Raw genomic sequence first — 57,671 nt, forward strand, 5'->3', positions numbered from 1 at the left:
CTTTTCTACTCAACCGCTTGCCGCGCCCGATCTCAGTAGATCTCGTCAGCGGGAGGCGAATCATACAGCGACCAGAATCGCTGTCAACCACCTATTTGAATCTTTTCGATCAATCCGATCGAGACATAGAAGCAAGCACGCCCACCTCCAACCCAGCCGTCATCCCTTAGGACTCAGGCCAGCATCCCAAACCACCACCTCAATCATAACCCTTTGATTAACATCAGATTTTGATTCAGCTGTGCGCTGGAAGTGGGGCGCATTATAGGGATCCCAAAACACACGTCAACAACTAAATGCCGGGCTTCGCCGAAATCGTTCTTCTTGATCGCCACCTGCCTAACGCGCCGGACAGGGCCGGTATGCGGAGCGCCAACAAGAAGGCGGCGATCGCCGCATAGAGGGCCCACCGGCCCGCATCCGACCGAACCACCCAGAGCATGTGTAGCAATGCCAGCAGCACGATCGGGTATACCAAACGATGCAACTGCTTCCAGCGCTTACCCAACCGCCGCATGCTCCATCGATTGGAAGTCAGTGCAAGAGCAAGAAGCCCCACGAAAGCCAGCGAACCAACAAGTATGTAGGGGCGCTCGACTATCTCTTCCGGCAACCGAGCGATTTCCAGGCCGAGAATGAAGAACAGATAGCCGCCCAGATGCAGCGATGCATAGGCAAAGGTCCAAAGGCCAAGCTGCCGTCTGACCGCCACCCACCCTGACCACCCCGTGAACCGTTGCAGCGGAGTCAGCGCAAGCGTGATAAGAAGCAGGACCAACGCCCCCTGCCCCAGCCGGTCCACCAGCACTTTGCCGGGATCGGGTCCCAGTGCGAATGCCCATGCCTGGTACAACCAATAAAAGGGCACGCTCGCCACTATCAGAAAGACCGGCAGTCGCCACCACCAATAGCGCATCAGTAGTACTTCCTGAGGTCCAGGTCGGCGTACAGACTGGCCACCTGTTCGGCGTAGCCATTGAACATTTGGGTTTCGCGCACGTTAGGGGCGAACAAGCTGCCCGGCAGTCGTCGCTCCCTCGCTTGGGACCAGCGCGGATGCGATACCTGAGGGTTCACGTTGGCAAAGAAGCCGTATTCATCCGGGGCCATGGATTCCCAGGTCGTGGATGGCTGCTCCTCGACGAAGCTGATCCGTACGATGGACTTGATGCTCTTGAATCCATACTTCCACGGCACGACGAGCCGTAACGGTGCGCCGTTCTGATTGGGCAGCACCCGGCCATACATTCCTACAGCCATGAGCGTCAGCGGGTGCATCGCCTCGTCCATGCGCAGACCTTCGACGTAGGGCCAGGCGATCAGCGAGAATCTGGATTTCATGCCCGGCATCTGTTCGGGGCGGACCAGGGTCTCGAAGCGGACATATTTGGCAGCCGAAGTCGGCTCGAGACGCTTGATCACGTCGGAGAGCGGCACACCCAACCAGGGGATGACCATCGACCAGGCTTCCACGCAACGCAGGCGATAGATGCGCTCCTGCAGACCATGGGGCCTGATCAGATCTTCAAGCGAATAGCGCCCGGGCTGCTTGACCGCACCATCGACCGTCACCGACCAGGGCTCGGTTTCGAGCATCGATGCATGCTGCGCTGGATCACCCTTGTCAGGACCGAACTCGTAGAAGTTGTTGTACTGAGTGGCGTCGCCGAACGGGGTGATAGCCTCACCCTTGACGACCTCCGATTCCCACCGCGCATCCTTCAGCTTGTCGTCAAACCAGCCAGGTGCAGCTGCAGGCGTTACCTTCGGATAGCGGTCGGCAGCCCAAGCACTTGGCATGGCCAAGGTAGCCGCAGCGGCAAGACTGCCCTTGAGTAGCCGGCGGCGGCCTAGATAGGCTGCCTCAGGGGTTACCTCGAACTCCCGGCAATCACCGGGTGCAGCTTGTTTGATCAGCATCGCCATGCTCCGCATCGGACCTGGAAAGGCCGATCATGCGCGGAGCCTGCGAAAAAGTCAGCTTTCGACGCGCGTACGGCGACGCCGCAACTGCATCAGGTATTGAACCGGCCCCGAAACGGCATAGGCCAGGAAAATCAGCAGCAGAATGCGCGGCGGATCGCTGAAGACCACGGCAAAGACCAGCACGACCACCAGAATGGCCACGAAAGGCACCCGACCCTTGAGGTCCAGATCCTTGAAGCTGTAGTACTTGATGTTACTGACCATCAGCAAACCGGCGGCGGCAACTACCAGCGCGAACAACATGACTACGACTAAAGGCAGATCCGCACCACCTATCCCAGGCTCATCGAGCGCCCAGATCGCCCAGACCGAGCCCGCCACTACACCGGCAGCCGCCGGGCTAGCCAGGCCGATGAACCAGCGTTTGTCGACTTTGCCGATTTGCGTATTGAAACGCGCCAGACGGAGCGCGGCGCACGCCACATAGATGAAGGCCACGGTCAGGCCGACATTGTTCAGTTCCGACAGCGCCCACTCATAAGCCAGCACCGCAGGCGCCAAGCCGAACGCGACCATGTCCGACAAGGAATCGTACTCGGCGCCAAAGGCGCTTTGGGTATTGGTCAGTCGGGCGACGCGACCATCAAGGCTGTCGAGCACCATTGCGACGAACACGGTCGCGGCAGCCACGTAAAAATTGCCATTGACAGCGTTGATGATCGAAAAGAACCCGGCAAAGAGGTTAGCCGTGGTGAACAGGTTCGGCAGCAGGTAGATGCCGCGATGACGAACCTTGCGACCTTCGGCGTCCTGGATTTCTTCCACATGCTCGTCGATCGGCAGCAGGCTTTCTTCGACTGGCTTGTTTGGCTCTTCGGAATGGTCGCTCATGCGCAATACCTTACACAGCAGGTTCGGGTAATTTCGACAGACCCTGGCCAACGGGGTTCAGCCCCCGCGCCAGCGCTGCGCTTTATACCAGAATCGATAATGAAACAAAAAACGCGGCCGAAGCCGCGTTTATTCAGAGCAGGACCTTATCAGTTCTTGCTCTTGTCGACGATCTTGTTGGCAGCGATCCACGGCATCATCGCCCGCAATTTCTCGCCGACCACTTCGATGCCGTGGGCGGCATTGTTGCGGCGGTAGGCAGTCATCGACGGGTAGTTCGATGCGCCCTCGGTGATGAACATCTTGGCGTACTCACCGTTCTGGATACGCTTGAGCGCATTGCGCATCGCAGCGCGGGACTCGGCGTTGATCACTTCCGGCCCGGTGACGTACTCACCGTACTCGGCGTTGTTGGAGATCGAGTAGTTCATGTTGGCGATACCGCCTTCGAACATCAGATCGACGATCAGCTTCAGCTCGTGCAGGCACTCGAAATAAGCCATTTCCGGCGCGTAGCCCGCTTCCACGAGCGTCTCGAAACCGGCCTTCACCAGCTCGACGCAACCGCCGCAGAGCACTGCCTGCTCACCAAAAAGGTCGGTCTCGGTTTCGTCCTTGAAGGTGGTTTCGATGATGCCGGTACGACCTCCGCCTACACCGCAGGCGTACGAAAGCGCGACATTCTTGGCATTGCCCGACGCGTCCTGGTAGATCGCGACGAGGTCAGGGATACCGCCGCCACGAACGAACTCGGAACGCACGGTATGGCCCGGGGCCTTCGGCGCGATCATGATCACGTCGAGGTCGCCGCGTGGCACGACCTGGTTGTAATGAATGGAGAAGCCATGAGCGAAGGCCAGGGTGGCGCCTTTCTTCAGGTTCGGCTCGACCTCTTCCTTATACAGTCGACCCTGGAACTCGTCGGGCGTAAGGATCATCACCACATCAGCAGCAGCGACGGCAGCAGGCACATCGCTGACCTTCAGGCCATGGGCCTCGGCCTTGGCGATGGAGGACGAACCCGGACGCAGGCCGACAGTGACGTCGACGCCCGAATCCTTCAGGTTGCAAGCGTGTGCATGGCCCTGGGAACCGTAACCAATGACGGCGACCTTCTTGCCCTGAATGATGGAGAGGTCGCAGTCTTTGTCGTAATAAACTTTCATTGAATTACCCCTGTTACTGGCCGGTCAGGCCTTGCTGAATTAGATGCTGAGCACTTTGTCGCCCCGGGAAATTCCGGTGACGCCGCTGCGCACGACTTCGAGAATGGAGGCGGTGCCGACTGCCTGGATGAAGCTGTCCAGCTTGTCGCTGGTACCGGTCAACTGGATGGTATAGACGCTGCTGGTAACATCCACGATCTGGCCGCGAAAGATGTCGGTAGTGCGCTTGACCTCGGCGCGCTGGGCGCCGGTGGCCTTGACCTTGATCAACATCAGCTCGCGCTCGATGTGGGCGCTTTCCGACAGGTCCACCAGCTTGACGACTTCGATCAGCTTGTTGAGGTTCTTGGTGATCTGCTCGATCACCTCATCCTGGCCAATCGTGGTCAGGGTCAGGCGCGACAGCGTCGGATCTTCGGTCGGAGCAACCGTCAGACTCTCGATGTTGTAGTTGCGCTGGGAAAACAGCCCGACCACGCGGGACAGGGCACCAGGTTCGTTTTCCATCAGCAGGGAGATGATATGTCTCATGATCAGGTGCGCTCCGTCTTGCTCAGCCACATGTCGCGCATCGTGCCGTCTTTGATCTGCATCGGGTAGACGTGCTCGCTGGAATCGACCTGGATATCGAGGAACACCAGACGGTTCTTCATCGCGAAGGCTTCCTCCATCTTCGACTTGAGCTCCTTCGGATCGGTAATGCGCATGCCGACATGGCCGTAAGCCTCGACCAGCTTGACGAAGTCCGGCAGCGATTCCATGTACGAGTGCGAATAGCGGCTGTTGTACTGCATGTCCTGCCACTGGCGAACCATGCCCAGCGCACCGTTGTTGAGGTTGACGATTTTCACCGGCAGGTCGTACTGCAGGCAGGTCGACAGCTCCTGGATGTTCATCTGGATGCTGCCCTCGCCGGTGACGCAGGCGACATCTTCATCCGGGAAGCTCAGCTTCACCCCCATGGCGGCCGGAAAACCGAAGCCCATGGTGCCCAGACCGCCGGAGTTGATCCAGCGATTGGGCTTGTTGAAGCGGTAGTACTGGGCGGCAAACATCTGGTGCTGACCAACATCGGAGGTGATGAAGGCATCGCCACCGGTGACCTCGCACAGCGTCTCGATGACGGTCTGCGGCTTGATGATCGAACCGTCGCCCTTGTCATAGGGGAACATGCCGCGGCTGCCGCGCCACTCGTCGATCTGCTTCCACCAGCTGGCGACCGACTCGGCATTCGGCGATTGGGCAATTTCCTTGACGATCGCGACCATTTCGGTGAGCACGCTGTCGACCGGGCCGACGATAGGGATGTCGGCCTTGATGGTCTTGGAGATCGAGGCCGGATCGATGTCGATATGGATGATCTTCGCGTTCGGGCAGAATTTGGTCGCCCCGTTGATCACGCGGTCATCGAATCGTGCGCCGACTGCAAGAATCACATCGGAGTGGTGCATGGCCAGATTGGCGGTGTAGCTGCCGTGCATACCGAGCATGCCGAGGAACTGGCGATCGGTACCCGGATAGCCGCCCAAGCCCATCAGCGTATTGGTAACCGGCAGGTTCAGCATCTGCGCCAGCTCGGTCAGCGGTGCGGAGGCGCCGCCCATGATGACGCCGCCACCGGAGTAAATGATCGGACGCTTGGCGGCCAGAAGCAGCTCGGCAGCCTTGCGGATCTGCCCGGAGTGACCGCGTAGCGCAGGGCTGTAAGAGCGCAGCTTGGCCTTCTTCGGGTAGACGTACTCGAACTTCTCGGCCGGGTTGGTCATATCCTTGGGAATGTCCACCACCACCGGCCCGGGACGCCCGGACTGCGCCAGGTAGAAGGCCTTCTTCATCACCTCTGGAATCTCGGAGGGATGCTTGATCATGAAGCTGTGCTTAACGATGGGGCGGGAAATACCGATCATGTCGGTTTCCTGAAACGCATCGGTGCCGACCATGTTGCTCGCCACCTGACCGGAGATCACCACCATCGGGATCGAATCCATGTAGGCGGTGGCAATGCCGGTGATCGCGTTGGTCGCGCCTGGCCCTGAGGTCACCAGCACCACACCGGCTTTGCCGGTCGCACGCGCATAACCATCGGCCATATGGGTAGCGGCCTGCTCATGGCGCACCAGGATGTGAGTGACTTCCTGCTCCTTGAACAGCGCATCGTAGATGTGCAGGAGGGCACCGCCCGGGTACCCGTAGATGTACTTAACGCCTTCGTCACGCAGGAAGCGGACGACCATTTCAGCGCCGGATAAGAGTTCCACGTTGTTCACCTCTGAAACGCCAGATAACCGCTCCGCGTCGGAACGGCCTGAAATAGGTTTACTGCCAAGCAGAGCATGAGCGACGGGTGGTCGCCGACTACGTCAGCTACTGACTGAGCGAGTATTGGGAAGCCTCCAGAACTGTTGCGGAGCTTCCCACCCAGCGCGAGGTAACGCGTTGCGGGTGTTGCAGGTCGGCGCGGGTGAGCGCCTCATGGTCTGCCGAACAGGCCGCTTGCGGCGATCTGTTCAGAACAGCGAGCCCTGAATTGTTCGGATTAGAGGCCTTCAAGTCAAGTCTGGCGTGGCTTTTCAGCCGCTGCAGCTGTGACGGGCAGCAGGATGTGGGCAAAGGGCTTTGGGTATAGTAGCCACTTGATTGCCGATCCACAGAAGGGAACCAGCATGCGATTCATGATTCTCACGGGCGGCCTGGTGCTCGCCTTGAGTAGCGGTGTCATGGCCGGACAGGTGTACAAATGGGTCGATGCCCAGGGCATCACCCACTTCAGCGCACAACCTCCCGAAGGTGGTTCGGCCGAAGTGGTCAGCACTCACGTGGCGCCACGGCGTCCTATCGAACCCCCTGCCCCGGCACCCTCCCAGACCTTTGCACCGGATCAGGCCACCATTGACCGCCAGGTTCGCCAGCAGGTCGCAGCCGAGGACGCCGAGCGCGCCCGCTATTGCGAAAGCATGCGCACCAATCTCGCCCAGCTGAGGAACAACCCGCGCGTGCGCATAGAAGATGGCGGCGAAATGCGGCGTCTGACCGAAGAAGAACGCCAGGCCCATATCGGCGAAACCGAAAAGAAAATCGGCGCAGACTGCAAATAAGCAGACTGCAGTAGGCAGTCAGCCCGACTGCATGATCAGCCGATCGAAATCCGCTAGCGCCTCGATCAGAGCAGCCACTTCTAGTGGCTGCTGCCGATAGACCTCCTCAGCCATTTCCCTGATCCCTGAAACCCTTGGCAGGGGCTGACCTTGCTCGAGGATGACCTTCATGCGCGGCAGGAAGATCCACTGCAACCACTCCTCGAGCCTCAGCGTATCGACGCAGAACGGTTCCTGACTGGCCAGCGCTTCGGTCGTCGGCGGCGCAGGCGACCACATACCCAGCAGGCGCAGCTCGCGTTCGATCAACAACAACTGGTCGGCAATCGGGCCGATCCGAGCATCCATCAGAGACTGACCCGTGCACGTTCGCGTGCCTGCGCTGCGCCAGCGGCATCGCCCTGCCGCTCGCGGGCCTGGGCGATCAACTCCCACAGACTCGCTTGCAGCGTCGCGCGCCCACCGGCGTAGCTCAATGCCCGACGCGAAAGCTGCTCGGCCTGCGGAGCATCGCCCTGCGCCAGTCGCACCTGGGCCAGGCGATAGAGCACCTGCGGTTCGCGCGGCGCGATCCGCTGGGCGCGCTCCAGACTCGAGGCGGCGCCATTGAGATCGCCACCGCCCTGCTGTTGCTGGGCGGTCGTCAGCAATGCCAACACCGGGCCGTCGAGCTGCTCGTCGGCAGCCAGCCCCCCTGACGCGGGAGGAATGCCACTGGGCGTAACGGGCGGCGGCGCGCTTATTGGCGCGGACGGCGGCGTCCACTGCTCAACCGGCGCCTGAGCCGGCGCGGGCGACGGCGTGCTGATCGAACCGTTGAACGGTGCATCGGGAGCCGCATAGGTCTGCAGCGGTGCTGAATTACCGCCAGGGACCATCACCATCACGCCTGAATCCTCAGCCACCGCTCCCGGCTGCGAAGCGCCCGGCGTCGGTGAGACGGCCACAACGGGCCGACGCGCCGAACTCTGCTCGGAAACCGGGGCGCCGGAGTCGACCACCGGAATCGAACCACGATCAACCGTGGCGCAGCCTTGGGCCAATGCGGCGAAGATCGCCACCACCATCCACTGCTTATTCACCATCCAACCTCTCTTCAAAACCCATATGCCCATCACGGCAACCAGCCCCGAACCCAATCCATCACGGACTCGGCGGGTGCCTGAATGCCGCATCCTGGCCCCGGGGCCGGCTCACTGCCGCGAATATAGGGCATCTGTACCGCGTTGGGGCAGTCGGCGTCGGTCCCCTGCCCCGTCTGTGCGTCGACCCAGGCGAAGTTCACGTTGTCCGGTTCGGGCATGTTCAACGGCATCGGATCGGCGCGACGCATGAAATCGGCCCAGACCTGCAACGCACCGGTCGCGCCGGTAAACGGCGTCTTTCCATTATCGTCGCGGCCCAGCCAGACCACCGCCAGCAGATCCTGACTGAAGCCTGCGAACCAGCTGTCACGCGAGTCATTGGTGGTACCGGTCTTGCCCGCCAGCGTCAGCGAACTCGGCAGCTGGTTGTAGACCGAGCGCCCGGTACCCTCACGCATGGTGCGCTGCATAGCGTACTGCGTGAGGTAGATGGCGCCGGCGTCGAAGCGCTGCTGGATCTGGAAGGGGTAGCGGCGCAGCGGCTCGCCGTCGGCGGTGAGCACGCTGCGAATGCCACGCAACGGCGTATTGAAGCCACCATTGGCGATGGTCTGATACATATCCGCGACTTCGATCGGGGACAGCGCGCCAGCACCGAGCAGCATCGACGGATAGGCTGGCCAGCTTCGCTCCACACCCAGGCGACCGAGCGTCTTGAGCACGTTCGGCACACCGAGGTCGAGCCCAAGGCGCGCCGATGACAGGTTGTAGGAGTTGGCCAACGCCTGGTAGAGGTAAACCGTTCCGTGGGCCTTGCGGTCGTAGTTCTGCGGCCGCCAGACCTGGCCGTCGGCCCCCTTGACAGAGAACGGCTCGTCCTCGATCAGGCTCGTCAGACTGTACTGACTAGGGCGCTCCAGTGCGGTCAGAAAGATTGCTGGCTTGATCAGCGAGCCGATCGGTCGAACCGCATCCAGAGCCCGATTGAAACCGGCGAACCCGGGCTGGCGACTACCGAGCATGGCCTGAATTTCTCCGGTCTCCGGGTTGGTGACCATCATCGCGCCTTCCATTTCGTCAGCCTTGAGCCGCTTGAGCGTCTCGCTCATCGCCCCCTCGGCCTTGAGCTGAAGGATCGGATCGAAGCTGGTGAAGACCCGCAGCCCTTCCTCGGTCAGGTCCTCGTCACGATAGTCCTCGCGTAACTGACGCTTGACCAAATCGAGAAACGCCGGATACGACGAGTCGGCTAGGCTGCCGCGACGGGTCACTCCGAGCGGCCGTTTCTTCGCTTCAGCGGCCTGCTCAGGGGTTACCACGCCCTGCTCGGCCAGCACATCGAGAACCAAGTTGCGTCGGGCGAGTGCACGCTCGGGGTTGCGTCGCGGGTTGTAGTAGGTCGGCCCCTTGACCATCCCCACCAGCAACGCCACCTGGTGCAGCTTGAGCTCGGCAAGCGGTTGGCTGAAGAAATACTGGCTGGCCAGGCCGAAACCGTGGACCGCACGCCGGCCGTCCTGCCCGAGGAATACCTCGTTGAGGTAGGCCTCGAGTATCTCGCGTTTGCCGTAGTGCAGCTCCAGCAGCACCGCCATCATCGCTTCGTTGGCCTTGCGCGTCAGGCTGCGCTCGTTGGTCAGGTAGAAGTTCTTCACCAACTGCTGCGTCAGTGTGCTGCCGCCCTGACGCACCGAACCTGCGGTTGCGTTGACCCAAACAGCTCGAGCGATCGACTTGGGCGATACGCCGAAGTGATCGAAGAACTCGCGATCCTCGACGGCAACGAGCGTCTCGACCAGATACGGCGGCACCTGGTCGAGCTTGATCAGGATGCGATCTTCGTTATGCGCCGGATACAGCCCGCCGATCAACAGGGGCTCTAGGCGCGCAACGGCCAAATCACCGCCATCAGGTCGATTGAGTCCGGCGACATAATCCCCGGAAAAACGCACGCGGATCCGCTGCGCAGGCTCGGCGCCTTCATAGAATTGGAACCCACGCGAATGCAGTTCGACATTGTTGCCCGAAACCGAGGCCGCACCGGGCGAGGTCGCGGCGTTCTCGCGGCGATAGCCCAGAGCATCGAGCTCGGCAAGGAAATCGTTCTTGGCAAGCTTCTGACCCACGAACAATTCCAGTGGGCGGGCGTAGACCTTGGCCGGAATGGTCCAGCGTTTGCCGGAGAATTTCTCCTGCACCACGGCGTCCAGATAAATGGCGAAGCCGGCCAGCACCACGAGGCCGACCAGGGACAGTTTCAGCGCCCAGCCCAACCAGGGACGAAGCCCGCCAGAGCGGCGTTTGGAGCGAGATGAAGCGGATCGGCGTTTAGTCATGGCGGCGCATTATACGCACTTTGCCCAGACGGGCAGACGCCCTCTCAGCGGTTTGCAGAGTACCGCTCAATGACCATAATGCAGCCCTCCGAGACTGTGTGAACTGCTTCGCGACGTGCTCACACGCCCTGTCCAACAGCCTCCCTGCAAGGAATGACCGTGAGCCAAGCTCTGATTGCCGCCCTACAGAATCCGGCCCTCTATCCCCATCCGGTGGAAGGGTTCCGCATTATCGAGACGCACATTTCCTGGGTCATTCTGACCGGCACCTATGCCTACAAGATGAAAAAGCCCGTGAATTTCGGCTTTCTCGACTTCACCGATCTGGCAGCACGCAAGCATTTCTGCGAGCAAGAGCTGCGCCTGAATCAGCGCATGGCGCCGGAGCTGTACCTCAAAGTGGTCGCCGTGACCGGCACCCCCGAGGCTCCGCAGCTGGACGGCGAAGGCCCAGCGATCGAATACCTCTTGCAGATGCACGAATTCCCCCAGTCGCAGCTGCTGACCGAGGTACAAAGTCGTGGTGAACTGACCGACGCACATATCGACGCGCTCGCCGAGCAGATCGCCCAGTTCCACCAGACCACGCCGCAGGTCGCCGCCGGACATGCGCTCAATAGCGCCGACGCGATCGTGGCGCCGATTAGGCAGAATTTCGAACAGATTCGCCCGCTCTTGACTGACGACGCAGACCGTTTGCAGCTCGATGCGCTGGAGGCCTGGAGCGAGAGCAACATCCGGCGCCTCTGGCCGGTACTCGAAGCGCGCAGTCGCGACGGCTTCATTCGCGAGTGCCATGGGGACCTGCACCTGGGCAACGCGGCGCTGACCCACGGCAAGGTGGTGTTGTTCGACTGCATCGAGTTCAACGAAGAGTTTCGCTTCAACGATATCGCGCTGGACACCGCCTTTCTCGCCATGGACCTCGAAGACCGTGGGCTCAAGAGCCAGGCTCGGCGATTCGTCAACGCCTGGCTCGAGCGCACCGGCGATTACCAGGCGCTCGAACTGCTCCATCTGTACAAGGCTTATCGCGCCATCGTACGCGCCAAGATCAACCTGTTCCGCCTAAGCCAGGAGCAGGATGGCGTACAGAAAGCCGCCATCCTGCGACGCTACCGCAGCTACGCGAATCTGGCGGAAAGCTACAGCGCCATCCCCTCACGCTTTCTGGCCATCACTCATGGCGTTTCGGCCGTAGGCAAGAGCCATGTCGCGCTGCGCCTGACTGAAGCGCTTGGTGCGCTGCGCCTGCGTTCGGATGTCGAGCGCAAGCGACTCTACGGAGCCCAGGAAGACAATCCCGACGGCATCTACAGCGCCGAAGCGAGCGAGGTGACCTACCAGTGCCTGCACCAATTGGCCGCCATCGCGCTGCGCTCGGGGTTCCCGGTGGTCATCGATGCCACTTACCTGAAAAGGCAGCAGCGCGACGCGGCCTGGCAGGTCGCCGAGTCGACCGGCACGCCCTTCCTCATTCTCGATTGCCAGGCGCCGGACAAAGTCGTGCAGCAGTGGCTCGCGCAGCGCCAGGCCGAGGGCACCGACCCGTCCGACGCGACCTTGCAAGTGATCCAGGCGCAACAAGCGAGCCGCGAACCACTGGGCGACGACGAGCTTGCCCGCAGCCGCCGCATCGACACTCACGAGGCCGCCAGCCTGGACAACCTGGTGCGCAGCATTCGCCAACACCTGCCAGGCCTGTAAATCGGCACGATGCCGTCGGCGAGACCGCCGACGGGCTCCGGCGCAGCACAACGCTGGAACACTTCTATACTGGCAAGGCTGCCTTCTTCCGGACTCGCCTATGCCACCAGGATCCGCAAGCCCCCGTGCCGCGGGGTCTACAGCATGCCCTTTGCTATCAAACGCCCTCTCGCGTACGCCCTTGATGGCCGCTGCAGATCGCGAACGGACGCCTCGCCGCTGCCCTCATCGACTCTCAGCCCGCTCCCATGGCCCCGCACGGAGGCTTTCCTATGCACGACGAGCTGCTTACCCTCAAGAACCTCGGCAAGACGTCATCCCAATGGTTGCACGCCTCGGGTATCCACACCGCCGAAGACTTGCGCCGCCTCGGCGCGGTCCAGGCCTACCTGGAGGTTAAATCGCGCGGATTCGGAGCCTCCCGCGTACTGCTCTATGCCATTGAGGGTGCATTGCAGGACATGCCGTGGAAAGAACTGACGGAAGACACCAAGGCGGCCCTCAACAAAGGCCTCAATGGTCATGCACGCCGCAATAAGAGCTAGCTCACAACCTCCGGACGCCGAGATTTACTCGTTGCCGGCCCGGGCCTATTGTGCGCGGGAGCTTCGTCCACCGTTCGGCTGTGTGCAAAGGATTACCGTTATGTATTTACTCGGAGAGCAACCGGCCTACGCCGATCGACTGATCAGCAGACTGCAAGGCATTCCCGGCCAGTTGCTCGAGGGCCTGGAGCCGTCAGGGCCGACACTCCAGCTGCAACGCTCGACGGATCTTGGCGCCGAACTGCCCGCCCAGCAGCTCTTTCTCATCGAAAGCGGTCTGCTGCACGCCGCCGTGGATGAACGCCCACTGTTCTATCTGCAGGAAGGCGACCTGATCGGCCTACGCCAAGGCATGGACCTGCCGGCCTGTCGCTACATCAACGACGAACCGCTCAGCCTGATCCCCTACTCGCGTACCGCGGTGTTCGAACACATCTACGCCAGCCAACAGCGCCAAGAACTGCTCATCCAATACCTGGTCGGCCACACCGCACTGCTCTCCGATGCGGTGGCACGCATCAAACAGCCGGAGATTCGCCCGGCGACCGGTTTCCAGCATTTCGCCGCGGGTGAGGAGCTGATTCACCAGGGCGACGACGCCGACCACGTTTTCATCATCATCGAAGGGCATGCCGAAGCGATGGTCAACGGGCAGAAGGTCGGCGATGTGCAGAAGGATGAAATCTTCGGCGCCATGGCCGTCTTCACTCGCGAGAAGCGCAGCGCCACCGTCATCGCCAGCGAGCCATGCACCGTGATGGTGATTCCGAAGGATCAGTTCCTGGGCCTGATGCAAAGCAATCCGCGCATCGCCCACAGCCTTATCGAAAGCATGGCCCGCCGTATCGACCTGTTGAACAAGGAGATCACCCAACAGCGTCTCGCGGCCGCGGTCTGAGCCACCCCAAAAATAGCGGACATTCGCCTGTTGACAGTGAAATGAGAATTGTTATTATTATCACAACTGGTCGCGAGATCAGCCGGTAAGCTGGGAGCCCAGGCAGTCGGTCTTTCAGGTTATCTCCTCATCAGGCTAATCACGGTTTTGACCCGGCATCTTTGCCGGGTCTTTTTTTGTCTGTGTCCCTGCCGATCGTGAACCCTATGCGACCAACGGATTAGCCGCCCCGCTTGAACCACGGTTCGGCAAAGCGCACCCTTCGGCTGTTGCGGACAGATAAAAACAAGGGAAACCGCCATGTTCGAAGCCAAGACCCACCCGGTCTCCGACGCCGTGCGTCAACGTGCTCACCTGGACAACGACGCCTACCAGCGCCTCTATCGGCAGTCGATAGAAGAGCCCGAACAGTTCTGGAGCGAGCAGGCCCGCGCGTTCCTCGACTGGTCCAAGCCATGGGGCACCCTCCACCAGAGCGACATGCATAGTGGTCAGGCCGCCTGGTTCCAAGGTGGCCAGCTGAACGTCGCCTACAACTGCATCGATCGCCACTTGCCAGAGCGCGCCGAGCAGACGGCGATACTCTGGGAGGGCGACGACCCTTCCGAATCCGCGCAGATCACCTACCGAAAACTGCACCACCACGTCTGCCGACTGGCCAACGTGATGAAGAGCCGTGGCGTGCGCAAGGGCGACCGCGTCTGCATCTACATGCCGATGATTCCCGAAACGGCCTATGCCATGCTCGCCTGCGCCCGCATCGGCGCGGTGCACACCGTGGTATTCGGTGGCTTTTCGCCCGACGCGCTGCGCGACCGAATCAATGACGCCAACTGCAGCATGGTGATCACCGCTGACGAAGGGATACGTGGCGGCAAATACATTCCACTCAAGGAAAACGTCGACAAAGCGCTGGAGCGATGCCCGCAAGTGAGCAGCGTAATCGTCGTGCAGCGCACCGAAGGACCGATCGCCTGGGTAGAGGGTCGAGACCTCTGGTATCACGAGGCCCTGCACGGCATCGACCCGCGCTGCGATCCAGAACCGATGGACGCCGAGGACCCGCTGTTCATCCTCTACACCTCCGGCTCCACCGGCAAACCCAAGGGCGTGCTGCATACCACGGCCGGCTACCTACTGCAGGCGAGCATGACGCACCGCTACGTCTTCGATTACCACGACGGCGATATTCACTGGTGCACCGCTGATGTGGGCTGGATTACCGGCCACAGTTACGTCGTCTACGGACCGCTGGCCAATGGCGCCACGACCCTGATGTTCGAAGGCATACCCACCTATCCGGACGCCTCCCGTTTCTGGCGGATCGTCGACAAGCACCAGGTGAACATCTTCTACACCGCACCCACCGCCATCCGCGCGCTGATGCGCGAAGGCGACGAGCCGGTCAAGCGCACCTCGCGCAGTAGCCTGCGATTGCTCGCCACTGCGGGCGAGCCGATCAATCCCGAGGCCTGGGAATGGTTCTACCAAGTGATCGGAGAAGGTCGTTGCCCCATCATGGATACCTGGTGGCAGACCGAAACTGGCGCGATCATGATCACGCCGCTACCTGGCGCGACCGACCTGAAACCAGGCTCGGCAACCCGCCCCTTCTTCGGCATCCAGCCGGTCCTGCTCGATGAAAGCGGCGGCATCATAGAGGGGCCGGGCAGCGGCGTGCTGGCGATTAGCGCAAGCTGGCCGAGTCAGACCAGAACCCTTTACGGCGACCACGAGCGCCACATCGAAACCTACTTCAAGCCCTACCCCGGCTATTATTTCAGCGGCGACGGGGCCCGGCGCGACGAAGACGGCTACTACTGGATCACCGGCCGTGTGGACGATGTGATCAACGTGTCCGGACACCGCATCGGCACTGCCGAGGTCGAAAGCGCGATGGTGCTTCACGACGCCGTTGCCGAAGCCGCCGTCGTCGGTTGCCCACATGATGTCAAAGGCCAGTGCGTCTATGCCTTCGTCACACCCATGCGCGGCAGCGAGCCGAGCGAGGCGCTCAAGGCCGAACTGCTGGCGCTGGTGAGTAAAGAGATCGGCAGCTTCGCAAAACCCGACAGGTTGCAGTGGGCCCCGGCGTTGCCCAAAACCCGTTCCGGCAAGATCATGAGGCGCATCCTGCGCAAGATCGCTTGCAACGAGCTCGACACCCTCGGTGATACCAGCACGCTGGCCGATCCCTCGGTGGTCGAGGAACTCATCGCCCAGCGATTGAACCGCTAGCCTAGCGCAGGCGTGGCGGTCGTCGGCGCCACGCCTGATCTCACGTAATGCGTCGCCCTGGTCTTGTTGCGATTGTGGTTTTGCTGCAGCCTGCCGGTTCTTTTCTTGCTATTGGCTCATCATGGACCTGCTGCGTCGCCACCTCGAATCCCAGGCGTTGAACCTGACCGGACTGGCCATAGGCGGTATCGACTACGAGAATCCGCGCGGGGACCCCGGGCTGTTCGGCCCCGACTCGGCATGCTGGAAGGTCCACGGCGACTTCACCTCGATGCTCATCGGCGGCATCTCGGCGCTGCTCCTGCAGGCTCTGCATCCCCTGGCGCTGGCCGGGGTTTGGGATCACTCCAACTTCCGTCAGGACATGCTCGGCAGGCTGCGCCGCACCGGCCAGTTCATCGCTGCGACCACCTACGGCAGCCACGCCGACGCCGAGCGCTTGATACAGCGCGTGCGCACCATCCATGCCCAAATCAGGGGTACCGCACCGGATGGTCGCCCTTACGCCGCGGACGATCCGCAGCTGCTGACCTGGGTTCATGTCGCTGAGGTCAGCAGCTTTCTCAAATCCCACCTGCGCTATCGCAACCCCGCCCTCCCGGCGGCAGAGCAGGATCGTTACTACGCGGAAATTGCCCTGGTGGCCGAACGCCTAGGTGCTCGCGATGTGCCCCGCTCCCGGCAGGAGGTGGCGAACTATCTCGAGGCGATGCGCCCGCAACTGCTCTGCGACGAACGCTCACGAGAGGTGGTGCGACTGCTGTTCGCCGAGCCCGCACCCAATGCCCTGACCAAGCCCTTCGGCAAGCTGATGATGCAGGCCGGTGTCGACCTGTTGCCCGAGTGGGCCAGCGACATGCTGGATCTGACGCCGGGTCCGGCACGCAGTGCCCTGATCCGTGCGGGTGTCCGGCGCACTGCGCCGTTGCTGCGTTGGGCGGTTCGCAACGGATCGGCACATCGCGCCCGCCGTCGCATGGGCTTGCCGCCACTGACGTGACTCATCGGTTCGGTCAGTGGGCCAGCCCTGGCCGTTGTGCCAAGATGGTGCCCCTCGCGGTTATCCGCAGCCAACATGAGGTTTCGTTCATGCAAGAGGTCGTCATCGTTGCCGCTACGCGCACTGCCATCGGCAGCTTCCAGGGAGCACTGGCCAACCTGCCCGCCGTAGAACTGGGCGCGGCGGTCATCCGCCGTCTGCTGGAGCAGACCGGGCTCGATCCGGCACAGGTCGATGAAGTCATCCTCGGCCATGTGCTGACGGCAGGCGCGGGCCAAAACCCGGCGCGCCAGGCTTCGATCAAGGCAGGCCTGCCCTATGCGGTTCCGGCCATGACCCTGAACAAGGTGTGCGGCTCGGGCCTCAAGGCTCTACATCTAGGCACCCAGGCCATCCGCTGTGGCGATGCCGAGGTCATTATCGCCGGCGGCATGGAGAACATGAGCCTGGCGCCCTATGTGATGCCCGGCGCACGCACCGGCCTGCGCATGGGCCATGCGCAGATGATCGACAGCATGATCGAAGACGGCCTATGGGATGCCTTCAACGACTACCACATGGGCCTCACCGCCGAGAATCTGGTGGACAAGTACGGTATTACCCGCGAGCAGCAGGACGCCTTTGCCGCCGCCTCCCAGCAGAAAGCCATCTCCGCGATCGAGGCCGGGCACTTCCAGTCGCAGATCACACCGATCAGCATTCCCCAACGTAAAGGCGACCCGCTGATCTTCGATACCGACGAGCAACCGCGTGCGGGCACCACCGCCGAGGCCCTGGCCAAGCTCAAGCCCGCCTTCAAGAAAGATGGCAGTGTCACCGCCGGCAACGCCTCGAGCCTCAACGACGGCGCCGCCGCGGTGTTGCTGATGAGCGCAGACAAGGCTCGCTCGCTCGGACTGCCGGTGCTGGCCCGCATTGCCGCTTACGCCAACGCTGGTGTAGACCCGGCCATCATGGGCATCGGGCCGGTCTCGGCGACTCGCCGCTGCCTTGAGAAAGCGGGCTGGACACTGGACCAGCTGGACCTGATCGAAGCCAACGAAGCCTTCGCCGCCCAGGCGCTGTCAGTGGGCCAGGAGCTTGGCTGGGACAGCGAGCGCGTCAATGTGAACGGCGGCGCCATCGCGCTGGGTCACCCGATCGGCGCATCCGGCTGCCGGGTACTGGTCACCCTACTGCATGAGCTGATTCGCCGTGACGGCCGCCGCGGGCTCGCCACCCTGTGCATCGGCGGCGGCCAGGGTGTGGCTCTGGCTATCGAACGCTAGGGCGCAACGCAGGTCACAGGCGGAGTTCCGTCACACCTCCGGCTGCGGTGCAATTCCGCCCGCAGCGGGCGTGGCATACTCAGGGCATCCGCCTGGCTGACAGCACCCCATGAGAAGAACATCCGTAAAACGAACGGCCATCATCGCCCTGCTCTCAGTGGCTCTTTACAGCCTGCTGGGATTTCTCGTACTGCCAGGCATCGCGCTGCACCTGATCAATGGTCAGCTCGAGCGCTACGTCAGCGCTCCGGCGAAACTGCAACGCATCGAATTCAACCCCTTCAGCCTCGAGCTGAGCCTGTTCGACCTGCGCATCGGCGAACCCGAGGACGAGCAGCTGGGCCTGGACCGGCTCTACCTCAATCTGCAGTGGAGCAGTCTCTGGCAGCGTCGGCTGCATCTGGCCGATGTCGAGCTGGAACGTCCCCGCAGCGAGGTCCGCTTCGCCAAGGACGGTACGTTCAATCTCGCCCAGCTGTTCGACATCCCCGAAAGCAACGCCCCAGCGGACGATGACGCGCAAACCTTTCCATTGCGTATCGATCGGCTGCAGCTGATCCGTGGTTATCTACACATTCAGGACCTGCAGCCGCAACAACCGGTTGATCTGGTCTACGACACCCTGAACCTTGAGCTGCACAACCTGGTGACACGCGACGATGGCCGTGCGGACATCAGCCTGGTGGCCCGCAATCCGGCGGGCGGCCAGTTGCGATGGCAGGGGCAGCTCGCCCTGGACCCGTTTATATCTAACGGCAGCTTGAGCCTCAGCGACCTGGAGCTGCGTACCTTCTGGCCGTACGTGCAGCAGTCGGTGCCATTGGCGCTCAAGGAGGGTCGGCTGAATGCCAGCAGCGATTATGCCTTGGACCTCAGCGACGGCTTTTCCCTGCGCCTGGACAACGCGCGGCTGGACTCCACCGCGCTCGCCATCGACAGCCCCGCGGGCGAGCCGCTGCTTCGCCTGAAGTCCCTGTCGGTCGGAGATACCTCGATGAGCCTGGCCGACCAACGGTTAACCGTCGGCCAGCTGCGCCTGCACGGCCTGGAAACCTGGGCCATACGCGAGGCCGACGGAGTGCTCGACTGGCAAAAGCGCTTCGCCGGGAATGGCGATGCGACCGCTTCCGGCAAGCAGGAGCCTGGCCAGACGGCACGCCCCTGGCAGGTTCTGCTGCGCGACGCCGGGCTCGAAGGCGCAACCGTTCACCTGACCGACCGCGTACCCGACGACGAGGTGACCCTCGACCTGACGCCACTCGACATTCACCTGCGCGACTTCGACAGTGCCGGCACTACGCCCTTCAGCCTGAGCGTCAATGCCGGCGTCGGTCGCCAGGGCACGTTAGGTGCCGAAGGTAGCATGCAGCTCGAACCCCTGAGCGGCCAATTGGCCGTCGCCCTGGACAGCCTGGACATGCGAATCGCCCAGGCCTACCTCAGCCCTTTCGTTCGCCTGGAGCTGCGCAGCGGGCGGCTCGACGGCGAACTGGAGATCGCTCTGCAGGGCGCCGAGCCGCTGACCCTCAGCGTCACCGGCCGCGCGGGGATTAGCCAACTGCATGCGCTCGACACCTTGAACAACCGCGACTTCCTCAAATGGCAGCGCCTGGACGTCGAGGGGCTCGACTATCGGCATGGCGCTCAACTCGGCATCGAACGGGTGGTGCTCGACGAGCCTTACGCCCGCTTCATCATCAATCAGAACCTGACCACCAATATCAACGACCTGCTGATCGAGCAGCCCGAAGCTCCTAAACGCGGGAGCGAATCCGCGCCGAGCGAGCCGCTGGCGATTCGTATCGGCCAAGTCGATATCACCCAAGGCTCGGCGAATTTCGCCGATTTCAGCCTGCGGCCGCCGTTCGCAACCGCGGTGCAGGAACTCAACGGTCGCATCGGAACGCTCGACAGCCGCGCCGACCGCCCGGCCAGCGTTGAGGTCAACGGCAAGGTTGACCGCTATGCGCCAGTCACCATCAGCGGCAGCCTGACGCCTTTCGACCCGCTGCAGAACCTCGATATCGCGACACGCTTTCGTCAGGTCGAACTGACCACACTGACCCCCTACTCCAGCAAGTTCGCCGGTTACCGCATCCGCCGCGGGCGGCTCGATCTAGATTTGCACTACCGCATTCAGCAAGGTCAATTGCGCGCCGAGAACAAGGTGGTGCTCGAACAGCTTCAGCTCGGCGAACGCGTCGACAGCCCCGACGCCGTGGACCTACCCGTACGCCTGGCCGTGGCCCTGCTCAAGGACAGCCGCGGAACCATCTCACTGGAGCTACCGGTCCAAGGCGACCTTAACGACCCGCAGTTCGATGTCATGCCGATCGTCTGGCAGACGCTGCGCAACCTCGTCGTGCGAGCCGCCAAGGCGCCATTTCGCTTTCTCGGCGGGCTGGTCGGTAGCGACCAGGACGACCTCAGCCATATTGCCTTCGCCGCCGGTGACAGCAGCCTCGATGCCCAGGCCCGCCAGGCACTCGATACCCTCGCCGCAGCGCTCAAGGAGCGCCCAGCCCTACACCTGGAGGTCGAAGGCATGAGCGCACGGCAAAACGATGGTCCGTTGCTGGCCGAGCAGTGGCTCGAGCGAGAATACCGGAGCACTCTGTACAACATGCGCCAGCGCCGGAGCGACCAGGTGCCGCGCGATCCTTCGCAATTGGAAGTCGCCGACGGTGATAAGCCAGCGCTGCTGGAAGCCATCTACCGCAGCAGGCTTCAGCAGCAGCCGCCAGAGCCATGGCGGCAATTGGACGAGGACGAGCGCGCCAGGCAACTGCGGCAGGCGATCCTCGACAGCTGGAGCGACAATGCTGGCTTGCTAAGGCGCCTGGCGCAGGCCAGAGCCGCGGCCATCAAGGAGCATCTGGTGGATCGCGGCGGCCTGGACGCCAGCCGCGTGTACTTGCTCGACACCGGCCTGACCGAGCCCGACAATGGTCAGGTAATCAGCCTGCTGCACTTGGGAAGCGACTAGCATGACCCTAACCCGATTTCTTTTATGCCTGACCGCGATATTGGTCTGCTCCGGCGCCGCCCAGGCGGACACCATGCGCTGTGGCAACCAACTGGTCAGTACCGGAGACCGCGCGTTCGAGGTCGAGCGCAAATGCGGGCCCCCGGCTCACAGCGACCTGGTCGGCTACGCGCTTGGCCGCAACGATCGACAGGAGTTCAGGCTCGAGGAGTGGGTATACGGCCCGAGCAACGGCTCAATCAGCATTCTGACATTCGAAGGCAGCCGCCTGGTGCGCATCGAAACGCGCCGCAGCAACTGAGCGGAGGCTCGCCATGACCGTGATCACGCGGCTGTTTCTGCTGTCGCTGACCTTTTGGGCACCCGTAGCACTGGCCTCATCGACCTACCGGTGTGGCAGTCAACTGGTGAGCACCGATGCCACCATAAGCGAGGTTCTGAATAAATGCGGGCCGCCGGCCAGCAACAGCCTGATCGGTTTCAAAGAGGTCGTGGACGACTACGGCTTTCGCAACGAGGTGCAGGTCGAGGAATGGATCTATGGCCCGAACCACGGGATGCTCCATTACCTGCGTTTCGAGGGGAATCGACTGCGGCACATCGATAGTCGGCGAGGCCAATAAAAAAACCCCACGCATTGGCGTGGGGTTCGTCTGCCATGCAAGGGGAACATGGCCCAACAAAACCCTTAGTCGGCGGTTTTCAGGCCGTCGGCGGAAACGTTACGCACGCCTTCGACGTCCTTGGCCTTGGAAATGGCCATTTCTTTTTCGGCCTCGGTAGCCACGGTGCCGGTCAGCGACACGATGCCATCCTTGGTTTCGACTTCGATGTCCATTCCAGGAGTGGAGCCCTCAGCCAGCAGAACGGACTTCACTTTGGTGGTGATCCAGGTGTCAGAAACGGCATCACCTGCATTTTTTGCTTCGTTTGCGGCAAGCATCAGGGTGTCCGACTGGCCCAGCGCAGGGGTGCTATCGGCCAGGGCAGCGCCAGCGAACGGAACACTCAGGGCAGCGGTGACAACGGCGGCAGCGACGGAAGTCTGGATCTTTTTCATGGAGTTACTCCTCTTCTCATGGTTTCCGCAGCATTACTCCGGCTGCGGATTCATGAGTAATGTCGCAAGCCGCGTGCCAAGCGGCGCCCATATAAATAACTATATAAAACAAGGAGTTATAAATAACTATCGAGCAATCGCAATTGCACATTGCATGTTGGCCGCCTAGGGCACGTGCAACTTGCAATAGCGCCGAGACACCGAATCAAATAAAAAGGGCCCCGAAGGGCCCTTTTTTAAACGCCGCGAATCAGACGCCAGAAGCTTCGGCGGCCGCCACGTCCTTGATCGACAGCTTGATACGGCCGCGGTTGTCCACGTCCAGTACCAGCACCTTCACTTCCTGACCTTCCTTGAGCACGTCGGTGACCTTCTCGACACGCTGATCGCTCAGCATCGAGATGTGCACCAGACCGTCCTTGCCCGGCAGGATGTTGACGAAGGCACCGAAATCGACGATGCGCTCGACGCGCCCCACGTAGATCTTGCCGATCTCGGCTTCGGCGGTGATGCTCAATACGCGCTGTTTGGCAGCTTCAGCAGCGTCCTTGGTCTCGCCGAAGATCTTGATCGAGCCATCATCTTCGATGTCGATCGAGGCCTTGGTCTCTTCGCAGATGCTGCGAATGGTGGCGCCGCCCTTGCCGATCACGTCGCGAATCTTGTCCTGATCGATCTTCATCGCAATCATGGTCGGTGCGTTGGCCGACAGCTCGCTGCGCGACTGCGCGATGACTTGGTTCATCTGGCCGAGAATGTTCAGGCGCGCTTCCAGGGCCTGGCCCAGGGCGATTTCCATGATTTCTTCGGTGATGCCCTGGATCTTGATGTCCATCTGCAGCGCGGTCACGCCCTTGGCGGTACCAGCGACCTTGAAGTCCATGTCGCCCAGGTGGTCTTCGTCACCGAGGATGTCGGTCAGCACGGCAAATTTCTCGCCCTCCTTGACCAGGCCCATGGCGATACCGGCCACCGGCGCTTTCATCGGCACACCAGCGTCCATCAGTGCCAGCGAGGCGCCGCAGACCGAAGCCATGGAGCTGGAGCCGTTGGACTCGGTAATTTCCGAAACCACACGGATGGTGTACGGAAACTCGTCGGCGCTCGGCAGCATGGCCGCGACACCACGACGAGCCAGACGGCCGTGACCGATTTCACGGCGACCAGTGGCACCCATGCGACCACATTCGCCCACCGAGTACGGCGGGAAATTGTAGTGCAGCATGAAGGGGTCTTTTTTCTCGCCTTCCAGGGTATCGAGCAACTGAGCATCGCGGGCGGTACCCAGGGTAGCCACGACCAGAGCCTGGGTTTCACCACGGGTGAACAGCGCCGAACCGTGAGTCTTGCCCAGAACACCGACTTCGATGTTCAGCCCGCGAACGGTGCGGGTGTCACGGCCGTCGATACGCGGCTTGCCATTGACGATGTTTTCACGAACGGTGCGGTATTCGATTTCACCGAAGGCGTCTTTGACTTCACCGGCCGAAGGCTGGCCTTCTTCGCCGGAGAACTTGGCGACGACCTGGTCACGCAGTTCGCCCAGGCGCGCATAGCGATCCTGCTTGATGATGATGGTGTAGGCCTGGGAGATGGCTTCGCCGAACTCGCTGCGGATGGCATCCAGCAGCGTGGTGTTGGCAGCAGGGGCTTGCCAGTCCCAGCGCGGCTTGCCGGCTTCAGCAGCCAGCTCTGTAACGGCCTGAATAACGGTCTGGAATTCGTCATGGGCGAACAGCACGGCACCGAGCATCTGGTCTTCGGTCAGCTCCTTGGCCTCGGACTCGACCATGAGGACAGCGTCCTTGGTGCCAGCCACGACCATGTCCAGGCTGGAAGCCTTGAGCTGCTCGTAGGTCGGGTTCAGCAGATAGCCGGTTTCCGGGTGGAAAGCCACGCGGGCGGCGCCAATCGGGCCGTCGAACGGAATGCCGGAAATGGCCAAAGCAGCCGAGGTACCGATCATCGCAGCGATGTCCGGATCGGTCTTCTTGCTGGTGGAAACCACGGTGCAGATGACCTGCACTTCGTTCTGGAAACCTTCCGGGAACAGCGGACGGATCGGACGATCGATCAGACGCGAGGTCAGGGTTTCCTTTTCCGAAGGACGCGCTTCGCGCTTGAAGAAGCCGCCCGGGATCTTGCCGGCCGCGTAAGTCTTCTCCTGATAATGCACCGACAGCGGAAAAAAGCCCTTGCTCGGATCGGCGCTCTTGGCACCAACCACGGTGACCAGCACGGTGACGTCGTTGTCGACGGTGACGAGCACGGCGCCGGAGGCCTGGCGGGCGATACGGCCCGTCTCGAGGGTTACGGTCGATTGACCGAACTGAAACTTCTTGATTACCGGGTTCACGGTGTTTTCCTTCTCTGTGTTGCCTTGGGGGAAATCGTGGGAAGCAGCGGGAGTCGGACCCGAGCTGTTTCATCCAGAAAGCTAAAAGCTGGAAGCCCGAAGCTGTAAGCGGGAAAATCCCTGGCTTTCAACTTCAAGCTCCCAGCTTCTTGCTTGCAGCGAACGTCGCTTAGCGACGCAGGCCCAGGCGGCCGATCAGGCTGCTGTAACGAGTGGTGTCCTTACCCTTCAGGTAATCCAGCAGCTTGCGGCGCTGGTTAACCATACGGATCAGACCACGACGGGAGTGGTGATCTTTGCCGTTGGCCTTGAAGTGGTCCTGCAGCTTGTTGATGTTAGCGGTGAGCAGGGCTACCTGCACTTCCGGAGAACCGGTATCGCCTTCACCCTGCTTGTACTCGTTTACGATCTGGGCTTTTTCTTCAACGCTCAGTGCCATGTTAGGGCTCCTTGAGTGAACAGGCCGGGAATCGCTTCCCGTGTTTTAAAAAGAGGTATGACCGTGCCTGCTGACAGCCACCCTCTGAACACGCCGCGCGAAGCGCCGCGTGCAACGGTCATTCCGACCGAATCAATCGACGTGGCGCAATCCGCCCGTCGTCGCTCACCTCACCGATACCGATAAAGCGACCGTTATGGTCCTGTACCCGGACCATGCCGTACTTCGGCGCCTCCGGTGCCCGCACTGGCTGGCCTTGCAGCCAGTAGAACGCGCTGTGCTCGGAGAATTGTAGCAGCGGCCAATGTTCCAGCCCGCTGTCCACCGGCTTTAAAAACGCATCGAGCGCCGGCGCACCGCCTTCGGCGTGCGCCTGCTCCAACGCTTCGAGACTGATCGTCTGCGAAAGGTCGAAGGGCCCTGCCTGCGTCCGCCGCAACTCGGCAACATGTGCGCCGCAACCGAGAAGCTCGCCAATATCCTCGACCAGCGTACGGATGTAGGTGCCCTTACTGCAGGCGACCGCCAGACGCGCCGTTTCGCCGTCGAGCTCGAGCAGTTCCAGGCGCGCAATGGTAACAGAACGCGCCTCGCGCTCCACTACCTCTCCTGCCCTGGCGAGCTTGTAGAGCGGCTGGCCATCGCGCTTGATCGCCGAATACATCGGCGGTATCTGCTGGATGTCGCCACGGAAACGTGGCAGCACGGACTCCAGCTGAGCGTAGTCGACCTCTACCGGCCGGCGCAGGAGCACCTCGCCCTCGGCGTCGGCGGTGCTGGTGGTTACACCCAGCTGCATGCGCGTCTCGTAGCCCTTGTCGGCATCGAGCAAATACTGCGAAAACTTGGTCGCCTCTCCGAAACAGAGCGGCAGCACGCCGGTTGCCAGGGGATCGAGGCTGCCGGTATGGCCGGCCTTCTCGGCGTTGAGCAACCAGCGCACCTTCTGCAGCGCAGCGTTGGACGTCAGCCCTTTGGGTTTGTCGAGCAGCATGATGCCGTTGACGGCACGCCTGACACGTTTGACCTGCGCCACGGGTTACTCCTTCGCGTCGTCTTCGTGCTTGCGGTCTTCGGCGACCGCCCGCTCGATCAGCGCGGCCAGCTCAACACCGCGGCGAACACTGGCGTCGTAATGGAAGCGAAGCTGCGGAATGGTCCGGACCTTCATCGACTTGCCTAGCTGCATGCGTAGAAAGCCGCTGGCCTCGTTGAGGATCTTTACGCTTTCCTTGACCGCCTCGGCATCGTCATCCTTGCCCATGACGGTGATGAAAATCTGGGCGTGGGAAAGATCGCGACTGACGTCCACCGCCGTGACGGTGATCAGCCCAAGACGCGGATCCTTGATCTCGCGCTGAATCAGAGATGCCAGCTCGCGCTGCATCTGATCGCCGATACGCTGGGTACGGCTGAATTCTTTGGCCATAAAACATGCCTCGAGCTGCGTCTGCAGCTTAAAAAACCATCTCGCTGCAAAGGCAAACGGCAAGCTTCCGGGTTACCCCTGAAGCTTGCCGTCTGAGGCTTGCAGCTGCTGTTTAGAGCGAGCGAGCCACCTGGACCTTCTCGAAGACTTCGATCTTGTCGCCGACCTTGACGTCGTTGTAGCTCTTCACGCCGATACCACACTCCATGCCGGCGCGGACTTCGGCCACGTCATCCTTGAAGCGGCGCAGAGATTCCAGCTCGCCTTCGAAGATGACCACGTCATCGCGCAGTACGCGGATCGGACGGTTACGGTGGACCATGCCCTCGATGACCATACAGCCAGCGATCGCGCCGAACTTCGGCGAACGGAACACGTCACGCACCTCGGCCACGCCCAGGATGTTCTCCCGTACGTCACTACCCAGCATGCCGGACAGGGCCTTCTTCACGTCATCGATGATGTCGTAAATGACGTTGTAGTAACGCAGGTCCAGACCTTCCTGCTCGACGATCTTGCGCGCACCGGCATCGGCCCGCACGTTGAAGCCGAACAGCACGGCGTTGGATGCCAGCGCCAGGTTGGCATCGCTCTCGGTGATACCACCGACACCGCCACCGACCACTCGCACCTGAACTTCGTCGTTGCCCAGATCGCTCAGCGAGCCCTGCAGGGCCTCGAGCGAACCGCGCACGTCGGCCTTGAGCACGATATTGAGGGTCTTCTTCTCGTCCTGCCCCATGGTCTCGAAGATGTTTTCGAGCTTGCCGGCATGCGCACGGGCCAGCTTGACCTCGCGGAACTTGCCCTGACGGAACAGAGCGATTTCGCGCGCCTTCTTCTCGTCGGCGACAACGATCAGCTCGTCACCGGCGTCCGGCGTGCCGTCCAGGCCAAGAATTTCGACCGGAATCGACGGGCCAGCTTCTTTTACAGGCTTGCCGTTTTCGTCGAGCATGGCCCGAACGCGGCCATAGTTGACGCCGACCAGAACCATGTCGCCCTGGCGCAACGTACCGTCCTGTACCAGCACGGTGGCCACCGGGCCACGGCCCTTGTCCAAACGGGATTCGACCACCACACCACGACCCGGTGCGGAAGGCGTGGCGCTCAGTTCGAGCAATTCGGCCTGCAGCAGTACGGCTTCGAGCAGCTCGTCGACGCCTGTACCGACTTTCGCCGATACCGCAACGAACTGGGCGTTGCCGCCCCATTCTTCCGGGATCACGTCGCGTCCGGCCAGATCGTTCTTGATCCGGTCCAGATCCGCTTCCGGCTTGTCGATCTTGTTCACCGCGACCACGATCGGCACACCGGCCGCTTTCGCGTGCTGGATGGCTTCCTCGGTCTGCGGCATCACGCCGTCATCCGCAGCCACCACCAGAATGACGATGTCGGTCGCTTTCGCACCGCGGGCACGCATGGCAGTAAACGCGGCGTGGCCGGGGGTATCGAGGAAGGTGACCATACCGCGGTCGGTTTCAACGTGGTACGCACCGATGTGCTGAGTGATGCCACCCGCTTCACCGGAGGCGACTTTGGCACGGCGGATATAGTCGAGCAGCGAAGTCTTACCGTGGTCGACGTGACCCATGACGGTCACAACCGGAGCGCGGGACACCGCCTCACCTTCGAACTTCAACGACTCGGCCAATTGCTCTTCGAGTGCGTTGTCGCTGACGAGCTTGACCTTGTGGCCCAGTTCTTCAGCCACCAGCTGAGCGGTTTCACGGTCGAGCACCTGGTTGATGGTGACCGGCGAACCCAGCTTGAACATGAACTTGATGACTTCCGCAGCCTTGACCGACATCTGCTGTGCCAGCTCGGAAACGGTAATGGTCTCGCCAATGGAAACTTCGCGCACGACAGGTCCTGTTGGGCTCTGGAACCCATGCTGGTTACGCTTCTTGAGCTTCGACTTGCCACGACCGCCACGGCGCCCGAAGCTGTCCGCCTCGTCATCACCCGTGCGAGCGGTACGGCCCAGAGGCGCCTTGGCCTTGAGCGAAGGACGGTGTTGCGCGTGCTTGCGGTCACGACGCTCATCCTCGTCGCTGCGCGCCTTCTCGGTGCGTCGCACCTCGTCCTTCTTGCGATCATCGGCAGCCGGAGCGGGAGCAGCAGCCGCGACAGCCGCCACTGCAGGCGAAGGCTCGGCGGGGGGCGTCCCAGGCGCTTCGGCGGTCTGTCCCGCACTGGCCGCACGGGCCTGCTCATCGGCCTGACGACGCGCCTCTTCCTCGGCACGTTGACGCGCGTCTTCCTCGGCCTTCAGCCGCGCCGCTTCTTCGGCTGCGCGCTGTTCTTCCAGCTCGCGCTGCTTTTCGGCCTCGATCTCATCGGGGCTGCGCTTGACGAAGGTCTTCTTCTTGCGCACTTCAACGCTGATGGTCTTGCTGCCACCCACTTTCAGCTTGGTGGTGGTCTTGCGCTGCAAGGTGATCTTGCTCGGCTCGTTCACCTTGGCGCCGTGGCTGCTCTTCAGGTGCGCCAACAGCGCCTGTTTCTCGTTATCGGTCACTACTTGCTCGGCGCTGGTGTGCGACAGTCCTGCCTCACGCATCTGCTGAAGCAGTCGCTCGACCGGTGTGTCGACCACCTGGGCCAGTTCTTTCACCGTGACTTGCGTCATGCATTCCTCTCCTCAGGCCGCTAATTACTTACTCGAACCAATGGGCTCGGGCGGCCATGATCAGCTTGCCGGCACGCTCTTGGTCGATGCCGTCTATGTCGAGCAGGTCGTCGATCGACTGCTCGGCCAGGTCTTCGCGAGTGATGACACCTCGCATTGCCAACTCGACCGCCAGTTCCTTGTCCATGCCTTCCAGCGCGAGCAGATCTTCGGCTGGCTGAGCGTCTGCCAGTTTTTCTTCAGTGGCGATGGCCTTGGTCAACAGGCGATCCTTGGCGCGCGAACGCAGCTCGTTGACGATGTCCTCGTCGAACCCTTCGATTGCGAGCATTTCCTCCATCGGGACATAAGCCACCTCTTCCAGCGAGGTGAAGCCTTCTTCGACCAGAACCTGTGCCAGCTCCTCGTCGACGTCCAGTTCTTCGATGAAGGCGCGCAGAATGTCGCCGGTTTCTTCCTCCTGCTTGGCCTGAATATCGGCCTCGGTCATCACGTTAAGAGTCCAGCCGGTCAGCTGGCTGGCCAGGCGGACGTTCTGGCCACCGCGGCCAATAGCCTGCGCCAGGTTGTCCTCGGCGACGGCGATGTCCATTGCATGGGCATCTTCATCGACGATGATTGCGGCCACTTCGGCCGGCGCCATCGCATTGATCACGAACTGGGCGGGATTTTCGTCCCACAGCACGATATCGACGCGCTCGCCGCCGATCTCGCCCGATACCGCCTGCACGCGCGAGCCGCGCATGCCGATGCAGGCACCCTGCGGGTCGATCCGCTTGTCCTTGGAGCGCACGGCGATCTTGGCGCGCGAACCCGGATCACGCGAAGCGCCCATCACCTCGATCAACTCTTCGGCGATTTCCGGCACTTCGATGCGGAACAACTCGATCAGCATCTGCGGCGCGGTACGCGACAGGATCAGTTGAGGGCCGCGATTCTCAGTACGAATTTCCTTGAGCAGCGCCCGAACGCGAGCACCTACACGAAAGGTTTCGCGGGCGATGATGTCTTCACGAGCCAATAGAGCTTCGGCGTTGTTGCCGAGATCGACAATGACGTTGTCGCGAGTGACCTTCTTCACCGTACCGGAAATGATTTCGCCAAGACGATCGCGATAGGCCTCGACGACCTGGGCACGCTCCGCTTCGCGAACTTTCTGCACGATGACCTGCTTGGCGGTCTGTGCTGCGATACGGCCGAACTCGATCGACTCGATCTTCTCTTCCAGCACATCGCCGATCTTGGCGTCGGGCTTGCGTGCCTCTGCCTGATCGAGGGTCAGCTGAATGTCAGGATCATCGAAATCGGCCTCTTCAACCACGGTCCAGCGACGAAAGGTTTCGTAACTGCCGTTCTGACGGTTGATCTCTACACGCAGGTCGACTTCGTCTTCGTAACGCTTCTTGGTGGCCGTGGCCAGCGCCAGTTCCAGCGCCTCGAAAATCACGCCGGCCGGTACGCCCTTTTCATTGGACACCGACTCAACAACTAGCAGTACTTCTTTGCTCATCGTACGCCTCGCCTTTCGCAATCCATTGGGGTTCGCGGGATCCGCGTCTCACTCAAACCGGGGAACTATGTTGGCCTTGTCGACCGAGTCGATCGGCAACAGATATTCGTGGTCGTCGACCAGCACCACGATGTCCTGCTCTTCCACCCCACGCAGAAGGCCTTGAAAATTGCGGCGCCCCTCGAAGGGCGAACGCAGCTTGATCTTTACCACCTCGCCAACGTGGGTGGCGAACTGGTCCAGTGTGAACAACGGCCGATCCATACCTGGCGAGGACACCTCAAGGGTGTACTCAGCGCTGATGGGATCTTCGACATCGAGCACGCCACTCAGTTGGCGGCTCACCTTCTCGCAATCCTCGACGAGGATGCCGTTGGCGTGGTCGATGTACACCCGCAACAGCGAATGTCGACCCTGGGAAAGGAATTCAATACCCCAGCATTGATAGCCGAGCGCCTCGACCACAGGGGCCAACAAGGCCTGCAACTGTTCTAGCTTGCTCGACATCGAAGTCCCTCGTGCATGCTGTAAAAATGAAAAATGGGCGAAACGCCCATCCTGCGAAACCGCCTGTAAATGCCGGCGGCCTGGCTTCAGCTAAGAAAAAGCCCCTTGACAGGGGCTCTTCTACAACTGGTTGCGGGGGCTGGATTTGAACCAACGACCTTCGGGTTATGAGCCCGACGAGCTACCAGACTGCTCCACCCCGCGTCTAAAGCTGGGCACGAATTATACGGCCGACCCTGAAGCTGGTCAACCTGAGCCCTAAGAACAAGAAAGCCCGCTGATGCGGGCCTGCTTGTTTGGTACCGAGGAGGGGACTCGAACCCCTACAGCCTATGGCCACTACCACCTCAAGGTAGCGTGTCTACCAATTCCACCACCTCGGCAAAACCTTTACTGCCCGGGCGCCTGAGGTATATCCCCTGTCGTCTCGGCTGGCCGGCGCTCTTCGAGAGCAGGCACATCGTCAACAACTGGCCTTTCGGCCGGCACTTCCAGAACCGCGGGATCAGGCAGACCTGCCCCCGACAGCTGATCAGCCTGCTGCTTGGCGAAGAACGCAAGCCCCAGACTGGTCACGAAAAAAACGGTCGCTAGTATAGCAGTAACTCGACTCAAAAAGGTAGCAGAACCTTGGCTTCCGAATACGGTTGCCGAAGCACCCGAACCGAACGAAGCACCGGCGTCGGCACCCTTACCCTGCTGCAGCAACACCAGCACTACCACACCAATGGCAACCAGCAGATGCACCACAATAACAACAGTCTGCAACATCTGTTCAGTTCCCTGCGGCGCGACAGATCGCACCGAATTCGTCCGCTTTCAGAGAGGCTCCACCAATGAGCCCCCCATCAATATCCGCCATCCCGAACAGCTCGGCCGCATTAGCAGCCTTTACGCTGCCACCATAGAGAATCCGAACGCCCTCGGCGATTTCAGCATCCTCTCGAGCCAGCTGCGCCCGAATGGCAGCGTGCACTTCCTGCGCCTGCTGTGGCGTTGCGGTCAGCCCCGACCCAATGGCCCAGACCGGCTCATACGCCACAACCGCATCAACCAGAGCCGAGATACCCAAAGCGGACACCACGCCCCCCAGCTGACGCCCCACCACCTCAAGCGTCTGACCAGCCTCTCGCTGCTCGAGCGTTTCGCCCACACAGAGAATCGGCTTCAGACCACACGCCTTGGCAGCAGCAAACTTGCGGCAGACCACCTCATCGCTTTCACCCAGAATCAGGCGACGCTCCGAGTGACCGACCAGAACCCATTCACAGCCTGCATCTTGCAACTGCTCGACCGACTCTTCACCGGTCAAGGCGCCGAAGCCGCTTTCAACTGCGCAATCCTGCGCACCAACACCTAGCTGCGACCCGGAAAGACCTTCGACCACCTGGCTAACATGCAACGAACCAGGCAGCACCACGACTTCCACCGAAACAGGCATCGCCTGCTCGCACAACGACCGAATCAGCTCTGCGACGCTGGCGCGGGTACCGTTCATCTTCCAGTTACCAGCTACCAGTTGGCGACGCATGCTTTACCCCGTCGGTCAAAGTGGGCGCAGATGTTACTCAAGAGAAAAACGCCTGGCAAGCCGATTCATTCGCAAACTTCATTGACGACCTTAACCAGCTGTTCGGCGTAGCCGCGCACCTGCCTTTCGTCGTCGCCTTCCACCATCACGCGCACCAGCGGTTCGGTGCCGGATTTGCGCAGCAGCACCCGGCCACGGCCCGCCATTTTAGCGGTGACTTCGTCACAGGCAGCCTGCACGTCGGGATGCGAAACCGGGTCGCTACCCGCAGGGAAACGGACGTTGATCAGTACCTGCGGAAACTTCTTCAATGCTTGCCGCGCCTGCGCCAACGTCTGGTCCCGCCGGTGCAAGGCGAGCACCACCTGCAACGCCGCGATGATCGCGTCACCCGTGGTGACGTGCTGTCCACAGACGATATGGCCCGAGTTCTCCCCACCAAGCTGCCAGTTACGCTCGAGCATCTCAGCCATAACATAGCGGTCACCCACCTTGGCCCTGACGAAGGGGATATCAGCGTCCTTGAGCGCGAGCTCTAGGCCGAGATTACTCATCAGCGTACCGACCACACCACCTTCCAGCAGTCCTCTAGCCTTGAGATCGCTGGCGATGATGAAGAGCAGCTCGTCGCCATCCACGGCCATGCCGGTGTGATCGACCATCATCACTCGATCACCATCACCATCAAAAGCGATACCCAGATCGGCACCATGCTCGATGACAGCTTTCTGTAGCTGACCAACATGGGTTGAACCCACATTGGCATTGATGTTCAAGCCATCCGGATCGGCACCGATGACCACCACCTGCGCGCCCAACTCGCGAAAGACATTGGGTGCAACCTTGTAGGTGGCCCCATGAGCACAATCGAGCACCACCTTCATTCCGGAGAAATCGGTGCTGGTAGGCACGCTACTCTTGCAGAACTCGATGTACCGACCAGCCGCATCGTTGATCCGGGATGCCTTGCCCAACTGGGCGGACTCCGCCACCGTCATGGGTGCATCCAGTAGCTCCTCGATCATCAGCTCGAGCTCATCGGGCAGCTTGGTACCGCGACCGGAGAAAAACTTGATGCCATTGTCATGGTGCGGGTTATGCGAGGCGCTGATGACGATGCCCGCTTCGGCATGAAAGGTACGCGTGAGGTAAGCAATCGCCGGTGTCGGCATAGGACCCAGCAGCAACACATCCGCCCCGGCCGCCGAGAGACCGGCCTGGAGGGCCGACTCGAACATGTAGCCGGAAATCCGCGTGTCCTTGCCGATCAGGATGCGGCACTTGCCCTGCTTGCGAAACGCCATGCCTGCCGCCCAGCCGAGCTTCAGCATGAACTCCGGAGTAATGGGAAACTGGCCGACGTGACCACGAATACCGTCGGTACCGAAATATTTTCTGCTCATTGTTCTGTTCCTAATCGGCGGCCATAACCGCAGCAATCATTCTGACCACATCCACTGTCTCGGCGACGTCATGAACCCGCAGTATTTGCGCGCCCTTTGCCGTAGCCAGTGCCGCCAGGGCCAGGCTGCCGTAGAGACGCTCACCCACTTCACGGCCGAGTGCCTGCCCAATCATCGTTTTGCGCGACACGCCAACCAGCAGCGGTCGACCCAGGCGATGCAACTGCTCAAGGTGCTTGAATAGGCAAAGGTTGTGTTCAAGGTTCTTGGCGAAGCCGAAACCGGGATCGAGGACAATGCGCTCCGGCGGTATCCCTGCGGCGGAACAGACATCCATCCGCGCCTCGAGGAAAGCCGCCACCTCAGCAACCACATCCTCATAAACGGCCTCACGCTGCATGTCGCCCGGCTCACCGCGCATATGCATCAGGCAAACGGGCAAACCACTATCGGCCGCCGCATCCAGGGCACCGTCACGGCGTAGCGACCGCACGTCATTGATAAGCCCGGCCCCGAGCCTTGCGCTCTCGCGTATGACCGATGGCGTGGAAGTGTCGACGGATACGATCACGTCCAGCTCATGAACAATGGCCTCGACTATTGGTGCAACGCGTTCCAGCTCCTCCAAAGCGGATACCGCACGCGCGCCTGGACGGGTCGACTCGCCACCGACATCTACAAGGGAAGCCCCTGCTCGCACCATCGCTTCAGCATGGCGCAGCGCGAAGTCGCGCGATGCGTAGCGGCCACCATCGGAAAACGAGTCGGGGGTAACGTTGAGAATGCCCATCACGTGCGGACGGGATAAATCGAGAACCCGGTTGCCACAGGACAACCGGGTCGGGTGAAGCGCAGGCGCCATGAAAGCCCCTTAGTGCTCGCCGGCTGGACCGCCGATGGGCGTTTCAGGGCGATCGGCATCAGGTTGGACAGGTGTGCCCGAAGCGCCGGAGCCACCGCCCTGCCAGTCGCGAGGTTCGCGAGGCGCACGACCAGCCATGATGTCATTGATCTGGTCGGCATCGATGGTTTCGTACTTCATCAGCGCCTCGGCCATCATGTCGAGCTTGTCGCGGTTGTCAGAAAGGATCTGCTTCGCGGTGCCATAACACTGATCGATGATGCTGCGCACTTCGAGATCGATCATACGCGCGGTATCGGCCGAGACATTGGTGTGCTGGCTGCCGGCACTGCGGCCCAGAAACACTTCGCCTTCTTCCTCGGCATACATCAGCGGACCGAGCTTCTCAGAAAGGCCCCACTTGGTCACCATGTTCCGAGCCAGCTGGGTAGCACGCATGATGTCATTCGAGGCACCGGTGGTGACGCCTTCGAAGCCCAGCGTCATCTCTTCGGCGATACGTCCACCGAACAGCGAACAGATCTGGCTGATCAGGGCACGCTTGGACAGACTGTAGCGGTCTTCCTCGGGCAGGAACATGGTCACACCCAGGGCACGGCCGCGCGGAATGATGGACACTTTGTAGACAGGATCATGCTCGGGCACGACGCGTCCGACGATGGCATGACCAGCCTCATGATAAGCGGTGTTGAGCTTCTCCTTTTCGGACATGACCATGGTCTTGCGCTCTGCGCCCATCATGATCTTGTCCTTGGCCAGCTCGAACTCGCGCATATCGACCACACGCTTGTTGGAGCGCGCAGAGAACAGCGAAGCCTCGTTGACCAGGTTGGCAAGGTCGGCCCCTGAGAACCCAGGCGTACCGCGGGCAATAACGCCCGGATCGACGTTGTCGCCCAGCGGCACCTTGCGCATATGGACCTTGAGGATCTGCTCGCGCCCGCGGATATCCGGCAGGCCGACCACGACCTGGCGGTCGAAACGACCAGGACGCAGCAGCGCCGGATCGAGTACGTCGGGACGGTTGGTCGCGGCGATCACGATGATGCCATCGTTCATTTCGAAGCCATCCATCTCGACCAGCAACTGGTTGAGGGTTTGCTCGCGCTCGTCATGACCACCGCCGAGACCGGCGCCACGGTGGCGACCGACCGCATCGATCTCATCGATGAAGATGATGCAGGGTGCGTGCTTCTTGGCTTGATCGAACATGTCACGCACACGGGAAGCACCCACACCAACGAACATCTCGACGAAGTCCGAACCGGAAATAGTGAAGAACGGCACCTTGGCTTCGCCTGCCACGGCCTTGGCCAGCAGGGTCTTACCGGTACCCGGCGAACCCACCATGAGCACGCCGCGCGGGATGCGGCCGCCAAGGCGCTGGAACTTGCCTGGGTCACGCAGGAATTCGACCAGCTCGCTGACCTCTTCCTTGGCCTCGTCGCAGCCGGCGACGTCGGCGAATGTAGTTTTGACCTGATCTTCGGACAGCAGGCGCGCCTTGCTCTTGCCGAAACTCATCGGCCCGCCCTTGCCGCCGGCTCCGCCCTGCATCTGGCGCATGAAGAACATGAACACCGCGATGATCACAAGGATCGGGAAGCTCGCTACCAGCAGCTGAGTCCAGATGCTCTGCTGCTCGGGCTGCTTGCCTTCGATGACCACGTTGTTGTTGATCAGATCGCCGATCAGACCGCCGTCCTGGATGGCAGGGCGTACCGTCTTGAACGAGTCGCCATCGGTGCGCCGACCGGTAATGACGAAGCCGTCGACCGTTACGCGCTCGACGCGACCCTCGCGGACCTGCTCAAGGAAGTCCGAATAATTCAGCGTCTGTTGCTCGGCCGGGCTGGAAAAGTTGTTCATCACCGTCACCAGTACGGCGGCAATGATCAACCAAAGAATGAGGTTTTTCGCCATGTCGTTCAATTAACTACCCTCTGGAGCGAGCCCATTATCGTCGGGCCCGCATGACGGCCGGTTGGTTGCTCGGCCTAACTTACTACACTACGCGCCGGGGCTGGCAGACTGTCTGTAACCCTTTATGAGGGTCGAACCCTCTGTGAGACCCATCGTTGCCGCAGAGGTGCCGAGCGCCAACAAAATTAGCGCACCACACTTTTCAGCCTACAGCGCAGCGCTCATGGGGCATGAAACCGCGAGCCAGCAGTGTTGCTCGCGGGAGAGATCCCTGGAACAACGGTTTGCGCATCTGCAGCTTGTCGCGGTTCTGGCGACCTTTCGCAGGTAGGCATCTAAGCCCTCCCCTTGGAAGATCTTGATCGGGAAATCACCTCCCGGCGCCAATACCCGACTGATCGGCGGCTCTCACCCCTCATATTGGGGGCCATCTCAGAAATCACAAGGCCTACCGGATTTTTTACCAACGGCCTCGAGATCCGAGCGGACACGGTATCTTCGGTGAATTGTCCTGGATGAAGGTCACGCCGGAAATACTACCCATCGAAGGATATTCGAAGCGATCATCCGCCGCGTTCACCGACATGCTCCTTGAGCACCGGAGCTGGGCTTGAGCGTGCCAAACTATTACCTCACCTGTGCGGCCAGAGGCCTCTCGGTTACACTAGCCGACCGCTGAAGCTGCTTGTGCCGGCCGAGGAAAGAGCCGGGCATCTGCCTCTGCACCTTCGCCTGCAACCGCCTATCATTTCGGCTATCAAAGCCACCGTTCTGAAGATTCACGCAAGGGTCGAATTATGCCGCTCACCAACGAGCAGAAGAAACGCTTCAAATCCATCGGCCATCATCTCAAGCCCGTGCTGATCGTAGCCGAAAACGGACTGACCGAAGGCGTACAGGCCGAACTGGATCGCGCCCTGAGCGATCATGAGCTGATCAAGGTGCAGTTTCGCATTACCGAGCGCGACGACCGCCGCGCCTTGATGGACGCACTCTGCGAAGCGGGTAACTGCGAGCTCGTACAGTCCATCGGCAAGATGGCGTTGGTCTACCGCCGCAACCCCAAGGTAAACAAGCAGCTTTCCAACGTTTTCCGCCACGAAGCCTGAGGCGCGAGCGATCGTCTCAACGCCCGGCGCTCGCAACAGGCGCCGGGTCGGCAGATTGCCCGGGCACCGGCTGGAGCACCAGCAACAGTCCGCACACCGCCATCGCCAAGTAGCTGAATACCTGCCAGTAAGGTGAGTCGAACCAGCCGGCGAGTCCCGCATGATGGCTCGCCGCAAGCCCCAGCACCGTCAACAACAACTGACCCCGCAGATCGGCGCGTAGCGCCGTGAAGCCGAGCGCCTGCACCAGAACCAGCAGCTGCAACAGCGCGCAGAATGCGGCGAACCCGATCATCAGAGGCCGCAAGCCATTGGCGACTTCCTCCACCAGTAACGGCGCCAGGCCAATCTTGCCGAGCGCAGGCAGGACGACGAATTGCAACAACCAGAGGCCGCCGACCCAGAACGTCTGTGCCAGCTGCCAACTGATCATTCCGGCCCGCAACGGGCGATGGTCAGACGTGCCGGACTTCGACAATCTCGTACTCGACTACGCCGCTTGGTGTCTTGACGGCAACGACGTCACCCTCCTCCTTGCCGATCAGGGCGCGCGCGATCGGTGAACTCACCGACAGCTTGCCCTTCTTGATATCGGCCTCGTCGTCACCGACGATCTGGTAGGTCACCGTCTCGTCGGTCTCGACGTTGGCGATATCCACGGTGGTGCCGAAGATCACCTTGCCGGTCGGCGTAATGTTGGCGATATCGATCACCTGCGCATTCTGCAGGCGCCCTTCGATATCGCGGATACGCGCCTCAACCATTCCTTGCTGCTCGCGGGCGGCGTGGTATTCGGCATTCTCTTTCAGATCCCCCAACTCACGTGCTTCGGCGATCGCCTGGGTGATCTGCGGGCGTAGTTCGGTCTTGAGGTGCCTGAGTTCTTCTTCCAGGGCGCGCGCGCCCTGGACGGTCATTGGGAACTTGGTCATGCGCTGATTCCTGCATGGAGGTCCTGCAAGCGGCGAACGGTCTTCTCCGGACCGTATTTGAGCGCCTCACAAATCGCCTGCGCACCGGCCAGCGTGGTGGTGCAGCAGATCTTGTGCTGCAGGGCGTTACGACGGATGGAATAGGAGTCGGCGATCGACTGCCGACCCTCGGTGGTGTTGATGATCAGGGTGACTTCGTCGTTCTTGATCATGTCGACCACGTGCGGACGACCTTCGGTCACCTTGTTGACGCGCCGAACCGGTAGGCCCGCGGCCTCGATCAGCTTGGCGGTGCCGGCCGTGGCGACGATGTCGAAGCCCAGGGCGATCAGGCTACGCGCGACCTCGGCCACGTCGGGCTTGTCGTCGTCGCGCACGCTGATAAAGGCGCAACCGGAGTTGGGCAGAATTTCGCTGGCACCCAGCTGCGCCTTGGCGAAAGCTTCGGCGAAGCTGTCGCCGACGCCCATCACCTCGCCGGTGGACTTCATCTCCGGGCCGAGAATGGGGTCGACACCGGGGAACTTGGCGAACGGGAATACCGCTTCCTTGACGCTGTAGAACGGCGGAATGATTTCTTCGGTGAAGCCCAGCTCGGCGAGGGTCTTGCCGCCCATCACACGCGCCGCCACCTTGGCCAGCGACAGGCCGATGCACTTGGAGACGAACGGCACGGTACGCGAGGCGCGCGGGTTCACTTCGATGACGAAGATATCCTCGCCCTGCACCGCCATCTGTACGTTCATCAGACCGATGACGCCCAGCTCCAGGGCCATCTTCTTGACCTGCTCGCGGATCTCATCCTGGATGTGGCGGGGCAACGAATAAGGCGGCAGCGAGCAGGCCGAGTCGCCGGAATGCACGCCCGCTTGCTCGATGTGCTGCATGATGGCGCCGATCACGACATTCTCACCGTCGCAGACCGCATCCACGTCCACCTCGATGGCGCAGTTGAGGAAGTGGTCAAGCAGGACCGGGCTGTCGTTGGACACCTGGACCGCCTCGCGCATGTAGCGCTTGAGTTCGTCTTCCTGATAGACGATCTCCATCGCGCGACCGCCGAGCACATAGGAGGGGCGCACCACCAGCGGATAGCCGATGGTTTTGGAGGCAGCGATGGCTTCCTCCTCGCTGCGCGCGGTCGCGTTCGGCGGCTGACGCAGGTTCAGACGCTCGACCATCTGCTGGAAGCGCTCACGGTCTTCAGCGCGGTCGATGGCATCCGGACTAGTACCGATGATCGGCACGCCAGCCTCTTCCAACGCACGGCAGATCTTCAGCGGGGTCTGCCCACCGTACTGCACGATCACGCCCTTGGGCTGCTCGACGCGAACGATTTCCAGCACGTCCTCCAGCGTCACCGGCTCGAAATAGAGCCGGTCGGAGGTGTCGTAGTCGGTGGAGACGGTTTCGGGGTTGCAGTTGACCATGATGGTCTCGTAGCCGTCTTCACGCATCGCCAGCGCCGCGTGGACGCAGCAGTAGTCGAACTCGATGCCCTGGCCGATACGGTTCGGGCCGCCACCGATGACCATGATCTTGTCGCGGTCGGACGGCTTGGCTTCGCACTCTTCCTCGTAGGTCGAATACAGGTAGGCGGTGTCGGTAGCGAACTCGGCCGAGCAAGTATCGACGCGCTTGTAGACCGGCAGCACCTTGAGCTTGTGACGGTGACTGCGCAGATTCTTCTCGGTCACGCCGAGCAACTTGGCCAGGCGGGCGTCGGAGAAACCCTTGCGCTTGAGCGTACGCATCAGGTCATAGTCGATGTTCGACAAACCGAGCGTCTTGACCCGCTCTTCTTCCTTGATCAGATCTTCGATCTGCACCAGGAACCAGGGGTCGATCTTGGTCAGCGCGAAGATATCATCCACGCTCTTGCCAGCCCGGAAGGCATCGCCGACGTACCAGATGCGGTCGGCACCAGGCACCGTGAGCTCGCGCTTGAGCGTGCTCTGGGCTTCGTCATCATTGAGATCCAGCTTCGGATCGAAGCCGGTGGCGCCCACTTCGAGGCCACGCAGTGCTTTCTGCATGGATTCCTGGAAGGTACGACCGATGGCCATGACTTCGCCGACAGACTTCATCTGTGTAGTCAGGCGCGCGTCGGCCTTGGGGAATTTCTCAAAGGCGAAGCGCGGAACCTTGGTCACCACGTAATCGATCGCCGGCTCGAAGGACGCCGGGGTGCGGCCACCGGTGATGTCGTTGGAGAGCTCGTCGAGGGTATAACCCACCGCCAGCTTGGCGGCGATCTTGGCGATCGGGAACCCGGTCGCCTTCGATGCCAGCGCCGAGGATCGGGAAACACGCGGGTTCATCTCGATGACGACCATGCGCCCGGTGTTCGGGCAAATGCCGAACTGGACGTTGGAGCCGCCGGTTTCAACGCCGATCTCACGCAGCACCGCCAGCGAGGCGTTGCGCATGATCTGGTATTCCTTGTCGGTCAGCGTCTGGGCCGGAGCGACGGTGATGGAGTCGCCGGTATGCACGCCCATCGGGTCGAAGTTTTCGATCGAGCAGACGATGATGCAGTTGTCCTTCTTATCGCGGACCACTTCCATCTCGTACTCTTTCCAGCCGATCAGCGATTCGTCGATCAAGAGTTCGCTGGTGGGCGACAGATCCAGGCCGCGAGCGCAGATCTCTTCGAACTCTTCGCGATTGTAGGCGATACCGCCGCCGGTGCCGCCCATGGTGAACGACGGCCGGATGATGCAGGGGAAACCGACCTTGTCGAGCACCCCATAAGCTTCGTCCATATTGTGGGCGATGCCGGAAACCGGGCAAGCCAAGCCGATGTTCTTCATCGCCTTGTCGAAACGCGAACGGTCTTCGGCCTTGTCGATGGTGTCGGCGTTGGCGCCGATCATCTCGACACCGAACTTCGCGAGCACGCCGTGCTTTTCCAGGTCCAGCGCGCAGTTCAGCGCGGTCTGCCCACCCATGGTCGGCAACAGCGCATCGGGGCGCTCCTTCTCGATGATCTTGGCCACGGTGGTCCACTTGATCGGCTCGATGTAGGTCGCATCGGCCATCGCAGGGTCAGTCATGATGGTGGCCGGATTGGAGTTCACCAGAATGACGCGGAAGCCTTCTTCCTTCAGGGCTTTGCACGCCTGAGCGCCGGAATAGTCGAACTCGCAGGCCTGGCCGATGACGATGGGGCCGGCGCCGAGGATCAGGACGCTTTTGATATCTGTACGTTTTGGCATGGTCTTCTCTCGAATCTTCGGTCAGTCGGCGCGAGGTGTTGCGTATCGCTTCACGCCTGGAGACAGGCTCGCCGAACTGCAAATGTTCTGTTCATCGCGCGTCGGCCTCGCCGCCGACACGCGTGTAGCGCCGGGCCGGTGAGTTCAGCGGCGCTGGGCCATGGCCTCGATGAAGCGGTCGAACAGGGGCGCCACATCGTGCGGCCCTGGACTGGCTTCAGGATGCCCCTGGAAGCTGAACGCGGCGCGGTCGGTCAACTCGATACCCTGCAGGGTGCCGTCGAACAGCGACTTATGGGTGGCCCGCACATTCGAGGGCAGGCTCGCCTCGTCTACCGCAAACCCATGGTTCTGGCTGGTGATCATCACCACGCCGGTCTTCAGATCCTGCACCGGGTGGTTGGCGCCGTGGTGTCCGTTGGGCATCTTGACGGTCCTCGCGCCAGCGGCAAGCGCCAGCAACTGATGACCGAGGCAGATGCCAAATACCGGAATTTCGGTTTTCAGCAGCTGCTGTATCGCCCGGATGGCGTAGTCGCACGGCTCAGGATCACCCGGGCCGTTGGCCAGCAGGATACCGTCAGGATTGAGCGCCAGCGCGTCTTCGGCTGTCGATTGCGCCGGCAGCACCGTCAGGCGGCACCCGCGCGCGACCAGCATGCGCAGGATGTTGTACTTGACGCCGTAGTCGAAGGCGACAACGTGGTAAGGCAGGTCGCCAGCCTCGATTTCTTCGTGCCGGTTGCTGCTCAGGCACCACACGCTCGAACGCCACTCATACGCTTCCTTGACACTGACCTCCTTGGCCAGGTCCATGCCCTTGAGGCCTGGAAACGCTCGCGCAGCTTCCAGCGCCGCTTCTTCGCTGACGTTGTCGCCGGCCAGGATGCAGCCGTTCTGGGCGCCTTTCTCGCGCAGAATGCGGGTCAGTCGACGCGTATCGATCCCGGCGATCGCAACGGTATTGTTGGCCTTCAGGTACTCGGGCAATGACTGCTGATTGCGCCAGTTGCTGGCTATCAAGGGCAGGTCGCGAATGACCAGCCCGGCGGACCAGACCTTGAAGGACTCGGCGTCCTCCGGGTTGGTGCCGGTATTGCCGATGTGCGGATAGGTCAGCGTAACGATCTGCTTTGCATAGGAAGGATCGGTAAGGATCTCCTGATAGCCGGTCATGGCGGTGTTGAACACCACCTCACCGGTGGTCTGGCCGTCGGCGCCGATGGATTCGCCGCGAAAGATGCTGCCGTCGGCAAGGGCGAGTATGGCTGGCTTAGTCAAGAGACCTCCGTAGATCAAGGCTGAAGCAGACGCAGATTGCAAAAAAGCGGGATGACGTGTGAAAGTCATCCCGCTTTTTATTTATTCGAGCCATTTCTGCGTAACTTTTAGTGGACACACTAAAGCGGGCAGCTTACAGAAAAACTCGTTTCCGGTCCAACCGAAATACAGGCAAACGCCAGATAACCGCCGTTTAGCGCAACCCCAGCACATCCTGCATATCGTAAAGCCCCGCTTGCTGGCCCTCCAGCCAGAGCGCAGCACGCACCGCGCCCTTGGCGAAGGTCATCCGGCTGGATGCCTTGTGAGTGATTTCAACGCGCTCGCCTTCGGCGGCGAACAGCACGGTGTGGTCTCCTACCACATCACCAGCACGCACCGTGGCGAAACCGATAGTCTCGCGAGCACGCGCCCCGGTCTGACCCTCGCGCCCATAGACGGCCACCTGCTCCAGGTCACGCCCGAGCGCCTGAGCGACGACTTCGCCCATGCGCAGGGCCGTACCGGAAGGCGCATCGACCTTGTGCCGATGATGGGCTTCGATGATTTCGATATCGACTTCGTCACCCAGCACCCGTGCCGCCGTATCGAGCAGCTTCAGGCAGAGGTTCACACCCACGCTGAAGTTGGCCGCGAAGACGATCGGGATCTCCTCGCCCGCCTCGGCCAGACGCCGCTTCTCATCGGCCGAAAAGCCGGTGGTTCCGATGACCATCGCCTTGCCGGCGCGACGGCACACCTCGAGATTCTTCAGGGTAACGGAGGGATGGGTGAAATCGATGAGCACGTCGAATTCGTCGACCGCCTTGCTCACGTCTCCGGTGAGCGGCACACCGAGACGTCCAATGGCGGCGAGTTCGCCCGCATCCGCCCCCACCAGAGTGCTATCGGGACGATCGATCGCCGCGGTCAGCCCAGCCGCGCCACCGGTCTGCTGGACCGCCTCGATCAAGATCTTGCCCATCCGGCCGGCGGCACCCATTACAGCTATACGTCGCATCAGATCAGCTCCATGGCCCGCCCAGGAGCCGCAGGCGCGACCCAGGGCGAGGCGTCTATCGATTACAGGTCACCGAAAAAGCGCTTCATGCCTTCGAACCAACCACTGGCCTTGGGCGAATGCGAGCTGTCGTTCTGCAACGAACGGCGAAATTCTTCGAGCAGCTCACGCTGGCGCTTGTCCAGGTTCACCGGCGTTTCCACCGCGACCCTGCACATCAGATCCCCTGCCGCGCCGCCACGCACCGGCGCCACGCCCTTGCCGCGCAAGCGGAACAGCTTGCCGGTCTGAGTGCCTTCCGGAATCTTCAGCTTGACCCTACCATCCAGAGTCGGCACCTCGAGCTCACCGCCCAACGCCGCGTCGGCGAAGCTGATCGGCACTTCGCAGTAGAGATGCTTGCCATCGCGCTGGAAGATCGGATGCTCGCGCACCGAAACCACCACGTAGAGATCGCCCGCCGGCCCGCCCTGAACCCCGGCTTCGCCTTCGCCGGACAACCGGATACGGTCGCCGGTATCCACACCAGCCGGCACCTTGACCGACAACGTCTTCTGCTCTTCGACGCGCCCCTGGCCATGGCAGCTGCCGCACGGGTCGGAAATCATCTTGCCACTGCCATGACAGCGCGGACAGGTCTGCTGTACCGAGAAGAAACCCTGCTGCATGCGCACCTGGCCAATGCCGCCACAGGTCGTACAAGTCACCGGACTGGAGCCCTTCTTCGCCCCGGAGCCATCGCAGGTCTTGCAGTTGACCAGGGTCGGCACGCGAATGGTCACCGAGGTGCCGCGTACCGCTTCCTCAAGGTCGAGCTCGAGGGTATAGCGAAGATCGCTGCCTCGCTGGGCGCCACCACGGCCATTGCCGCGCGCACCGCCGAAGAAGTCGCTGAAAACGTCCCCGAAGATGTCGGAGAAGTTGGCGCCGCCATAGGCACCAGCGCCGCCACCGCCCATCTGCGGGTCAACGCCAGCATGGCCGTACTGATCGTAAGCGGCGCGCTTGCCGGCATCGGAAAGCACTTCGTAGGCCTCGTTGGCCTCTTTGAATTTGTCCTCGGCGGCCTTGTCGCCCGGATTGCGGTCCGGGTGATGCTTCATGGCAAGGCGTCGATAGGCCTTTTTAAGCTCCGCTTCGCTGGCGCCGCGCTCGACCCCGAGCACTTCGTAGTAATCACGTTTGGCCATAACTTTCCTGAACCCTCAATTTCGTACCCTCCAGACGCGCCGACGCGGGAGCAAGCCCCCGCGCAGCGGTCGTGCCTGTGCGGGAACATCCCGCCACAAGCTGGAGCGACAGGCAGCGGCGCGTTTGTCAGCCGCTGCATTCCCCATCCCAAGGGGTCACAAGCCGTAGCTTACTTGTTGTCCTTGACCTCTTCGAACTCGGCGTCGACCACGTCGTCACCACCCTGCGCATCGTCGTTCTGCTGAGCATCGGCGCCCTGCGGCTGCTCGGCATACATCTTCTGCGCCAGCGGAGTGGACGCCTGGGAAACCGCAGCCATCTTGGCTTCGATCTCGGCCTTGTCGTCGCCCTTGATGGCGACTTCCAGCTCGCCGATGGCCTTCTCGATCGCCGCCTTCTCGTCAGCGGTGGCCTTGTCGCCCGCCTCGGTGATCATCTTGCGAGTGGCGTGAACCAGCTGATCGCCCTGGTTACGGGCACCGGCCAGCTCCTCGAACTTGCGGTCTTCCTCGGCGTTGGCCTCGGCGTCACGCACCATCTGCTCGATTTCTTCCTCGGACAGACCGGAGTTGGCCTTGATCACGATCGACTGTTGCTTGCCGGTGGCCTTGTCTTTGGCCGACACGTGCAGGATGCCGTTGGCGTCGATGTCGAAAGTCACTTCGATCTGCGGCACGCCACGTGGCGCTGGCGGAATCTCGGCCAGGTCGAAACGACCCAGCGACTTGTTCTGCCCGGCCTGCTTGCGCTCACCCTGCAGCACGTGAATGGTCACGGCGTTCTGGTTGTCGTCGGCAGTGGAGAACACCTGCGACTTCTTGGTCGGGATGGTGGTGTTCTTCTCGATCAGCGGCGTCATCACGCCACCCAGGGTTTCGATACCCAGGGTCAGCGGGCTGACGTCCAGCAGCAGCACGTCCTTGACGTCGCCGGCCAGTACCGCGCCCTGGATGGCAGCACCCATGGCCACGGCTTCGTCCGGGTTGACGTCCTTGCGCGCTTCCTTACCGAAGAAATCGGCGACACGCTTCTGCACCAGCGGCATGCGGGTCTGACCGCCGACCAGGATCACGTCGTCGATCTTGCCCACGTCGATACCGGCATCCTTCAGCGCGATGCGGCACGGCTCGATGGTGCGCTCGACCAGATCCTCGACCAGCGATTCCAGCTTGGCGCGGGAGATCTTCACGTTCAGGTGCTTCGGACCGGACGCGTCTGCGGTGATGTACGGCAGGTTAACGTCGGTCTGGGTGCTCGAGGACAACTCGATCTTGGCCTTCTCGGCCGCTTCCTTCAGACGCTGCATGGCCAGCGGATCGCCCTTGAGGTTGATCCCGCTTTCCTTCTTGAACTCGTCGACGAGGTAGTCGATCAGACGGATGTCGAAGTCCTCGCCACCAAGGAAGGTATCGCCGTTGGTGGCCAATACTTCGAACTGGTGCTCGCCATCGACCTCGGCGATCTCGATCACCGAAACGTCGAAGGTACCGCCGCCCAGGTCATAGACGATCACGGTGTGGTCGCCCTTGGCCTTGTCCATGCCATAGGCCAGCGCTGCCGCGGTCGGCTCGTTGATGATGCGCTTGACGTCCAGACCTGCGATGCGGCCAGCGTCCTTGGTGGCCTGGCGCTGGCTGTCGTTGAAGTAGGCCGGCACGGTGATGACCGCTTCGGTCACCGGCTCGCCGAGGTAATCTTCGGCGGTCTTCTTCATCTTCTTCAGCACTTCGGCGGAAATCTGCGGCGGCGCCATCTTCTGGCCCTTCACTTCCACCCAGGCGTCGCCGTTGTCGGCCTTGACGATGCTGTAGGGCACCATCTTGATGTCTTTCTGCACGACGTCTTCTTCGAAGCGGCGACCGATCAGGCGCTTGACTGCGTACAGAGTGTTCTGCGGATTGGTCACCGCCTGGCGCTTGGCCGACTGGCCCACCAGGGTCTCGCCGTCGTTGGTGTAGGCGATGATCGACGGGGTGGTACGGCCACCCTCGGCGTTCTCGATGACCTTGACGTTGCCGTTTTCAAGAATGGAGACGCAGGAGTTGGTCGTCCCCAGGTCGATTCCGATGATCTTGCCCATTTACTTTCTCCGAAAACCTTTGATTGTTCCGCGCCTGTCTACCGGCTGCGGTAATACAAAAACGCTTGACTTACAAATGGGGTCGCGACGGCGTATTTCAAGCCTTCTCGTCGATCGAAGGCGGGGTCTGTGCCGGGGCCTTGCTGACCACGACCATCGCCGGACGCAGCAGGCGGCCGTTGAGCATGTAACCCTTCTGGAACACCTTGAGCACGCTGCCCGGCTCGGCATGGGTGCTTTCTTCCATGGCCATCGCCTGGTGATGCTCGGGATTGAAGGGCTCGCCATGCGGGTCCAATGCAACCAGCTGATAACGGCCCAGGGTGTCGATCAGCAACTTGAGGGTCAGCTCGACGCCTTCGCGCATCGGCTTGATCGCCTCGTCGTCGGGGTTCGACAGCTCCAGACCGCGCTCCAGGCTGTCGACTACCGACAGCAGGTCACCGGCGAATTTCTCCAGGGCGAATTTGTGCGCCTTCTCGACATCCTGCTCGGCGCGCCGGCGGATGTTCTGCAGCTCGGCGGCAACGCGCAGGGACTGATCCTGCGCAGCGGCCAACTGCTCTTCAAGCGATTGAATCCGGGCCACCAGATCCTCGGTGACTTCCACTTCGGGATTTACTTTCACTTCAGGGGACGGATTGTCCAGATTCTGCTCGTCAGCCATGCGCTCCTCCTATCGATACGTCTGCGGGTAGCAACCCGCGCTTGTGCGGCTATATGGGGGCGCGATCAATGGCTTCAAGGGCTTTCCATTCATTAACCCTGCAGCACGTCGGGATAACTGGAATTCCCTGACAGACATCACGACCAGGCGCTTGCTGGCCTCGGCAAAACCACTGTATAAATAGCCAGCCATAACAACTTCGGGAGCCCCTCGATGCTCGTCCACCTGTCCGTGCACAACTACGCCATCGTCGAACACCTTGACCTCGAGCTTAAGCGCGGCATGAGCGTGATCACCGGGGAAACCGGCGCCGGCAAATCGATCATGCTCGACGCCCTGGGCCTGACGCTGGGCGACCGCGCCGACAGTGCCGTGGTGCGCCCAGGCGCCGACAAGGCCGACATCCTGGCGAGCTTCGATCTGGACGACATCCCCGACGCGCGCGCCTGGCTCGCCGAACGCGACCTCGAAACCGACGGCCCTTGCATCCTGCGGCGAGTGATTACCGCTGAAGGCCGCTCACGCGGCTACATCAATGGATCGCCCTGCCCGCAGGGCGATCTCAAGGCGCTAGGCGAATTGCTGATCGATATTCACAGCCAGCACGAGCACCAGTCCCTGCTCAAGCCCGACACCCACCGTCGACTGCTCGACGAGTACAGCGGCAGTCAGGATCTGGCACGCCAGGTCCAGCTTGCCGCGCAACGCTGGCGCCAGACCCGCCAGACCCTCGAGCGGCTGAGCAACAGCAGCGACGAACAGCGCGCTCGACACCAGTTGCTCAGCTACCAGCTGGAAGAGCTGGAAAACCTTGCCCTTGGCGAAAATGAACTCGAACAGCTGGAGCAGGAGCACAAGAACCTTGCCAATGCCGACCAGCTGCTCGGCGCCTGCCGCCAGGTGGTGGACCTGTGCAGCGAGAGCGATGCGGGCAACGTGCTGTCCGCCCTGACCATGAGCCTGCAGCGCCTGACCGTCTTCCAGAACCAGCCCGGTGCGCTCGGCGAAGCGGTCAACCTGCTGTCCAGCGCGCAGATCCAGGTGGAAGAGGCGATCGGAGAACTGAACCGCTTCCTCGATCACTTCGACGCCGACCCCGAACGCCAGCAGCTGCTCGAGGAGCGCCTCAACAACATCTATACCCTGGCGCGTAAGCACCGCGTGCAACCGCCCGAGCTCGGCGCACTGCAACAGCAACTGCTCGAAGAACTGGAAAGCCTGAACGCCGACGACGAAGCCGTGGAGCGGCTGACCGAAGAGCTGGCTGCCTATGCCCGCCACTATGAAGAGAAAGCTACCGAATTGAGCCGTATCCGCCAGGAAGCCGCAGGCCGCCTGGGCAGTGCAGTGGAGGCGGAAATCCAGCGCCTGGGAATGCCGGGCGGACGGCTATCGGTCGAACTGAAGTCGGCCGCCGAAGGCGAACTGCACCCCTATGGTCGAGAGCAGGTCGAGTTTCTCGTCAGCGCCAATCCGGGACAGCCGCTACGGCCACTGGCCAAAGTCGCGTCCGGCGGCGAACTGTCGCGGATTAGCCTGGCGATCCAGGTCATCACCGCACAGACCTCGCGCGTGCCGACCCTGATATTCGACGAAGTAGACGTCGGCATCGGCGGCCCGACCGCAGAGGTGGTCGGGCAATTGCTCCGCCGCCTGGGCGAGCGCGGGCAGGTCCTGACCGTGACCCACCTGCCGCAGGTGGCAGCACAGGGACACCATCACCTGTTCGTGCACAAGGCACGCGGCAGCGACGCAACACGAACCGCGGTGACGGACCTGGATGGGAATGCGCGCGTCGAGGAAATCGCCCGCATGCTCGGCGGTGTGGACCTTACCGAGCAGTCGATCGCCCACGCCCGCCAGATGGTGTCGTCCGCCCAGGCATAAGCGATTACGCAAATAAAAAGGCGACCCGAGGGTCGCCTTTTTTGATCGTGCCTGTTCAGGCTTTCTTACGCACGTACAGCACCAGGTTGTGATCGACCAGATCGAAGCCGTGACGGTTAACGATCTCCTTCTGCAGGTTTTCGATCTCCGAATCGAAGAATTCGATCACGTCGCCGGTATCGACGCAGACCATATGGTCATGATGGCCACTGTCAGCCAGTTCGAAGACCGCGTGGCCGCCATCGAAGTTATGTCGAACCACCAGGCCGGCCGCTTCGAACTGAGTGAGCACCCGATAAACCGTTGCCAGACCGACGTCTTCTCCGGCCTCCATCAACGCCTTGTAGACGTCTTCCGCGCTCATGTGGCGCTGCTCGGTGGTGTCGAGCATCTGTAGGATTTTGACCCGCGGCAAGGTCACTTTGAGGCCAGCTTTGCGTAGTTCGCTATTTTCAACCATGGTCGGCTTTCTCGCTGCTGCTGTTTCGCAGCCTCCTTCAATACAGGTATGATCCGGGCTCTTTGCCCAGCCAAGATAGTGGAAGTCACCCACCGATGCAAAACACCAAGCTCCTGCTCACCAGCCTGACTTTTGCAGGCCTGGTAGCACTCGCGGGTTGTTCATTTCCCGGCGTGTACAAGGTCGACATTCAACAGGGCAATGTCGTCACGCAAGACATGATAGACCAGTTGCGGCCTGGAATGACCCGACGCCAAGTGCGGTTTATCATGGGCAGCCCGCTGATCACGGACACCTTCCATGCCAACCGCTGGGACTATGTCTACAGCATCCAGCCAGGCGGCAGCCGTCGCCAGCAGGAGCGCATGAGCCTGATCTTCAGCGACAACGACCAACTGATCGGACTATCCGGGGACTTCGTACCCGGCGTGAGCCGGGACGAGGCGATCCTCGGCACCGATGGCAGCGCAGCGCCGGCGACCCAAGCGCCTTCGCAAGCCGAACCGGCTCCTGCACCAGGCTCGCTGGAAGAGCAGATCCAGCGCGAAGTCGACGAGGCCGAAGCCGTTCCGGTGCCCTCACCCGAGCCGCTCGATACCAACCCGCAGTAACCTGCGCACACAAAAAAGCCCGGCATTGTCCGGGCTTTTTCATATGAAGGACGTTAGCTCGCCTGCTGCGCCTTGCGTTTGGCCGCCTCGGCGGCCCGCTGCTTGCGGACTTCCTTCGGGTCTGCAACCAATGGACGATAGATTTCCACTCGCTCCCCCTCCTCCAGCACGCGCTCGTCGGGCTTGGCGACCGCCTTACCGAAAACACCAAGGGGCGCGGCCTGCAGGTCGAGACCGGGGAAATGCTGCTCCATCCCGGAGCGCAGGGCTGCTTCGCGAGCCGTGGTGCCCTCGGGCAGGCTCAAGCGCAGCAGCACCTGCCTGTCCGGCAATGCATAGACGACCTCGACGGCGATCGTCGCCTCAGCCATACAGCGCCTTGGCCCGCTCGCAGAAGGCATCCACCAGACTATTGGCCGCCTGGTTGAACAACGGCCCGAGTGTGGCCTTGACCAGCGGCCCGGCGTAATCGAAGGTCAGATCGAGGCTGATCTTGCAGGCTTTTTCCCCGAGCGCCTTGAACTCCCAGATACCGTGCAGGTGACTGAACGGCCCCTCCTCGAGGGTCATCTCGATGCGCTTGCCGAGCTCGAGATCGTTGCGCGTCATGAACCGCTGGCTAAGCCCCGCCTTGGCGACGGTCATGCTGGCCCGCATCTGCGTTTCGCTCTCCGACAGCACTTCGGTGGCAGAACACCAAGGCAGGAACTGCGGGTAGCTGGCCACGTCGTTGACCATGTCGAACAGTGCCTGTGCCGGATAAGGCAGCAAGGCCGAGCGCTGAATGTGAGTCGTCATCGATTGGAGTTGCTCTATTGCGTAGGCCAGAGGCCGGGACCAGCATGCAAACCGGTACGAACACATGCCCACCGCCGCTCCGGAGCATCGCCCCGGCACGCTGCAGGCCTGGAAAGGCGTTCATTGTCCGGGATTAGCCGCAGCCTCTCAAGTTCACCCTAGCTGGCCGGCCTGACCCGCCGGCATCTATTGCTCATCGCGTTATCGCCAGCCGCAGCGTCGCCCCTTATAATGCGCGGCCTATGGCCAAACAAAAGAAACAACCCTCCGGGACGATCGCGCTTAACAAGAAAGCGCTCCACGACTACTTCATCGAACAGAAATTCGAGGCAGGTCTTGCCTTGGCTGGCTGGGAGGTGAAGAGCCTACGCGCCGGCAAGGCGCAGCTGGTGGACAGCTATGTGCTGCTCAAGGATGGCGAAGCCTGGCTGCTCGGCAGCCACATCACGCCCCTGACCACCGCCAGCACCCACGTCATCGCCGATCCGACACGCACGCGCAAACTGCTGCTGCACAAGCGCGAGCTCGGCAAGCTGTTCGGCGCGGTGCAGCAGAAGGGCTATGCCTGCGTGGCGCTTTCGCTGTACTGGAAGAAGCACCTGATCAAGTGCGAAATCGCGCTCGCCAAGGGCAAGAAGGAATTCGACAAGCGCCACACCGAGAAGGAGCGCGACTCGGACCGCGAGATCCAGCGCGCCATGCGCACCAAGGGCAAGGAAGACTGACCGCAGCGCCAGTTACGGCCTGACCTGCTCGCCACGCCCGGCGCCCGGGGTCGCTCCGGTGCGACGCTGGGCACGGGCCAGTCGCTGCGCCTCCTGCTGCCCCTCCGCCAGCACTTCCTGCACATAGTGGATATGCCTGTTCGAGATCGTCCGGGCATCTTCCGCACGCCTCTCGATAATCGCCTCGAACAATTCTTTATGCTGGTTCATCAGCATGTCGCGGGTCTCGCTGCGTAGCGCGTACATGCCGCCGATATTGGTGACCACGTTGCGCTTGAGCAGGTCGAACAGACCACGAATCGTATGCAGCAGCACCGCATTGTGACTGGCCTCGGCGATGGCCAGATGAAAGGAGGCGTCGGCGACTCCCTCTTCAGCCCGTGTCACGGTACCGATGCGGGTATAGCAGTCCTGCAGCGCCTCGAATGCCACACGCAGCCGGCCATGATCAAGTTCGGTGGCGCGAAGCGCCGCGTAGTAAGCGCACGCCCCTTCGAGGGTGTGGCGAAACTCCAGCAGGTCGCGCTGGGCATCGGCGTTACTGCCCAGCAGCTGCAGCAGGGGATCGCTGAAGGTCGACCCCAGCGACTCGGCAACGAAGGTCCCACCGCCGTGCCGACTGACCACCAGACCCTTGGCTGCCAGCTTCTGCACCGCTTCGCGCAGCGAAGGGCGGGAGACGCCGAACTGCTCGGCCAGCGCACGCTCGGCCGGGAGCCGTTCGCCGGCCTTCAGCGTACCTTCGAGGATCATCGTCTCAAGCTGCATGACGATGTCGTCAGCCAGGCGCCGTTGTCGAACCACACCCACTTCCATCACTTCACCACTGGTAAGACCAATTTTTATTCAATCAAAGCCTAGCGACCGACACCCCTACTCAGCAAGCCGGACGCATACGACCAAAGTCTAATGAGGGCAGATTGACGCAACAGCAGCGCAGCTCTTAGGCTGACATCTCTTCGCTGTAAATTGGTCTTACCAATTTACAAGTTCCAACTATAAAAGAAGAAGAGACCCATGCCCCAACCGCCTCGCTCCCTGCTGTCGTATCGCCCACCGCTCCTGAACGCCGGGGGGAATGATGTCTAACGGCCTCCTCGCCCTCTTCGCCTTCTCGCCGATCCTGCTTGCCGCCATTTTGCTGATCGGCCTGCGCTGGCCTGCCAAGCGCGCCATGCCGCTGGTCTACCTGATCACCGCCGCCATCGCCCTGTTCGTCTGGGACATGAGCGTCAACCGCATCCTCGCCTCGACCCTGCAGGGCCTTGTGATCACCGCCGGAGTGCTGTGGATCATCTTCGGCGCCATCCTGCTGCTCAATACCCTCAAGCGCTCGGGCGGTATCAGTGCCATCCGCGCCGGGTTCGCCACCATCAGCCCGGACCGCCGCATCCAGGCCATCATCATCGCCTGGCTGTTCGGCTGCTTCATCGAAGGCGCGTCCGGCTGGGGCACCACCGCCGCCATCGCCGCGCCGCTGCTGGTGGCCATCGGCTTCCCGGCACTCGCGGCGGTGCTTATGGGCATGCTGGTCCAGAGCACGCCGGTGTCCTACGGCGCGGTGGGTACGCCCATCCTCATCGGCATCACCGGCGGCCTGGACACGGCTACGGTGGGGAGCGAGCTGGTCGCCCAGGGTTCGAGCTGGGACGCCTACCTGCAGCTGATTACCAGTGAAGTGGCGATCATCCATGCCATCGTCGGCACCCTGATGCCCTTCATCATGGCGGTGATGCTGACCCGATTCTTCGGCAAGGAACGCAGCTGGCGCGCCGCCTTCGACGTGCTGCCGTTCGCCCTGTTCGCCGGCCTCGCCTTCACCTTGCCCTACGCGGCCACCGGGGTCTTCCTCGGTCCCGAGTTCCCGTCGATGCTCGGCGGGCTGGTCGGCCTGGCGATCGTGACCACCGCGGCTCGTGCGGGCTTCCTCATGCCGAAGACCGTCTGGGACTTCCCGGAGCCCCACCAGTGGCCGAATGAATGGATGAGCACGGTAGAGATGAAGCTGGATGAGCTCACCAACAAGCCCATGAGCACCTTCAAGGCCTGGCTGCCCTACGTACTGGTCGGCGTGCTGCTGGTGATCACCCGCGTGTTCCCGCAGGTCGGCGAGCCGCTCAAGGCGGTGGTGCTGGTGTTCACCAACATCCTCGGGGAAGCGGGCATAAATGGTGATTTCATGCCGCTCTACCTGCCCGGCGGGATCATGGTGGCGGTCGCCATCGCCACGGTCTTTCTGCATGGCATGAAACCGAGCGAACTGCCCAAGGCGATCGGCGAGTCGAGCAAGGTGCTGGTGGGCGCCGGTTTCGTGCTGCTGTTCACCGTGCCGATGGTGCGCATCATGATCAACTCCGGCATCAACGCCGCGGAGCTGGCGAGCATGCCCATCACCATGGCCCGTTTCGTCGCCGACGCGGTCGGCCCGGTCTATCCGCTGCTGGCGCCGAGTATTGGCGCGCTGGGAGCTTTCCTCGCCGGCTCCAACACGGTGAGCAACATGATGCTCAGCCAGTTCCAGTTCGGCGTCGCGCAGAACCTCGGCATTTCCAGCGCGCTCATCGTCGCGGTGCAGGCGATCGGTGCCGCGGCGGGCAACATGGTGGCCATCCACAACGTGGTCGCCGCCTCGGCCACCGTGGGTCTGCTCGGCCGCGAGGGCATCACGCTGCGCAAGACCGTCTGGCCGATGCTGTACTACGTGCTGTTCACCGGCGTGATCGCGTTGATCGCCGTGTACTGGCTGGGGGTCAGCGACCCTCTGGTCAGCCATTGACCGCCGTCCGTCCCGACCTTCGCCGCGCCCGCGGGGCGAAGGTCATTCACCCCATCCCTTCAAGCGCTTCCGAACCGGTGTGCATCCAATGATCATTTCTGCCTCTACCGACTACCGTGCCGCTGCAAAACGCAAGCTTCCGCCCTTCCTGTTCCACTACATCGACGGCGGCGCCTATGCCGAATACACCATGCGCCGCAACGTCGACGACCTCAGCAGCGTGGCCCTGCGCCAGCGCGTGCTGCGCAACATGTCGGAGCTGACGCTGGAGACCAAGCTGTTCGACGAGACCCTGTCGATGCCGGTGGCGCTGGCCCCAGTCGGTCTCTGCGGCATGTTCGCCCGCCGCGGCGAGGTCCAGGCGGCCAAGGCCGCGGCGGCAAAGGGCATTCCCTTCACGCTGTCGACCGTGTCGGTCTGCCCGATCGAGGAAGTGGCACCGGCGATCAACCGCCCCATGTGGTTCCAGCTCTACGTGCTCAAGGACCGCGGCTTCATGAAGAACGCCCTGGAGCGCGCCAAGGCCGCCGGGGTCAAGACGCTGGTGTTCACCGTCGACATGCCCACCCCCGGCGCGCGCTACCGCGACGCCCACTCCGGCATGAGCGGCGAGCGCGCCGCCCTGCGCCGCATGCTGCAAGCCATGACCCACCCAGCCTGGGCCTGGGATGTCGGTCTGAAGGGCAAGCCGCACGACCTCGGCAACATCTCCACCTACCGCGGCCATCCGACCGGGCTGGAGGACTACATCGGCTGGTTGGCGAACAACTTCGACCCGTCCATTTCTTGGAAGGACCTAGAGTGGATCCGCGACTTCTGGGAAGGCCCGATGATCATCAAGGGCATCCTCGATGCGGACGACGCGCGCGACGCGGTGCGCTTCGGTGCCGATGGCATCGTCGTCTCCAACCACGGCGGCCGTCAGCTCGACGGCGTGCTCTCCAGCGCGCGGGCAATGCCGGAGATCGCCGACGCGGTCAAGGGTGACCTGAAGATTCTCGCCGACTCGGGCATCCGCACCGGTCTGGACGTGGTCCGCATGATCGCACTCGGTGCCGACACCGTGCTGCTCGGCCGTGCCTTCATCTACGCGCTGGCCACCGGCGGAGCCGCCGGGGTGACCAACCTGCTGAACCTGATCGAGAAGGAGATGCGCGTGGCCATGGTGCTCACCGGTGCCAAGTCCATCAGCGAAATCAGCCGCGATTCGCTGGTGCCACAGGCCGGCTCGGTCATCGGCTGAGCCTTTTCGCGCCCGTCCCGCACACATCCGGAGCCGCCATGAGCCTGCCTGCCGAATTCCTCGCCACCGTCGAGCAACTGATTCCGCGGGAGCGGCGCTTCGACGATCCGCTGTCGACCCTTGCCTTCGGCACCGACGCCAGCTTCTACCGTCTGATTCCCAAGCTCGTCGTACGCGTGGAGTCCGAAGGCGAAGTGGTGGAATTGCTTCGCCTGGCGCAGCGGTCGCGGGTTCCGGTGACCTTCAGGGCCGCCGGCACCAGCTTGTCGGGCCAAGCGGTCAGCGACTCGGTGCTGATCGTGCTCGGCGACAACTGGAACGGCCGGGAGATTCGCGACCAGGGCGCGCAGATCCGTCTGCAACCGGGCGTCATCGGCGCCCAGGCCAACACCTGGCTGGCGCCACTCGGGCGCAAGATAGGCCCGGACCCAGCCTCGATCGCCACCTGCAAGATCGGCGGAATCGTCGCCAACAACGCCAGCGGCATGTGCTGCGGCACGGCGCAGAACACCTACAACACCCTCGCGGGAATCCGCCTGGTATTGGCCGACGGCAGCGTCCTCGACACGGAGAATGCGAGCAGCGTTGCGGCCTTCAGGGCCAGCCATGCCGAGCTGCTTTCGGCACTCGCCGAGCTTGCCCGGGAAACCCGCGCCAACATCGAACTGGCGGCCCGAATCCGCCACAAGTACCGCCTGAAGAACACCACAGGGCTGTCGCTCAACGCACTGGCCGACCACGACGACCCGCTGGACATCCTCAGCCACCTGATGGTCGGTTCCGAGGGAACCCTGGGCTTCATCAGCGCGGTGACCTACGACACCGTCGAGGAACATCCCTTCAAGGCCAGCGCGCTGATCGTCTTTCCAGACGTCGAGACCTGCTGCCGCGCGGTGCCGG

The 57,671-nt window shown here is 61.9% G+C and carries 51 protein-coding genes, 2 tRNA genes and 1 pseudogene (1 of these 54 running past the window's edge); 17 read left to right on the plus strand and 37 right to left on the minus strand.

What is annotated here, in order from left to right:
• Positions 1-292: 292 nt before the first annotated feature.
• The 6 genes from msrQ to G7026_RS17990 form a co-directional block, all read right to left on the minus strand.
• Positions 293-916 (minus strand): protein-methionine-sulfoxide reductase heme-binding subunit MsrQ, encoded by a 624-nt coding sequence (gene msrQ / locus G7026_RS17965; RefSeq protein ID WP_181072289.1) that lies wholly within the window; start codon positions 914-916, stop codon positions 293-295.
• Positions 916-1,920, minus strand: a complete 1,005-nt coding sequence (gene msrP, locus G7026_RS17970) for a protein-methionine-sulfoxide reductase catalytic subunit MsrP (RefSeq protein WP_181072290.1) — start codon at positions 1,918-1,920, stop codon at positions 916-918. Before msrP ends, msrQ begins: the two co-directional genes overlap by 1 nt.
• Positions 1,921-1,977: 57 nt before the next feature.
• On the minus strand, positions 1,978-2,817 hold the full coding sequence (gene pssA, locus G7026_RS17975; RefSeq protein WP_181072291.1) for a CDP-diacylglycerol--serine O-phosphatidyltransferase: 840 nt from the start codon (positions 2,815-2,817) through the stop codon (positions 1,978-1,980).
• 149 nt (positions 2,818-2,966) lie between these two features.
• Positions 2,967-3,983, minus strand: coding sequence for a ketol-acid reductoisomerase (ilvC, locus tag G7026_RS17980; RefSeq protein ID WP_181072292.1), 1,017 nt, complete (start codon positions 3,981-3,983; stop codon positions 2,967-2,969).
• 39 nt (positions 3,984-4,022) lie between these two features.
• Complete coding sequence (gene ilvN, locus G7026_RS17985; RefSeq protein ID WP_181072293.1) at positions 4,023-4,514, minus strand: acetolactate synthase small subunit; 492 nt, start codon at positions 4,512-4,514, stop codon at positions 4,023-4,025.
• Positions 4,515-4,516: 2 nt separating this feature from the next.
• On the minus strand, positions 4,517-6,241 hold the full coding sequence (locus tag G7026_RS17990) for an acetolactate synthase 3 large subunit (RefSeq protein WP_181072294.1): 1,725 nt from the start codon (positions 6,239-6,241) through the stop codon (positions 4,517-4,519).
• 405 nt (positions 6,242-6,646) lie between these two features.
• Here G7026_RS17990 and G7026_RS17995 point away from each other — a divergent pair, with 405 nt between their 5' ends.
• Positions 6,647-7,078 carry a DUF4124 domain-containing protein gene (locus G7026_RS17995; protein ID WP_181072295.1) on the plus strand — a complete coding sequence of 144 codons (432 nt, stop codon included), beginning with the start codon at positions 6,647-6,649 and terminating at the stop codon, positions 7,076-7,078.
• An 18-nt stretch (positions 7,079-7,096) separates the two neighbouring features.
• Here the strand turns inward: G7026_RS17995 and G7026_RS18000 are convergent, their stop codons facing one another.
• Genes G7026_RS18000 through mrcB form a run of 3 tightly spaced genes read right to left on the minus strand, consistent with a single transcriptional unit; the run spans position 7,097 to position 10,499 of the window.
• Entirely contained in the window at positions 7,097-7,426 is a 330-nt protein-coding gene (locus G7026_RS18000; protein ID WP_181072296.1) for a YqcC family protein, read from the minus strand.
• Positions 7,426-8,145 carry a tetratricopeptide repeat protein gene (locus tag G7026_RS18005; protein WP_181072479.1) on the minus strand — a complete coding sequence of 240 codons (720 nt, stop codon included), beginning with the start codon at positions 8,143-8,145 and terminating at the stop codon, positions 7,426-7,428. Before G7026_RS18005 ends, G7026_RS18000 begins: the two co-directional genes overlap by 1 nt.
• A gap of 47 nt (positions 8,146-8,192) precedes the next feature.
• Entirely contained in the window at positions 8,193-10,499 is a 2,307-nt protein-coding gene (mrcB, locus tag G7026_RS18010) for a penicillin-binding protein 1B (protein ID WP_181072297.1), read from the minus strand.
• A 159-nt stretch (positions 10,500-10,658) separates the two neighbouring features.
• Here mrcB and G7026_RS18015 point away from each other — a divergent pair, with 159 nt between their 5' ends.
• The 9 genes from G7026_RS18015 (at position 10,659) to G7026_RS18055 (ending at position 21,764) form a co-directional block, all read left to right on the plus strand.
• Positions 10,659-12,206 carry a bifunctional aminoglycoside phosphotransferase/ATP-binding protein gene (locus tag G7026_RS18015; protein WP_181072298.1) on the plus strand — a complete coding sequence of 516 codons (1,548 nt, stop codon included), beginning with the start codon at positions 10,659-10,661 and terminating at the stop codon, positions 12,204-12,206.
• Positions 12,207-12,478: 272 nt separating this feature from the next.
• On the plus strand, positions 12,479-12,751 hold the full coding sequence (locus G7026_RS18020; RefSeq protein ID WP_181072299.1) for a TfoX/Sxy family protein: 273 nt from the start codon (positions 12,479-12,481) through the stop codon (positions 12,749-12,751).
• 100 nt (positions 12,752-12,851) lie between these two features.
• The gene (locus G7026_RS18025; protein WP_181072300.1) at positions 12,852-13,649 is read left to right on the plus strand and encodes a cyclic nucleotide-binding domain-containing protein; all 798 of its coding nucleotides are present in this window, start codon (positions 12,852-12,854) and stop codon (positions 13,647-13,649) included.
• A gap of 300 nt (positions 13,650-13,949) precedes the next feature.
• Positions 13,950-15,887, plus strand: coding sequence for an acetate--CoA ligase (gene acs / locus G7026_RS18030; RefSeq protein ID WP_181072301.1), 1,938 nt, complete (start codon positions 13,950-13,952; stop codon positions 15,885-15,887).
• 121 nt (positions 15,888-16,008) lie between these two features.
• Complete coding sequence (locus G7026_RS18035) at positions 16,009-16,887, plus strand: oxygenase MpaB family protein (RefSeq protein WP_181072302.1); 879 nt, start codon at positions 16,009-16,011, stop codon at positions 16,885-16,887.
• 89 nt (positions 16,888-16,976) lie between these two features.
• On the plus strand, positions 16,977-18,155 hold the full coding sequence (locus G7026_RS18040; protein ID WP_181072303.1) for an acetyl-CoA C-acetyltransferase: 1,179 nt from the start codon (positions 16,977-16,979) through the stop codon (positions 18,153-18,155).
• A 109-nt stretch (positions 18,156-18,264) separates the two neighbouring features.
• Positions 18,265-21,141 (plus strand): DUF748 domain-containing protein, encoded by a 2,877-nt coding sequence (locus G7026_RS18045; protein ID WP_181072304.1) that lies wholly within the window; start codon positions 18,265-18,267, stop codon positions 21,139-21,141.
• Between the two features lies 1 nt (position 21,142).
• A complete protein-coding gene (locus tag G7026_RS18050) occupies positions 21,143-21,442 on the plus strand; it encodes a DUF2845 domain-containing protein (RefSeq protein ID WP_181072305.1) in 300 nt (99 codons plus the stop codon).
• 13 nt (positions 21,443-21,455) lie between these two features.
• Positions 21,456-21,764, plus strand: coding sequence for a DUF2845 domain-containing protein (locus G7026_RS18055; protein WP_181072306.1), 309 nt, complete (start codon positions 21,456-21,458; stop codon positions 21,762-21,764).
• Between the two features lie 65 nt (positions 21,765-21,829).
• Here G7026_RS18055 and G7026_RS18060 read toward each other — a convergent pair whose 3' ends face one another.
• The 16 genes and pseudogenes from G7026_RS18060 to G7026_RS22670 all read right to left on the minus strand — a co-directional run.
• Positions 21,830-22,201 (minus strand): BON domain-containing protein, encoded by a 372-nt coding sequence (locus G7026_RS18060; protein WP_181072307.1) that lies wholly within the window; start codon positions 22,199-22,201, stop codon positions 21,830-21,832.
• A gap of 250 nt (positions 22,202-22,451) precedes the next feature.
• Complete coding sequence (gene pnp / locus G7026_RS18065) at positions 22,452-24,557, minus strand: polyribonucleotide nucleotidyltransferase (protein ID WP_181072308.1); 2,106 nt, start codon at positions 24,555-24,557, stop codon at positions 22,452-22,454.
• A gap of 169 nt (positions 24,558-24,726) precedes the next feature.
• Complete coding sequence (rpsO, locus tag G7026_RS18070; RefSeq protein ID WP_138409425.1) at positions 24,727-24,996, minus strand: 30S ribosomal protein S15; 270 nt, start codon at positions 24,994-24,996, stop codon at positions 24,727-24,729.
• A gap of 118 nt (positions 24,997-25,114) precedes the next feature.
• Positions 25,115-26,032, minus strand: a complete 918-nt coding sequence (gene truB, locus G7026_RS18075; protein WP_181072309.1) for a tRNA pseudouridine(55) synthase TruB — start codon at positions 26,030-26,032, stop codon at positions 25,115-25,117.
• Between the two features lie 3 nt (positions 26,033-26,035).
• Positions 26,036-26,425, minus strand: a complete 390-nt coding sequence (gene rbfA / locus G7026_RS18080) for a 30S ribosome-binding factor RbfA (protein ID WP_181072310.1) — start codon at positions 26,423-26,425, stop codon at positions 26,036-26,038.
• A 112-nt stretch (positions 26,426-26,537) separates the two neighbouring features.
• Positions 26,538-29,057 carry a translation initiation factor IF-2 gene (gene infB, locus G7026_RS18085; RefSeq protein ID WP_181072311.1) on the minus strand — a complete coding sequence of 840 codons (2,520 nt, stop codon included), beginning with the start codon at positions 29,055-29,057 and terminating at the stop codon, positions 26,538-26,540.
• Positions 29,058-29,085: 28 nt separating this feature from the next.
• Entirely contained in the window at positions 29,086-30,567 is a 1,482-nt protein-coding gene (gene nusA / locus G7026_RS18090; protein WP_181072312.1) for a transcription termination factor NusA, read from the minus strand.
• Between the two features lie 48 nt (positions 30,568-30,615).
• Positions 30,616-31,074, minus strand: a complete 459-nt coding sequence (gene rimP / locus G7026_RS18095) for a ribosome maturation factor RimP (RefSeq protein ID WP_181072313.1) — start codon at positions 31,072-31,074, stop codon at positions 30,616-30,618.
• A 127-nt stretch (positions 31,075-31,201) separates the two neighbouring features.
• Positions 31,202-31,278 (minus strand) — tRNA-Met (locus G7026_RS18100).
• Positions 31,279-31,371: 93 nt separating this feature from the next.
• Positions 31,372-31,457 (minus strand) — tRNA-Leu (locus G7026_RS18105).
• Positions 31,458-31,464: 7 nt separating this feature from the next.
• A complete protein-coding gene (secG, locus tag G7026_RS18110; RefSeq protein WP_181072314.1) occupies positions 31,465-31,845 on the minus strand; it encodes a preprotein translocase subunit SecG in 381 nt (126 codons plus the stop codon).
• A gap of 4 nt (positions 31,846-31,849) precedes the next feature.
• Entirely contained in the window at positions 31,850-32,605 is a 756-nt protein-coding gene (gene tpiA, locus G7026_RS18115; protein ID WP_181072315.1) for a triose-phosphate isomerase, read from the minus strand.
• Between the two features lie 65 nt (positions 32,606-32,670).
• On the minus strand, positions 32,671-34,008 hold the full coding sequence (gene glmM / locus G7026_RS18120) for a phosphoglucosamine mutase (protein ID WP_181072480.1): 1,338 nt from the start codon (positions 34,006-34,008) through the stop codon (positions 32,671-32,673).
• A gap of 10 nt (positions 34,009-34,018) precedes the next feature.
• Positions 34,019-34,870 carry a dihydropteroate synthase gene (gene folP / locus G7026_RS18125; RefSeq protein WP_181072316.1) on the minus strand — a complete coding sequence of 284 codons (852 nt, stop codon included), beginning with the start codon at positions 34,868-34,870 and terminating at the stop codon, positions 34,019-34,021.
• 9 nt (positions 34,871-34,879) lie between these two features.
• Positions 34,880-36,793, minus strand: coding sequence for an ATP-dependent zinc metalloprotease FtsH (gene ftsH / locus G7026_RS18130; RefSeq protein ID WP_181072317.1), 1,914 nt, complete (start codon positions 36,791-36,793; stop codon positions 34,880-34,882).
• A gap of 202 nt (positions 36,794-36,995) precedes the next feature.
• Positions 36,996-37,363: pseudogene (locus G7026_RS22670) on the minus strand (SAM-dependent methyltransferase); the annotation flags it as partial.
• 227 nt (positions 37,364-37,590) lie between these two features.
• Between G7026_RS22670 and G7026_RS18135 the strand changes: the two are divergent.
• The gene (locus G7026_RS18135; RefSeq protein ID WP_181072318.1) at positions 37,591-37,902 is read left to right on the plus strand and encodes a YhbY family RNA-binding protein; all 312 of its coding nucleotides are present in this window, start codon (positions 37,591-37,593) and stop codon (positions 37,900-37,902) included.
• A 16-nt stretch (positions 37,903-37,918) separates the two neighbouring features.
• Here G7026_RS18135 and G7026_RS18140 read toward each other — a convergent pair whose 3' ends face one another.
• The 8 genes from G7026_RS18140 to grpE form a co-directional block, all read right to left on the minus strand.
• Positions 37,919-38,380, minus strand: a complete 462-nt coding sequence (locus G7026_RS18140; RefSeq protein ID WP_181072319.1) for a DUF4149 domain-containing protein — start codon at positions 38,378-38,380, stop codon at positions 37,919-37,921.
• Complete coding sequence (gene greA, locus G7026_RS18145; protein WP_181072320.1) at positions 38,358-38,834, minus strand: transcription elongation factor GreA; 477 nt, start codon at positions 38,832-38,834, stop codon at positions 38,358-38,360. Before greA ends, G7026_RS18140 begins: the two co-directional genes overlap by 23 nt.
• Positions 38,831-42,052 carry a carbamoyl-phosphate synthase large subunit gene (gene carB, locus G7026_RS18150; RefSeq protein ID WP_181072321.1) on the minus strand — a complete coding sequence of 1,074 codons (3,222 nt, stop codon included), beginning with the start codon at positions 42,050-42,052 and terminating at the stop codon, positions 38,831-38,833. The genes greA and carB overlap by 4 nt, the downstream gene beginning before the upstream one ends.
• 144 nt (positions 42,053-42,196) lie before the next feature.
• A complete protein-coding gene (gene carA, locus G7026_RS18155) occupies positions 42,197-43,333 on the minus strand; it encodes a glutamine-hydrolyzing carbamoyl-phosphate synthase small subunit (protein WP_181072322.1) in 1,137 nt (378 codons plus the stop codon).
• Positions 43,334-43,526: 193 nt separating this feature from the next.
• A complete protein-coding gene (gene dapB / locus G7026_RS18160; protein WP_181072323.1) occupies positions 43,527-44,333 on the minus strand; it encodes a 4-hydroxy-tetrahydrodipicolinate reductase in 807 nt (268 codons plus the stop codon).
• A gap of 62 nt (positions 44,334-44,395) precedes the next feature.
• Positions 44,396-45,523 (minus strand): molecular chaperone DnaJ, encoded by a 1,128-nt coding sequence (dnaJ, locus tag G7026_RS18165; protein WP_181072324.1) that lies wholly within the window; start codon positions 45,521-45,523, stop codon positions 44,396-44,398.
• A 170-nt stretch (positions 45,524-45,693) separates the two neighbouring features.
• Positions 45,694-47,604: a molecular chaperone DnaK gene (dnaK, locus tag G7026_RS18170; protein WP_181072325.1), complete on the minus strand. Its 1,911-nt coding sequence runs from the start codon at positions 47,602-47,604 to the stop codon at positions 45,694-45,696.
• Positions 47,605-47,701: 97 nt separating this feature from the next.
• Positions 47,702-48,271: a nucleotide exchange factor GrpE gene (gene grpE / locus G7026_RS18175; protein ID WP_181072326.1), complete on the minus strand. Its 570-nt coding sequence runs from the start codon at positions 48,269-48,271 to the stop codon at positions 47,702-47,704.
• Between the two features lie 213 nt (positions 48,272-48,484).
• Between grpE and recN the strand changes: the two genes are divergently transcribed.
• Complete coding sequence (gene recN / locus G7026_RS18180) at positions 48,485-50,158, plus strand: DNA repair protein RecN (RefSeq protein WP_181072327.1); 1,674 nt, start codon at positions 48,485-48,487, stop codon at positions 50,156-50,158.
• Positions 50,159-50,213: 55 nt separating this feature from the next.
• Here the strand turns inward: recN and fur are convergent, their stop codons facing one another.
• Entirely contained in the window at positions 50,214-50,618 is a 405-nt protein-coding gene (gene fur / locus G7026_RS18185) for a ferric iron uptake transcriptional regulator (protein ID WP_138409445.1), read from the minus strand.
• Positions 50,619-50,713: 95 nt separating this feature from the next.
• Here fur and bamE point away from each other — a divergent pair, with 95 nt between their 5' ends.
• Positions 50,714-51,229 carry an outer membrane protein assembly factor BamE gene (gene bamE, locus G7026_RS18190; protein WP_181072328.1) on the plus strand — a complete coding sequence of 172 codons (516 nt, stop codon included), beginning with the start codon at positions 50,714-50,716 and terminating at the stop codon, positions 51,227-51,229.
• Between the two features lie 53 nt (positions 51,230-51,282).
• Here the strand turns inward: bamE and G7026_RS18195 are convergent, their stop codons facing one another.
• Positions 51,283-51,600: an RnfH family protein gene (locus tag G7026_RS18195; RefSeq protein ID WP_181072329.1), complete on the minus strand. Its 318-nt coding sequence runs from the start codon at positions 51,598-51,600 to the stop codon at positions 51,283-51,285.
• Entirely contained in the window at positions 51,593-52,027 is a 435-nt protein-coding gene (locus G7026_RS18200) for a type II toxin-antitoxin system RatA family toxin (RefSeq protein ID WP_181072330.1), read from the minus strand. The genes G7026_RS18195 and G7026_RS18200 overlap by 8 nt, the downstream gene beginning before the upstream one ends.
• A 242-nt stretch (positions 52,028-52,269) precedes the next feature.
• Here G7026_RS18200 and smpB point away from each other — a divergent pair, with 242 nt between their 5' ends.
• Entirely contained in the window at positions 52,270-52,752 is a 483-nt protein-coding gene (gene smpB / locus G7026_RS18205; protein ID WP_181072331.1) for an SsrA-binding protein SmpB, read from the plus strand.
• 12 nt (positions 52,753-52,764) lie between these two features.
• On the opposite strand, the gene G7026_RS18210 is transcribed toward smpB, so the two are convergent.
• Complete coding sequence (locus G7026_RS18210; RefSeq protein WP_181072332.1) at positions 52,765-53,568, minus strand: GntR family transcriptional regulator; 804 nt, start codon at positions 53,566-53,568, stop codon at positions 52,765-52,767.
• Between the two features lie 265 nt (positions 53,569-53,833).
• Between G7026_RS18210 and G7026_RS18215 the strand changes: the two genes are divergently transcribed.
• From G7026_RS18215 to G7026_RS18225, 3 genes are all read left to right on the plus strand, one after another.
• Positions 53,834-55,528 (plus strand): L-lactate permease, encoded by a 1,695-nt coding sequence (locus G7026_RS18215; RefSeq protein ID WP_181072333.1) that lies wholly within the window; start codon positions 53,834-53,836, stop codon positions 55,526-55,528.
• An 88-nt stretch (positions 55,529-55,616) separates the two neighbouring features.
• The gene (gene lldD / locus G7026_RS18220) at positions 55,617-56,771 is read left to right on the plus strand and encodes an FMN-dependent L-lactate dehydrogenase LldD (RefSeq protein ID WP_181072334.1); all 1,155 of its coding nucleotides are present in this window, start codon (positions 55,617-55,619) and stop codon (positions 56,769-56,771) included.
• Between the two features lie 38 nt (positions 56,772-56,809).
• On the plus strand, positions 56,810-57,671 hold the start of the coding sequence (locus G7026_RS18225; protein ID WP_181072335.1) for an FAD-binding and (Fe-S)-binding domain-containing protein. Its footprint extends 1,979 nt past the window's final position; 862 of the gene's 2,841 nt are visible here — the first part of the coding sequence; the start codon lies at positions 56,810-56,812; the stop codon falls past the right edge of the window.

The organism is Stutzerimonas azotifigens (genome assembly GCF_013522725.1).
GTDB classification, from domain to species: Bacteria; Pseudomonadota; Gammaproteobacteria; order Pseudomonadales; family Pseudomonadaceae; genus Stutzerimonas; species Stutzerimonas azotifigens_A.

Bases quoted from the DNA above. Each gene is read 5' to 3' on its own strand.
- mrcB (WP_181072297.1), bottom strand. From the start codon at position 10,499: ATGACTAAACGCCGATCCGCTTCATCTCGCTCCAAACGCCGCTCTGGC.
- G7026_RS18045 (WP_181072304.1), top strand. From the start codon at position 18,265: ATGAGAAGAACATCCGTAAAACGAACGGCCATCATCGCCCTGCTCTCA.
- tpiA (WP_181072315.1), bottom strand. From the start codon at position 32,605: ATGCGTCGCCAACTGGTAGCTGGTAACTGGAAGATGAACGGTACCCGC.
- dapB (WP_181072323.1), bottom strand. From the start codon at position 44,333: ATGCGACGTATAGCTGTAATGGGTGCCGCCGGCCGGATGGGCAAGATC.
- smpB (WP_181072331.1), top strand. From the start codon at position 52,270: ATGGCCAAACAAAAGAAACAACCCTCCGGGACGATCGCGCTTAACAAG.
- G7026_RS18035 (WP_181072302.1), top strand. From the start codon at position 16,009: ATGGACCTGCTGCGTCGCCACCTCGAATCCCAGGCGTTGAACCTGACC.
- folP (WP_181072316.1), bottom strand. From the start codon at position 34,870: ATGGCGCCTGCGCTTCACCCGACCCGGTTGTCCTGTGGCAACCGGGTT.
- msrP (WP_181072290.1), bottom strand. From the start codon at position 1,920: ATGCTGATCAAACAAGCTGCACCCGGTGATTGCCGGGAGTTCGAGGTA.
- G7026_RS18135 (WP_181072318.1), top strand. From the start codon at position 37,591: ATGCCGCTCACCAACGAGCAGAAGAAACGCTTCAAATCCATCGGCCAT.
- greA (WP_181072320.1), bottom strand. From the start codon at position 38,834: ATGACCAAGTTCCCAATGACCGTCCAGGGCGCGCGCGCCCTGGAAGAA.
- ftsH (WP_181072317.1), bottom strand. From the start codon at position 36,793: ATGGCGAAAAACCTCATTCTTTGGTTGATCATTGCCGCCGTACTGGTG.
- infB (WP_181072311.1), bottom strand. From the start codon at position 29,057: ATGACGCAAGTCACGGTGAAAGAACTGGCCCAGGTGGTCGACACACCG.
- nusA (WP_181072312.1), bottom strand. From the start codon at position 30,567: ATGAGCAAAGAAGTACTGCTAGTTGTTGAGTCGGTGTCCAATGAAAAG.
- G7026_RS18000 (WP_181072296.1), bottom strand. From the start codon at position 7,426: ATGGATGCTCGGATCGGCCCGATTGCCGACCAGTTGTTGTTGATCGAA.
- G7026_RS18195 (WP_181072329.1), bottom strand. From the start codon at position 51,600: ATGGCTGAGGCGACGATCGCCGTCGAGGTCGTCTATGCATTGCCGGAC.
- rpsO (WP_138409425.1), bottom strand. From the start codon at position 24,996: ATGGCACTGAGCGTTGAAGAAAAAGCCCAGATCGTAAACGAGTACAAG.
- G7026_RS18005 (WP_181072479.1), bottom strand. From the start codon at position 8,145: ATGGTGGTGGCGATCTTCGCCGCATTGGCCCAAGGCTGCGCCACGGTT.
- rbfA (WP_181072310.1), bottom strand. From the start codon at position 26,425: ATGGCCAAAGAATTCAGCCGTACCCAGCGTATCGGCGATCAGATGCAG.
- G7026_RS18200 (WP_181072330.1), bottom strand. From the start codon at position 52,027: ATGACGACTCACATTCAGCGCTCGGCCTTGCTGCCTTATCCGGCACAG.
- G7026_RS18215 (WP_181072333.1), top strand. From the start codon at position 53,834: ATGTCTAACGGCCTCCTCGCCCTCTTCGCCTTCTCGCCGATCCTGCTT.
- G7026_RS18055 (WP_181072306.1), top strand. From the start codon at position 21,456: ATGACCGTGATCACGCGGCTGTTTCTGCTGTCGCTGACCTTTTGGGCA.
- fur (WP_138409445.1), bottom strand. From the start codon at position 50,618: ATGGTTGAAAATAGCGAACTACGCAAAGCTGGCCTCAAAGTGACCTTG.
- msrQ (WP_181072289.1), bottom strand. From the start codon at position 916: ATGCGCTATTGGTGGTGGCGACTGCCGGTCTTTCTGATAGTGGCGAGC.
- bamE (WP_181072328.1), top strand. From the start codon at position 50,714: ATGCAAAACACCAAGCTCCTGCTCACCAGCCTGACTTTTGCAGGCCTG.
- G7026_RS18060 (WP_181072307.1), bottom strand. From the start codon at position 22,201: ATGAAAAAGATCCAGACTTCCGTCGCTGCCGCCGTTGTCACCGCTGCC.
- G7026_RS18040 (WP_181072303.1), top strand. From the start codon at position 16,977: ATGCAAGAGGTCGTCATCGTTGCCGCTACGCGCACTGCCATCGGCAGC.
- G7026_RS18025 (WP_181072300.1), top strand. From the start codon at position 12,852: ATGTATTTACTCGGAGAGCAACCGGCCTACGCCGATCGACTGATCAGC.
- ilvN (WP_181072293.1), bottom strand. From the start codon at position 4,514: ATGAGACATATCATCTCCCTGCTGATGGAAAACGAACCTGGTGCCCTG.
- secG (WP_181072314.1), bottom strand. From the start codon at position 31,845: ATGTTGCAGACTGTTGTTATTGTGGTGCATCTGCTGGTTGCCATTGGT.
- dnaK (WP_181072325.1), bottom strand. From the start codon at position 47,604: ATGGGCAAGATCATCGGAATCGACCTGGGGACGACCAACTCCTGCGTC.
- rimP (WP_181072313.1), bottom strand. From the start codon at position 31,074: ATGTCGAGCAAGCTAGAACAGTTGCAGGCCTTGTTGGCCCCTGTGGTC.
- dnaJ (WP_181072324.1), bottom strand. From the start codon at position 45,523: ATGGCCAAACGTGATTACTACGAAGTGCTCGGGGTCGAGCGCGGCGCC.
- grpE (WP_181072326.1), bottom strand. From the start codon at position 48,271: ATGGCTGACGAGCAGAATCTGGACAATCCGTCCCCTGAAGTGAAAGTA.
- G7026_RS18050 (WP_181072305.1), top strand. From the start codon at position 21,143: ATGACCCTAACCCGATTTCTTTTATGCCTGACCGCGATATTGGTCTGC.
- ilvC (WP_181072292.1), bottom strand. From the start codon at position 3,983: ATGAAAGTTTATTACGACAAAGACTGCGACCTCTCCATCATTCAGGGC.
- acs (WP_181072301.1), top strand. From the start codon at position 13,950: ATGTTCGAAGCCAAGACCCACCCGGTCTCCGACGCCGTGCGTCAACGT.
- G7026_RS18210 (WP_181072332.1), bottom strand. From the start codon at position 53,568: ATGGAAGTGGGTGTGGTTCGACAACGGCGCCTGGCTGACGACATCGTC.
- recN (WP_181072327.1), top strand. From the start codon at position 48,485: ATGCTCGTCCACCTGTCCGTGCACAACTACGCCATCGTCGAACACCTT.
- G7026_RS18020 (WP_181072299.1), top strand. From the start codon at position 12,479: ATGCACGACGAGCTGCTTACCCTCAAGAACCTCGGCAAGACGTCATCC.
- G7026_RS17995 (WP_181072295.1), top strand. From the start codon at position 6,647: ATGCGATTCATGATTCTCACGGGCGGCCTGGTGCTCGCCTTGAGTAGC.
- glmM (WP_181072480.1), bottom strand. From the start codon at position 34,008: ATGAGCAGAAAATATTTCGGTACCGACGGTATTCGTGGTCACGTCGGC.
- carB (WP_181072321.1), bottom strand. From the start codon at position 42,052: ATGCCAAAACGTACAGATATCAAAAGCGTCCTGATCCTCGGCGCCGGC.
- lldD (WP_181072334.1), top strand. From the start codon at position 55,617: ATGATCATTTCTGCCTCTACCGACTACCGTGCCGCTGCAAAACGCAAG.
- pssA (WP_181072291.1), bottom strand. From the start codon at position 2,817: ATGAGCGACCATTCCGAAGAGCCAAACAAGCCAGTCGAAGAAAGCCTG.